Here is a 55826-nt window from a genome sequence, read left to right on the forward strand (position 1 = left end):
GGTTCAAATCCCAGCCAGCGCATTTTTCGAACTCACGACGACGAGCACTGCGTAGCGTGTGCTCGCCACAGTGCGAACGATGAAATCGTAGATAGCGTCACTTTATCCGAACCGGTCACATCTCCCACCAACCGTTTTCTACCATCGAGTTGTACGGACTCGCATGCAGGGGCTACGGTGGGTGCAGATGACGGACGAAGAGCGAAACGAATTCCTCGGCAACGGCGGAACGGGTGTCATCTCGTTTTCGACATCCCCCTCTGAACCGCCGTTCTCGTTGCCGATTTCGTACGGGTACTACGCGGACACGGGGAGTCTCTACTTCCGATTCGCGTTTCCGCCGGACAGCGGCAAGGAGGCGTTGCTCGACGACCCGATTTCGTTCGTCACGTACGAGAAGACGGACGAGGGGTATCGGAGCGTCGTCGCGAGTGGCCATCTGGAGGAGGTGGACGACCTGCCGTACGATTCGGCCGTCGCCCAACGCATGTGGGAGGTGGATATTCCGCTGGTTGACGTCTTCGAACAACCGCCCGACGATGTGACGTTCCGTCACTTCCATCTCGACCCCGACCGGTTGACGGGGCGGAAGGAAGTCGGTTCGCAGGAGTGACACGGTCCAACGGTCACGAAACTGCCCGAAATACTCTTGGTCGAATCCGTCCTTCTGAGTAGCGAGGTGGGGAGTATGAGTGACACACAAGACAAACCGACAGCGAGGATGTTTTTCACACAGAACGATATTCCGGACGACGAACGCGAGGCGCTCGTCGAACTGCTGAACGAGACGCTCGCGAATACGACCGACTTGTTGACCCAGACGAAGTACGCCCACTGGAACGTCAAGGGGCCGAACTTCTATCAGCTACACCTGCTGTTCGACGAGTTGGCCGACGTGTTGTTCGAACACGAGGACGGTATCGCGGAGCGGACGACCGCCCTCGGCGGTGAGGCCCGAGGGACGGTTCGAATGGCGGCGACGAACTCCCATATCCCGGAGATACGAACGGACGCCGTCACCGGCTTGGAGTACGTCGAAGCGCTGGCGAACAACCTCGCGCTTCACGCCTCGAACCTCCGGAGCGGCATCGATACCGCGGAATCCCTCTCCGACAAGGACACGGCCGACCTGTTCACCGAGCAGTCCCGCGAAGTGGACCAGTACCTCTGGTTCCTCGAAGCGCACCTGCAACGGGAACCGATCCAGTCCGTGCCGGGGAACGGAGAGCGAGAGAGCGCACCACCACGAAGGCCCGAAGCGCCGAACTCGGAAACGCCGCATCACGAACCGCGCCGTTACGAACAGGGTTCGACGCCGACACGATAGCCGCGCTCGTCGTTTTTTCTCGTTTTTCGCGGTCGTTCCGAATCTGATCAGTCGACCCATACGTTCAGGGGACTCGCTTCCGATGATCCAGCTATGACAGTGATTGCTCTGCTGTCGGTCGCACCGGTTATCGAGGGAAGTATGGCGAGCGAAGTCGCGAAGGCGGTCGAAGCCTTGGACGATTTCGACGTGTCCTACGAAACGAACCCCATGGGAACCGTCATCGAGGCCGATTCGGCCGCCGAGCTTTTCGACGCGGCGCGGGCCGCTCACGAGGCCGTCGACGGCGACCGTGTCAGCACAGTCCTCAAAATCGACGACAAGCGGACGCGGGAGCAACGCGCACAGGAAAAAGTCGATGCCGTCGAAACCGAATTGGGACGAGCGGCGAGACGCGATCGGTGAGGTCCTCGGAACAGGGCTCCCCGACCCCCGAACGTTCAAATACGGAAACGGACCCATTCCGTGATGGCCGACATCGTGAACGTACCCGTCGGCCTTGCCACCATGAATTGCCAGAACTGTGGACACTCCGATTCGTTCGTTTTGCTGTTCGACCTCGCCGCCCGCGTAACGGGCGCGGAAAACACGCCGCTCGACTGGTCGTTCTGTGTCCAGTGTCCCGAATGCGGGAGTACGGACGTCGAGGGTGATCCGACGCGACTGTTCACCCGGCTTTAGGACTCGATGACTCCCTCGTAAATTTCGTCGTAAATAGCCTCGTTTGCGCTCGTCGTCTCGTCGGTCCACGTGACGAACGTCGTGCCGGTTTCCGCCGCGATGGTCGCGAATCGAGCTTCGAGGTGGGCGACACGACGCTCGTGCCAGCAGTTGACGAGCCCCGAGTGATAGCGCAGCCAAAACCCCTCGAAGTCCCGCTTGGAGAGCAACTGCTTCACGTGTTCGATGGCGTCCGGAACGGTTCGCGTGTCGAATCGTGTTCGTACTCGCCCGCTGCTCGTCGGAGTCGTTACGTACAACGGCAGGTAGGTGTGTTTCCATTCGTGCATGGCGATAGCGCCCGCATCGAACGTTGCGACGGAATCGAAGTCATCGAGCGGCGCGCGCCGACCGCGGACGAGAACGCTCACGGCATCGGAATCGTGTACTCGGCGGACCATCGCCAGTGTCGAAATAGTCATTTGTGACTATCTAGTCGAAATAGCTAAGAATCCATAACAATACCGATTGCCTTAGGGGGAGTAGATGACTGAGCAGATACTCGGCACGACGACGGTGACACAGCGGTGGCGAATCAGTCTCATCAAGGCGGTTCGTGAGGAGTTCGAGGAAGCAGGTGTGGAGGTAGAGGAGGGTGACCGACTCGTGTTCAAGAAACGCGACGGGCAGATTGTCGTCGAACCAGCGTGAAAACCGTCACCGAACTGTTCTAACACCCACCGGCAGCCCCGGGGGAGAAACCAAAACATTACTTCCTTCGCTTCGAGGGTTCGGGTATGCCCCTTCGGAAACCGCCGTTGCGCGACCGACACGACGAGCGGGGCGCGACGTTTACCGAATTTGGCGGCTGGGACATGCCTGTCGAGTTCGATTCGATAACGAAAGAACATGAAAGCGTCCGGCAATCCGTCGGCATCTTCGACGTCTCTCACATGGGTGAGATAGAGGTCAGTGGACCCGATGCCGAGCGCCTCATGCAACGCTTGACGACCAACGACGTGACCCTGTTGTCGCCGGGTGACTCCCAGTATGCGATGATAACCGACGAGGACGGTATCATCATGGACGACACCGTCGTCTATCGCCTCCCGGAGGACGACGATGCGGAGTTCCTGTTCATCCCGAACGCCGGTCACGACGAGCAGATGCACGACCGCTGGAAACGGTTCCGCAACGAGTGGGACTTCGACGCGGAAATCCGTAACGCGACCGACGATTACGCGATGTACGCGGTCCAAGGGCCGGATGCGGCCGATGCGGTCATCGGTGCCGTCGACGACGACACCGCCGAATCCGTGGCCGACCTCTCGAAGTTCGAGGCGACCTACGCCACCGTCGAGGGCGTTCGGTGCTGGATAGCCCGCACCGGTTACACGGGCGAGGATGGCTTCGAACTGATCCTTCCGTCGGACGAGGCCGAGACGGTCTGGGACGCGTTCGACTGTCAGCCCTGTGGGCTCGGCGCGCGCGACACGCTCCGAACCGAGATGGGATTCCTCCTCTCCGGGCAGGACTTCGATTACGAGAACGACCCCCGAAACCCGTACGAAGCCAAAGTAAGTTTCACGGTGAAACTCGATACCGAGTTCGTGGGACGTGACGCGCTCGAACGAGTGAAGGAGGAAGGGGTCGAGGAGACGTTCGTCGGCTTCCGACTCGTGGATAGAGGCGTCCCCCGGCACGGTTACGACATCACCAGCACCGAGGACACCATCATCGGGACGGTCACGAGCGGGACGATGAGCCCGACGCTCGGGGAACCGATCGGATTGGGTTACGTTCCGACCGACTACGCCGACCCCGGAACCGTCATCCGGGTGATGGTGCGTGGACAGTCGAAGAAAGCAAAGATTGAGAGCACACCGTTTCTGAAAGACAAATAATGAGCTTCGAAGTACCAGAAGACCGCAAATATCTCGAATCGCACGAATGGGTAGCAGCAACCGACGGAACCGGCCGAATCGGCATCACCGACTTCGCACAGGACGAACTGGGCGACGTCGTCTTCGTCGAACTCCCGTCCGAAGGTGACGAACTCGAACAGGAGGGCGACCTCGGCGTCGTCGAGAGCATCAAAGCGGTTTCCGACCTCTACTCGCCCGTTTCGGGTACCGTCACCGACGTGAACGAGGAGTTGGAGAACGCGCCCGAACTCGTCAACGACGACCCGTTCGGCGACGGATGGATGCTCGAAGTCGAACTGGACGACGAGAGCGAACTCGACGACCTGCTGTCCGCGGACGAGTACCGCGAGCAGATCGAGTAACGACGGCACCACACGTTCTCACCGTTTTCGTCCGACAGTAGCGACGGCACCGGTCACGACGAGTAGCACTGATGAGTGCTGCAGTGTGCAATGCGGACGTATACCGCAGATATTTGCTCTGTCGTGCATACTTTTCCGCTTCTTTCCGCTCCCAGTCGTGATGAGTATACAAGCTCGTGCAATGTGGGCGTCGGCTTTCCTCTCATATTAAAAGGGTGGACTCCCTAGCCCGACTCAATGACCGGAGGCAACGCGAGTGCGGGCAGCCCGTACGCACCGCACACGGCCGAGGAGACCGCAGCGATGCTCGACGCGGTGGGGGTCGAAAGCGAGGAGGAACTTTTCGACATCCCCGACCCCGTCCGCTTCGACGGCGAGTTCGGCATCCAACAGCGTACAGAGCAGGCGACACGCCGGGAACTACAACGAATCCTCGGCGAGAACCGAAACCTGACGGAGTTCTTGGGACGCGGCCACTACAGCCACTACGTTCCCTCGTTGGTCGATCACCTCGCGGATCGGTCGGAGTTTCTGACCTCCTACACGCAGTACCAACCGGAAATCACGCAGGGGTTCCTGCAAGCGTTGTTCGAATACCAGTCGATGCTGGTCGAGCTAACCGGCCTCGGAATCGTCAACGCCTCGATGTACGACCACGCGACGGCGTTGGCCGAATCGGCACTGCTCGCCGCTCGTCTCCGGAAGACGAGCGGCAACCGCGTCCTCGTTCCCGACTCCCTGCTCCCCGAGCGAAGGAGCGTCCTCGAAAACTACACCGACGGGCCGGGCCTCGTCGTGGACGAATACGGGACCGACGACGCGAACGTGGACGTGGATTCGCTCGCCGAGGCCGTCGACGAGGACACCGTGCTCGTCTACGCGGAGAACCCGACGACGCGCGGGACCATCGAGGAGAACCTCACGGCAATCGGCGACATCGCACACGAGAACGATGCCCTGTTCTGTCTCGGCACCGACCCAGTGGCGCTCGCGCTGTTGCAGGAACCCGCCGCCGTCGGTGCGGACGTCGTCGTCGGCGACGCCGCGACGCTCGGCCTGCCGACGAGTTACGGGATGGGTCTCGGACTGTTCGCCACGCGCGAGGAGTTCGTCCGGCAGGTGCCGGGCCGACTCATCGGCATCAGTGAAGACGGCGATGATAACCGCGCTTACACCCTCACGCTCCAGACGCGCGAACAGCACATCCGCCGGGAGCGTGCGACCTCCAACATCTGCACGAACCAGGCGTGGGTCGCGCTGCGAACCGCTATGCACATCGCGTATCTGGGTTCGTCCGGACTGATCGAACTGGCCGAGAAATGCGTCACGCTGGCCGACGACCTCGCCGGACGACTGGACGACATCAACGGCGTCCAAGCACCGGTCAACGACCGCCACCACTTCCGCGAGTTCGTCGTCCGCACCGACCAACCCGCACCCCCGATCGTCGCAGATTTGGAGGAACGCGGCTTCGCGGTCCACGAAGTGGGAGAACACGAGATTCAGGTGTGTGTGACCGACGTGAACGAACACGCCATCGGTGAGTTCGTCACGCTGTTCGAGGAGGTGGCAAACTAATGAACTACACGCAAGCGAAGTGGGAACACGACGAGGAGGACCTGTACGAACCGCTCCTGTCCGAAAAGGACGGCAACGAGGTCGAAATCGAATCCTCGCTCCCCGACGAGTTGACCCGCGATAGCCTCGACCTGCCCGAACTGTCCGAACCCGAGTTGGCCCGCCACTACACCCGACTGTCCCAGATGAACTACGGCATCGACAGCGGCCCGTACCCGCTCGGTTCCTGTACGATGAAGTACAACCCGAAGTTCACCGAGGACGTGGCGGCGCTCCCCGGCGCGAGTGTCCACCCCGACCGCTCCGAGGACAGCGTGCAGGGAACCCTCGAACTGCTCTACGGTCTCCAGGACTACCTCGCCCGGATCGGTGGGATGGACGCGGTCAGCCTCCAACCCCCCGCAGGTGCGGCGGGTGAATTCACCGGCATTCTCGTGGCGAAGGCCTTCCACGAGGCGAACGGCGAGGGCGACCAGCGCACGGAAATCATCGTCCCGGACAGCGCCCACGGTACCAACCCGGCGAGCGCGGCGCTCGGCGGCTACGACGTGGTCGAACTCCCGAGCGCGGACGACGGCCGCGTCGATATCGAGGCACTCGAAGCCGCGACCGGCGACAGCACCGCGCTGTTCATGCTCACCAACCCGAACACGCTCGGCCTGTTCGAGCGCGACATCGAACAAATCGCCGAAATCGTCCACGGCGCGGGCGGCCTGCTCTACTACGACGGCGCGAACCTGAACGCGCTCCTCGGCCGTGCCCGTCCGGGCGACATGGGTTTCGACATCATGCACTACAACGTCCACAAGACGTTCGCTACCCCGCACGGCGGCGGCGGTCCCGGTGCCGGTCCTATCGGCGTCGGCGAGAAGTTGGCCGAATTCCTGCCCGCCCCGCGGGTGCGGGAGCGCGAGGCGCAAAGCGCCTCGGAACGAGCGAGCGGCGAGACGCCGCGAGCAACTGAATCTGGATACGAACGGTTCGACCCCGAACACACCATCGGCAAGGTCCACGGCTTCACGGGTAACTGGCTCGTGCTGGTCAAAGCCTACGCCTACATCGCCCGACTCGGCGACGAAGGATTGAGCGACGCGAGCGCGAAGGCCGTCCTCAACGCGAACTATCTCGGGTCGCAGATCGAGTACGAGGTGCCGTTCTCGCCGTTCCACCACGAGTTCGTCGCCAGTGCGGGCGATCAGGACGCCGCCGACGTGGCGAAACGCATGCTCGATTACGGCGTTCACCCGCCGACGACGAAGTGGCCCGAAATCGTCTCCGAGGCGCTGATGACCGAACCGACGGAAATCGAGAACCGGGAAACGTTGGACGAACTCGCCGAGGCGTTCAACGCCGTCGCCCGGGAGGACGACGAGGTCCTCGCAGCGGCACCCCGGAAGACGACTGCAAAGCGAATCGATCAAGCGAGCGCCGCGCGGAACCTGCGGCTCTCGTGGCAGGCGCTGGACGAGTAGGTCGGTTCGACGGGACGTAGTTTGCCGTTTTCGCAAGGAGGGACGTGGTTTCCGACGACTGTGGTTGCTATCAGATCACAAGATATATGATTTCATTATTCCTTCACTGATGAGTGAAACGAATCCTGAAACCCCTCAGTTTAGTCCTCCTCTTGCTTCTCGCGGGTTGTAACGGTGCGACGTTCGGTTCGACGTCGACCACGGGAACGCAAACCGCCTCGACGACGTCCCCCGTGGCCACTGGATCCACGGTTCGGACGGCGACAGGCCAAACGACCTCGATGACGACGGACCGAACGACGACGCCCACGACGAAACCCTGTACCGTCACGAACGAATCGAGCGACGGTGCGGCGTGGGTCGTCAAGCCGACGATGGACGGCACCAAAGTGATGCTCATGACCCAGTGGAACAGGAGCGCCACCGTCACGAAACTCGATGCGACGCTGGATGGAAAGCGGCTGTTTCGGGCGTATCCGGAACGCGACGCTCCGAACGCGACCGGATGGGGCCGCTACGTTGGGACCGTCCCGTTCGCGGGACAACTCGGGGTCGAACTGTACGACAACGGAACGCAAGTCGGCCGATACAACGCGTCCGTAGTCTGTGAACGATAGGGCGGACTGATCCGTTCGATTTCGTGGGACGGCTTCGAGAGAGCTATGTGGCGTTGTTTTGCCCGAGCAGGATGGCTTCGACTTTATGGAGATGCTCGTGGAGCGTCGATGTGGAGATATCCAACTCGTCCGCTAACTCTCCGGCCGACGCTTTCCTCGGATAGTCGTAGTATCCACGTTCGCGGGCGAGTTGAAACACTTCCAGTTGGCGTTTCGTGAGTCGATCCACCGGGAGGCTATTCACGGTCGTCTGCCGACTCGCCTGCTTCATTCCCCTGATATCGATTTCCGCATCCATCTCCTCACGAACTTCGTCGAACTTCACCTGAACCGTCCGTCGGTCGTGGTTCGTCACGAGGGTCCAGTACTCCCTCCCGTCACGGATGTCTATCGGGCCGCTACACACGAACCCTCGCGACGTCAACGGTTGACTGATCTGTTTTCTCCCATCGTGAACGACCAGGAGTTCACGTATCGCGTTTCCCGGCCGTTGAACAGTCGTTCGCTGGAACATCGGGGCCATCTCGGAAATCGAATGTATCTGGTCCATCCCGGAAATGGCTTCGAGTGCGTCCGTAATCGTCTCCCGTTCGTCCGCGTAAATCGTAAAGAGTGTCGAAACCTCGTCCCCGGTCGCATAGATTCCGTACCCGAGAAATCCCACGTCGAATCGATCCGTGATTTGGATCTCCCAGCAGTCGGGATACCAGAGATCGATCGATACACGAAGTGCTTCGTCAGGGTTCTCGGGTACGGTCATCCGTCGTTTTCCTCCCGTGATCGATAGTCCCCGGTCGGAATAATCCCTCCGTGTCGAAGCGTCTCAGTCACCGTGTCGTTCGAACACCGCATCGGCAAGCGTGTTCTTGTGGCCTTCGTTCGGGCCACCTGCGATGGTGAGGAGTTTCGCGTCGCGGAGATACCGCTCGACGTGATGTTCGGTCGTGTATCCGACGCCGCCGTGGAGTTGGATCGCATCGTTCGCGTTGTCCACCGCGGCCTGTGTCGCGTTGATTTTCGCCATGCTGAACTCCCGAGATACGTCGAGGCCGCGGTCAGCACGGTCGGCCGCCCGGAGCGTGAGCAACCGTGCGGTATCGACGCGTTCGGCCATTCTTCCGACCTCCCACCGTACTCCCTGAAAATCACCGATGTGCTGTCCGTACTGCTCCCTGGACTTCGTGTACGATACCGTGTCTTCGAGGGCCGCACGGGCGATACCGACACCGCGGGCGGGAACGTTCACGCCGGTCCGGATTCGACCGCGCTGAACATACCCGTCACCTTCCGCTCCGACGAGTCGGTCGGCAGGAACGCGGACATCCGAGAGCGAGACGCGCGGGGATTTGACGCTGTTCGCACCGAGCGTTTCCCACACCGTCTCGATCTCGAACTCCTCGGTCGGAACGAGGAACGCGCTGATGTCGTGCGGTGCGTCCTCGTCGGACCCGGTTTTGGCGTACGTGAGCACGTAGTCGGCGTCGAGGAAGTTCGTCACCCACTGTTTGTGGCCGTCGAGGACCCACTCGTCCCCTCGTCGTTCGGCCGTGGTTTCCATCTCCAGCTTGTTGCTGCCCGCGTTCGCCTCGCTCAGCCCGAGCGCGCCGACCGTTTCGAACGTCGCCATTTCCGGAAGGAACGTTTCGCGTTGCTCATCGGTCCCGAACCGCTCGATGACCGTTGCGACGCCGAGATGAAGCCCGAGGGTACTGGCCACCGACATGAGCGCCGCCGAAAGCTCCTCGACGACCAAAGCGAGTTCGACGAACCCTTCGCCACGCCCTCCGTATTCTTCGGGAAGCGTCAACCCGGTCAATCGTCGAGCACCGAGTTCGTCGAGTATTTCGGCCGGGTATTCCCCACGTCTGTCCAACCCTTTTGCCGTCGGTTTGATCTCGTTTTCCGCGAACTCACGAACGTCCGCCCGAAGCGAGCATTGGTCTTCCGTTAACTCGAATCGCATATACGAATGGACGGCACGTCGGTGGATTAAGTACAGGACCGGCTATAGCAGGTTCACCAGTATCGGATCGGGTATTTCGGCTGGAACTACGGTCACGCGATGGACGTGCCACCGAGAGCACCTCGCGAGAAGGCGACCGCTGCCACGACGGTATCCGCAACGAGACCGTCTCATCGCGTACGGAGACGACCACGGTCAGAATTCCCCCACCACAGACGACGATTGTGGCGGTGGTGTTCACGCTCGGAAAGTCGTAGATGGTGTTCGCGCTCGGAGATCCATATTTGCTATAGCGATATCGGATTTACCGAGCCGAATCGACGATCGAACGATAGTCGAGAGAAACGTCGTCACTCGCCGTCAAACACTGTAAAATACGAAAATCGAGATTTCTACTTACGCCGACGCCGAATCGATGTCGCCGTCGATTCGCACCAGCGCGTAGTCACACTCCGAGCAGTGCCACTTGGTTTTCTCGCCGAGGTGCAGGTTCGTGCTCGCACAGCGCCAGAACGTCTGTTCGCTTCCACACTCGGGACACTCGTGTTGGATTTCGAGGCTCATACTCGGTATCGGTTATTGGCGAAGTTTAAGATGCTGGTTTCTCCTCACGCTTCGCCCCGTTCGAGATGCAGCGCGTCGAAGAATCGATGCAGCACGCGGCGCGAGGCGAACTCCACGAGATCGTCGTCGTCGGCATCCGCGTCGGCGAACAGACCGAGCGGAATCTGTGCCCCGGCCATGTCTGCGTGTCCACCTGCGCTTCCGACGTCGCCGAACGCCTGTTGGAGGACGTTTCCCGCGTGGACGCGGGGGTCGATGGACCGCGCGCTCATCTCGACCGATCCGTTGACGACGCCGAAGACGAGTACCGTATCCACGCCTTCGACGTTCAGCAGGTAGTCGGCGGCCTGTGCGAGCGCATCCCGTTCCGAGGTCCGACCGGCCGACGTGGCGAGGGTCGCCCCGCGCTGGACGCGGTTGCGAATTGCTTCGCCGATGGCATCCACGGTTGCCGGAGAGAACGCCGCACCGTAGAGCTCTTCGAGCAGTTCGAGGTCGGCGTGCCGACAGACGTACAGCGCGGCCTCGTACTCGTGCGGCGTGGGGTTGCGAATGAAGTCGATTCGCTCGCGGTGGAGGGCGAACAACAGCGCGGATCCCAGTTGAACGTTCGCCTCGATGTCGAGGTCGCGCAGATATTCGACGAGGATGCTCGCCGTCGCGCCGTAATCCTCCCGCAAGTCCACGAATTCGGCTTCCGGATTCTCCGTGGCGTGGTGGTCGATGACGATGTCCGGCTTCACGGCATCGAGTTCCGTATGTCCTGCCGGTGTGGAATGGTCCACGAATGCGACGCGCTCGAACTCCTCGGGGTCGAACGTATCGAGGTGGTCCAACTGAACGTGGAGCAGGTTGACGAAGGCCCGATTTTGCTGATGCGAAATCGCCCCTCCGTAGAAGAGTTCCACGTCCTCGACACCGTTCGACTCGGCGATGACCGAAAGCGCGAGCGCGCTTGCGATGCAGTCCGGGTCGGGGTTGTCGTGGCAGACGACCGCGAGCGAGTCGACCCCCGCGAGGTACTCGACTAACTCCTGGGCGCGGGTCATGATAGCTGTTCGACGCGAGACAGTATCAAACCGTGGCTGGGAATCCGGTACGCTCACGAGAAATAAACTGCATATCACGATACAAAATTTGTTGGGCGGGGACGACCGGACGCGGAGGTCATCTCAAATCTCCGTGTTCTGGGCGTACTCGGTCAAAACTCACGTATCGGTGTTCTGGGCGTACTCGGTCATGACGCGACGTTCGATACGTTGGAGACGGTCACCGATCGTTCCCGGAGTGACACCGAGGCGGTCCGCGAGGGCGCGCTGGGTCGTCTCTTTCGGTACCTCGTAGTACCCTTCTCGGATTGCTAGATCGAGTAAGTCGGCTTGCGTATCGGTCAACACGGCTGTCGATTCGCTTTTCGATTCGAGATGTCCGATTCGAGTGACTGAAGCATCGACCAAATCCGGGACGTCATCGATCGCACGCTGAATGTTGCCGTTCGTTCCGATGACCGTGAACCTGATTTCGGGTCCGCGGTCCGTCAAGCGGTGTTCGACCGGCCAATCGAGGACGATTTTGTTGCGGTAGAGGATGCTGAGCAGGTCGTCGATCGGCCCATCGCTCCGGTAATGAGCGTAGATGACGCCGCGTTCGTCGGTGCCCGCGATGTCGTACTGGAGTACTTCGTCGCTCGACTCCAGCAGTTCCTCAGCAACCGAAAGATCGCCGCTGATGTCTGTTAGACCGAAGTATTCCCCGTCCGCGACCGGACTCATGTACCGCATGGAATCGATCGAGATGGCCGATGAGCGGTTGAATCGATCGAATACCGGGATGGATATCTCACGAGAGAGCACGAGTGTGGCATATCGAAACGTTTCGGAGGCCATAGCGTGAAACGGTATCGATGTTATAAATGGTTCTAGCATGTTAGAATAAGTCCTCAATAGAGTCGCGGGCCTCCGTTCAATAGATGAGTAACGAACCAGCTGTCGGTAAGTTCCCACCAGGACCGTCGGGGCTCCCGGTCGTGGGCGCGGCACCACATGCGATTCTAGGCGGTCTCGATTTCCGCGAGCGGATGGCGAGCGAGTACGGCGACGTCGTTCATTGGGAGGATCACCACGGACACGTTTATCAGCTCAACCACCCCGACGATATCCAGCAGGTCCTCGTCTACAACAACACGAACTACGTGAAGGGAAATCAGTTCCAGCGCGTACTCGGTCCCTTGACCGGAAACGGTATCCTGAACAGTGAGGGTGAGGAGTGGCGGGGGAACCGGCGTGTCATTCAACCGGCGTTCCACCCCGACCGCATCGAGGTCTACGCCGACATGATAACCGACCTCACCGATGCGTCGATCGATAACTGGCGGGACGGCGAGACACGTTCGATCCACGACGATATGATGGAGTTGACGTTGCGCGTCGTCGCACAAGCGTTGTTCGGCGTCGATATCGACCGCTACGTGAGGGACATCGAGACGGCGGTCAACGACTTCCTTCCGGCGACCTCCAGCCTTCCGAACATCATGCTCCCGGAGAACGTTCCGCTGCCGTCGAGGTGGCGAATGGACAGGGCTCGCGAGACCCTCGACGATGTCGTCGACGAGATTATCCAGGAGAAACGCACCAACCCCGGTGAGCACGACGTCATCTCGATGCTGCTCAACGCGAACGACGAGGACGGTGGTGGGCTCTCGAAGAAACAGATCCACGACGAGGCGATTACGCTCCTCTTTGCAGGCCACGAAACGACGGCAGTCTCGTTGACGTACACGACGTATCTTCTCGCACAGCACCCGGAGGTCGAGGAGAAACTCGTCGCGGAACTCGACGAGGTGCTCGGTGGCGAGCGGCCGACGATGGCCGACCTCGCCGAACTCACGTACACGGAACAGGTGGTCAAGGAGTCGATGCGACTGCTCCCGCCGGTGCCGTTTATCACTCGCGAGGCGAAGACAACCGACGAAATCGGCGACTACCGGATTCCGGCGGGCGCGAGAGTGTTCATGAGCCAATGGGTCGTTCACCGCGACTCGCGGTGGTACGACGACCCGCTCGCGTTCCAACCCGAACGCTGGACGAAGGAGTTCCAACGGTCCCTTCCGCCGCTCGCGTACTTCCCGTTCGCGGCGGGACCGCGGCGCTGCATCGGCGACCGATTTGCCATGCTCGAAGCACGGCTCATCCTGGCGATGTTGTATCAGAACCATCACCTCGAACTCGCCTCGGATCGGAACCTGGAGGTGATCCCGACGGTCACGTCACGACCGAAAGAGGACGTTCTGATGACGGTCCACGAACGCTCGGGGGACGAGATGCCTGAATCGGATCGATAGGCCGGATTTCTCTCGACGCTTTGGAGGTGGTGAATTTTGGAGGTACTCGTATCGAGGCCGACGAGGACGTTTCAGAAATCGTTTTGGCACGCTTGAATGACCAGCTTGGGTTCGTCGTACAGGCTGTTGACCGTGTGTTTGCCCTTCCCTCGTCCGCGTCCGCGCTGGTCCTGTTTGATGAGGTCGAGGAACTCCAGTTCGGTCAGCAAATCCCTGACGCGTCGCTCCTTCAGGGGCTCCGAATCCATCTGTTCACAGATCTGTCGGTAGGAGTGTTGGACCACCTTGTTCGGAATCTTCGGCTCGTCGTCGTTCGACTGTTGGACTTGCGATGCGAGCGCGAGCAGGACGTATCGCGCGTGGGGCGGCTGTTTGGAGATGAGTTCCGAGATGCGATTCGCGCCTTCCCGTTCCTGTGCGACGTCGACGTGGGCGTCCCGAACGAACGACTCGCGTTCTTCTTCCGCGACTTCGCCAGCAAAGCGGAGCACGTCGATCGCCTTGCGGGCGTCGCCGTGTTCCCGGGCGGCCAGTGCGGCTACTTTCGGGATGACGTCGGTTTCGAGCACGCCGTCCACGAACGCGTCGCGGCGCGATTCGAGGATTTCTCGCAGCTGTGTGGCGTCGTAGGGTGGGAAGACGTAATCGCGTTCACAGAGGCTGCTTTTGACGCGCTCGTTCAGTTCGTCCTTGTATCGGATCTTGTTCGAGATGCCGATAACGCCGAGATTGCACGCGTCGATCTTTCCGGCTTCGCTCGCACGCGAGAGGTTCATGAGGAGGTTGTCACCGGCGGTGTCGCCGCTCGTGTCTCCGATTCCTTCGAGTTTATCCACCTCGTCGAGGATGATGATGGCGACGTCGTACATGCTTTCGAGGACGGTCCACAGCCGGTTGTAGTACATCGAGGTGCTGATTCCCTGCTCGGGGATGGCCGTCCCGGTGAGGTCCTCGTCGTTGAGTTGGTCCGCGACGGATTGGACGACTTGGGTTTCAGTCGAGTCCTGTAGACAGTCGATGTACGCGAAGCCAGCGTTCACCCCGTTTTGCGATGCACGTTGCATCATCTGTCGGCTGATGAACTTCGTGCAGAGGGATTTTCCGGTGCCGGTCTTTCCGTAGAGGAAGATGTTGTTCGGGGTGTTTCCGGTGAGTGCGGGCCGGAGCGCGGTACCAAGTCGTCGCAATTCGTCTTCACGGCCGATAATTCGGTCGCCGTCGGGGAGATGAGAGACCTGAAGGAGTTCCTTGTCGTTGAAAATAACTGTGTCGTCTCCAAAGTAGTCCACTGACTCGGACATCTATGAACCCTATGTCGAGTGAGGGTATTTAAACATACCTCCATACTGCCGCTGTAATCATCGAGATAGGATGGTAGACGGTGTATCGAAGCTGTTTTACACCCCTCATTGCCGTTGTAACGGACCGGATTGCCGCTGTAACAGGACGGATTGTCGTGGTAAAAGGAACGGATCGTCACCGTATCGGACCGGGTTGCCGCTGTAAGTTCGGCGAGCTTTCGTGATAAATTCAGCGAAATGCTTCGGAGCGGCTTCCGTGGTCGGAAAGATATCGAGACTCGGAACGACGCCGGGATCAGAATGCCATCGGGAGAACGACGCCGGAATCGGACCGACATCGGGAGTCGGAATGGTCGATGATCGGAACGACATCGGTGGTCTAGTTATCGGACTGTTCTTCGAGTGCCACGAGGTTTCTGATGCGAGGGAGGGAAATCGATTGAATGGTAGTTGCACGGACACCGCGTTGCCGTTGTAAATGGGGCGTAGACGAGCTCTTTCCCGTGAATATTGGATTTTTGTTGTGGGCTATCTTTCTCTTAACCCTGGAGTGCCGTTGTAAACGCGCGTTGCCATCGATTGTTTGATTCGTTTGTCGGGGACCCCACGTTGCCGTTGTAAGTGTGGGGGTGTGTGGTGGAGGGGAAAGGAGGGGTTTCGGGGGGTCGGTTTGACCGAAAATCCACACCGATTCGACAGGGACGGACGCCGATACCACGAAAGACACTGCTTGTGCGCCGAGAAATGATACTCTCGATAGGTCAAAAGCGACAGCACGATTTCAGCTGAAGACAAACCGCGACCGAGTCGCTATCTCCAGTTTGCGACTCTCTCGGGGGATTGTTGGTAAAATAGGTATTTAACCCTATTGCTTCGTCTATCGTGGCTGTTCCTTCACATGAATGCGTGCCATCATCTCCTCGTCTCTGCCCGACTCTTTCAATCGGCAATTTCTTCCGTTTCCCAAGGAACACAGCCTTTAACTCCCACTTACAACGGCAACGTGGGGTCTCAGACAATACTCTCTGAATACATCAGAGGTCTACCTCGTAACGGATCGCTACTTCCCAGTCGGCCACTCCTCCACTCTCAACCACTCCTCCACTCTCAACCACTCCTCCATCCTCGGTCTTACCATCTGCCTCCGAGATCGACTCCGTCTTCCGACCCCACCGTCACCCGAACTGCCATCGAGTCGCGTCGTTCGGATAATCGCTCCACGCGAAGACGGTTTTGGGACGAACCGTGAAAAACGGTGTTCCGTGCTGGATACCGTACTTTCCCTGGTACGCCGTGTCGAGTCGTTCTTCGAGGTCCGTATCGGTGACACGCTCTGCAACGCCTTCGATGATGACGACCGCTTCGCCGCTTTCCCGATGTGCGACGATACGGGAATCGGCCTGGATGTTCTGAACCCAACGAGTTCGTTCGCCGCCACCGCAGTGGAGGGCGTCATCGACCCAGACACCCCAAACCGGACGAACATGCGGATGGCCGTCGGGCCGCGTCGTGCACAGCCAGTAGTTTTGATCCTCCGCCATCGCATCGCGTACGAACGTCCACGAAACCATCTCCCCTTCCTCGTCGGGAATTCCATAGCTCTCCTCGGTCACCGGTCTGCTTCGATGTGCGTCGTATTCCGTAACGTCGTTCCCCACCATCATTTGGAGTACGTCACCAAGGGCCAAAGAGATACGTGTCAATCGACGGTGAATACACCAAAATAAAAACCGCCAAGCGTCCGATTAGAACGTCCTTCGCTCGTTCAGAACGTCCTCACGTCGCCGTCGATGGCGCGCTTCGTGATGTGGGTCACGTTCGACAGTTCCTCGTCCACGAGGGCGACGATGTCGTCTTCGATGTCGCCGAGTTCGACACCATCTTCGGTGACGACGTGAGCGTCGGCCACGTGCGGTTGGTCGATGGGTCGCCCGATCTGCGAGAGCAGACGGACCCGCATGTCGCGGATTCCGTCGACTTCCGCTACCACTGTTTCGGCGATTTCGGTGCTCAGTAGGTTGTAGATCTTTCCGATGTGGTTGACGGGGTTCTTGCCGCTGGTCGCCTCCATGCTCATCGAGCGGTTCGGCGTGATGAGACCGTTGGCACGGTTTCCACGGCCGACGGAGCCGTCGTCACCCATCTCGGCACTGGTGCCGGTCGTCGTCAGGTAGATGCTCTCGTCGTCGTCGGCGGTGTTGACGTAGACGTTCACTTCGCGGTCGGTGTACTCGTGGGCGACCTGGTGGACGTAGTCGCGTACCTCCTCGACGACGGCGTCGTACTCCTCACGGTTGTCGATGTACTTGTCCACCATCGCGGCGGCGACGGTCACGTCGATGGTGTCGCGTTCGCGTTTGCCCATGATCTTCACGTCCGGACCAAGTTCGGGGTGATTGGCCGCGAACTCGCCGTTGAGACGGTTCTCGGCGTTCAGGACGATCTTCTCGGTTTCCGAGAGTGGTGCGTGACCCACCCCAAAGCTCGTGTCGTTCGCCATCGGTACCGTCGCGCCCTCCTCGGAGAACACGTCTTGGAGGTCGCCGCTCCCTTCGCCGAGTTTCACGTCGATGATGACGTCGTGGCCGACTTCGAGTTCGGGGATGTTCTCGTTGAGATACTCGCGGGCGGCGTCCAACGCGACGGTGTCGGTCGGGATCTTCAACCCTTCGTACTCCTTGGTCGCACGACCGACGAGGAGGATATAGATCGGCTCGACGAGTTCGCCGCCGCCGTACTGCGGGTTGGAACTCCCCGCAACGAGTTGCGTTTCGTCGGTGTTGTAGTGAAGGACTTTGCCGACACGGTCGAGATAGGTCTGCGAAAGTGCGCTAGAGACCGCTTCCGCGATACCGTCACAGATAGAGTCAGGGTGACCGATTCCCTTCCGCTCCACGATTTCGATGTCCTGATCTTCGACTGCCCGACGGTCGATAGGTTCCACCTGAATGTTCCGCTCAGTCATTATATCGGTTTCACGGTCACGGATTCTATAACTTGCGGAAACGCATTTCCCCGATTTGATTACTGTTACTCATTTTCGAGTGGTGATTACCCATCCCACAGTAACTCTTTCTTTCACTCGCTGTTCTCCCGCTGTTCATTCGCTACTCATCACCCGTCTTCCCTTCGAGTAGCAATCCGAGATACGACGTTCGAATCTGCTCCTCCGGGTCCAACCCCAACTCACGAAGTACGTCGTAGGCACCCACACGGGCGGATTCGATGTCTCCCTCCTCGTCCGTTTCCGTCTCGACTTCTACGAACTCCCCGAGTCCGGTTACGGCGTCGAGGCTGACGACGTAGCCGTCGAGTTCGTACCGTTCCCGCTCTTTGTGGACGGTTGCGGCCGATTCGAATCCGAGCGCCGAGAGCAGTTCATCCACCGTGTCACCGTTGCCGATGACGGTTTCGTGTTCCTTGCGCGTCTTCGACTCCTCTTCCACCAGCGGGCCTTTGTACGTCACGACCTCCACCGCATCGTCGTCGTCGGCTTCACGGCGAATACGGAGCGCTTCGTCCGTCTCCGCGAAGTCACGGTGGGGCGCGTCGTAGTAGAAGTCCTCCTGCGTGACCACGCCGACGGAGTGGGCATCGAGGTCGTCCAACCGTTCTCGAACCGCCGCGTGGTCGGCTCGTACCTTCACTTCGACTTCGTACATGGTCGGAGGGAGGAGCGGGGGGTTGAAAAGATACACGACGGACGCTCGGCTCTCTCCGTTCCCAGCCTTTCTCGATTTCCTTTCACCGTCATACCCGGCCACCGTCACGCCCGTCCACCGTCACACCCGGCCACCGTCACGCCCGTCCACCGTCACACCCGGCCACCGTCACACCCGTCAGCTGTCCCGCCACTCCTCCCGGAGCAGTCCGTACTGTACCATATCGCGGTGTTCGCCGTCCACGAACATGTACTGACGGCGGCGACCTTCCTCCACAAAGCCGAGCGATTCGAGCAGGCCGCGGGACGCCTCGTTGAAGTCGTACGCCTCCGCGCCCATGGCGGGTGTGTCGTACTTCCGGAAAACGTAGTCGAGAACGAGCGAGACGGACTCCTTCCCGTAGCCGTTGCCCTGCACCGCCGGGACGAGCCAGTAGCCGAGTTCGGGGCGTTTGTAGTCGGCGTCCATCACGTTCACTTGGCCGATTCGCCGCACCTCGTCCGCTTCCCCACCCTCCCCATCCTCTCCATTCACGCAGACGAGGAACCGATCCGCACCGTCATCCTCGTGAAGTTTCGAAACCTCGTCCCGATTCATGACCGGATTTCCCATCGGGTAGCGGAGTTCGGGGTTCGCCAGTGCACGCTGAACGAACGGAACGTCCTCCTCCTCTACCGTCCGAAGCGTGACTCGATCACCGTCCGTGATTCGTGCTCCCGGCATGGATTACTCGTGGCACATATTATTCGTGGGTGAACATGCAGGTTCGATCGTCGTCGCGGAGGATGCAGAAACGCATCGACCCGGTCGGTTGAAAACTGTGCCCCCGCTCTTCCGTGACGAACACCTCCGAAAACGGTTCGCCACAGACCGAACACGCCACGGAATCCCGATTTTCGAACAGGGAACTGTGTCCGGCATCTTTCTTCAATTTCAGGCGGTGGCGAATCGCGTGCTCGTCGAACCGCTCGGTCACGATTCGTCCTCCTCACGGCTCGCTTTCCACTGTTCTCGCGTGATGGTGTAGCGGTGGACGTCGTTCACTTCGTCGTCCATCGGAACCCAATTTCGAAGCAGGCAGTCGTGTTCCCCACCGAACCGTTCGACGTACTTCTCGATGGCGCGCCGGGATTTCGTGTTCCCGGCGTTGTGGCTCACCGATACGAGTTCGAGGCCGAGACGGTCGAACGCCATCGCCATCAGCGCCGACGCGCGTTCGCCGGAGTACCCTCGTCCCCAGAATCGCTTGCCAAGAATGAGTCCGAGGCGGGCGCTTCGTTTCTCCCACTCCGGATACAATAGCGCCGTTCCGGCCAGCGCACCTGCATCCGGTTCCCCATCGCTCGGGCGGACCGCGTACGAGGCGATCGCTCCGTCCCTCCAACTCTCGGCGGCGTTCTCTATCATCTCCCTCGGTTCGTCCAACGATCGATACGGCGACTGCGGAACGTGTTCGAATACGTCGCTCGTTTCCTGACCCGAGAAGAGGTCGTACAGTTCGTGGGTCGTGACGTTCTCGGGACAGACTTTTTCGAGCACGAGTCGCTCGGTTTCGAGACGTTCGGAGAAGAGATGTGACACGATCCGTCACTCCCGGCTTTCGGCCCACTGTTCCCGCGACACCGTGAACCGATGTGCGTCGCGGACGACGTCGCCGTCGGGGTGCCGGTTCCGGAGGATGCCGTCGTACTGCCCGCCATGCGCTTCCACGTACTTCTCGATGGCGCGGCGTGACTTCTCGTTCCCCGCGAGATGTTCGACCGCGACGAGTTCGAGATCGAGGCGGTCGAACGCGAGTTCCATCAGCGCCGACGCGCGTTCGCCGGAGTAGCCCCGCCCCCAGAACGGCTTGCGGAGCCACAGGCCGAGACTTCCGGTTCTCGTTTCCCACTTGACGTTCAGGCCGGTCGTCCCGGCGATTTCTCCCGCGCCGTCCTCGCCCTCTTTGGGTCGGATGATGTACTCCGAACCGGCCGCTTCGGCGCGGTTCTTCTCCGACATATCGATGAACTCCTTCGTCTCCTTCGGCGTCGTGTGCGGCGTCCACGAGAGATGTTCGGTGATCTCCTCGATATCGGGGGCGTCGTGTGCCGTGTGTCGGTAGAGATCGAAAGTATCCACACGGTCGTGTGTGATCGCCTCCAACCGGAGGCGGTCGGTTTCGAGTTCCTCGGGAAACATACCTCTGACGAGACGGCAGGCGGACAAAAGTTTACTGAGTGAATGACAATTCCTGACATGGCAATCCGAGGGCGACACGAGTACCATGATGGGTGTTCACTAGAGGCACAGAGTGCATAATCGTGTTCAACTCATAACGGAACTAGATGGTGAACCAACGATCACCGACGGGAAGCGTCGAATTGGTTTTCTCGTTTCACGACGAGCGATGCTTTTTCGTCGCTTTGTCCGAGCGAGCGGACTGCGGACTCGTCGCTGAGGGTGCAGTTCATCGGGAGGACGGAAACATGCTCGAGTTTTTCACCGTTCACGGTGCACGACCCGAGATGGTTCTCCATATCGCCGATGACCTCCCGTCGGTGCGCGATGCACGCGTCGTGAGTGAACACCCTAACACGACGCTGATGGAGTTCATCGTCACTGACTCGTGTGTCACGGCGACGTTGGCGGATACCGGTGCGATGGTGCGTGAAGCGACTGCCAAGAGCGGCCACGCTCGCATCGTCGCGGACGTTTCGCCCAATGGGGATGTCCGGCGGGTCGTAAACCGCTTTTTCGACCGATACGATGACGCCCAACTCCTCTCCAAACGGACGCTCGGGCGGACCATTCCCGCTCTCTCGAACCGAGCACAAAACGCACATCTCACGGCGGAGTTGACCGACAAGCAGTTGCGGGCAGTGGAAATCGCGACACGCGAAGGGTATCTGATGTGGCCGCGGGAGAGTACCGCGACGGAATGTGCAGCGAAGATGAACGTCTCACAGCCGACTTTCAGTCAACACCTCTGGACTGGATTGGGGAAATTGCTCACTGCCATGTTCGAACCGGATGAAGATACGGAGGCGAATGTGCTAAATGATATCCCCTAGCGAACCTTTCGAGAGAGGCGACGCGGTCAGGTGGCGTCGTTCCTCAGGAACGGATACGACGACCGACTCGATACGAGCTACTTCGGTCGATCATTTCCAACGATGCATACCACGAACTCACCCCACGAAGCGATGAACGGATCGCATCCAGGAGAGCCGATAACCCAGCGCGTTGTGCTCGCCGTCGCAAATCGAGCGGACGTGCAGGTAACCGAACTGCCACCGCTGTACGACTTCCTCGACCCCGATGCTCTCAACGCAGTCGTCAGGAGTAACGCTGCCGACCTCGAACTCTCGTTTTCGTTCGCAGGGTACCGGGTAACCGTCGAGAGCGACAGCACAGTTCACGTCCGACAGGAATCCTGACGGACACGCTTCGAGTTTCTCACCGGTCATACGGAGCTATCGATATCGATGGCTGCCGTCGTTCTCTATCCCTCCGTAGTCGCTTCCTTTCGACTGGTTATCTCCGTCGGATGGAGGTGGAAGAACTCGAACGTCACTTCGCGCGAATCGCGTTCGAACAGGTCGACGAGCGGAATATCGACCCGTTGCACCCCCTGCACCACCTCCGAAGTGATGTCCGCTTCCGCCACTTCGTCCAACTCTCCCCTCACGACGACGCTCCGCCAGCCATCGTCAGTGTGGTCGTAGGTGACGAACGTAACCGGGCGGTCGATGACTTCGTCGCGCTCGCCGCCTTTCTCGACCGCGAGCCGGAAATAGAAGTGGACGTCGGTCGGGTCGTAGCCGTACGACACCGGTATCGAGTACGGCGATTCGTCAATACCCGTCGGAAACGAGATGACACCCGTTCCCCCACTGGTGAGAAATTCGTCCCGCTCTTCGTCGTCCATTCGGACGGATTCGATGTCCCCCATGGCAACCGAGATACGTCGCGCTGGTCGAAAAAGGTGGGTGGTCACGCCGGTCGAAAAAGGTGGATGATCACGCCGGTCGAAACCCATGGATCGTGGAACGAACAGAGGGAACACCGAGAACTGGGGGAATACTGATGGGAACCGCTTTCTTTCATCACGGAGACGGCTACGTATGGCGGGCAACCGATTTCACGTGGTGGACGTCTTCGCACAGGAAAAGTACGCGGGCAATCAACTCGCTGTCGTCCACGATACGGCGTCGATGACGGGAGACGAGATGCTGGAGATCACTCGCGAGACGAACTTCTCCGAGGCGACGTTCATCGATTCGTCGGAAACGAGGGACGGCGGGTACGACGTGCGTATCTTCGATCCCGCGGAGGAGATCCCGTTCGCCGGTCATCCAACGCTCGGAACGGCGTTCGTGGTCCGCGAGTTCGTCCGCGACGACCACCCCGACGAACTCACGCTCAACCTCGGTGTCGGGCAAATCCCCGTCACGTCGAGCGCGACGAGGATGGCAACGAATTGTTCTGGATGAACCAAGTACCACCGACGTTCGGGGAAACCGTCCCGCACTCCCTCGCTGCGAAGGTTCTCGGTCTGGAAGTGAGCGACGTGGACGACACGTTCCCCGTCCAGATCGTTTCGACCGGTTTGCCGACGCTCGTCGTCCCGCTTCGGTCGCTCGAAGCGGTTCGGCGGGCGGAGACGAATCACGACCCGTACTACGAGGAGTTCATCGAACCGTACGGCGGTCACAACATCGTCCTCTTCGCGCCCGAAACCGAGGACGAAAACGACATCCACGCGCGAGTGTTCGCCGACTACGCTGGCATTCCGGAGGACCCCGCGACTGGCTCCTCGAACGGCTGTCTGGCGGCGTGGCTGGTCGAACACGAGTACTTCGATACGAGCGAAATCGACGTTCGAGTCGAACAAGGGTACGAGATGGGTCGCCCTTCGCTCCTCCACCTCCGCGCGTCGAGAGCGGACGATGTCATCGACGTGGAGGTCGGGGGCCGAGTGATTCCGGTCGCCGAAGGACGGTTGTTGTAGCGAATCTACCGGAATACCGTCGAAACTGTGGTCCTTCCATTCGTCCGTTCGTCCGCTCGCCGTTATTTTGCCGTTACTTCGTCGAACAGTTCAACAGCGCGCCGTTCGATCTCGTCCCGGATATCACGGACCCGTTCGACGTCCGCGTCACAACACTCCCCGAATTCGTCGGTGAGCAACCGTCCGATTCGAGCGTTCGTTCCGGCCATCGAGAGCTAGTTGAAAACAGATTCATCTAGTTGTTCCAAATCGACCATGGTTCAGATAGATTGTATCGTCGTTCGACCGTCGTGTGTAGCGGACGGTTCCGTAGTCCCGGACTCCATCGGACCGCGCTCCGCAATCACTAAACGGCCTACATCCCTACACTCCTTCAATGGTAGACTGGACGGAGAAGTATCGCCCGACCACGCTTTCGGAGGTCCGGGGGAACAACAAGGCCCGTGACCAACTGCGAGAATGGGCCGAGACGTGGGAGAATCACGGGGATGCCGTCATCCTCCACGGTAGCCCCGGCGTCGGGAAGACTTCGGCGGCCCACGCGCTGGCGAACGACATGGGCTGGCCGACCATCGAACTGAACGCCAGCGACCAGCGGACCGGCGACGTCGTCAAACGCATCGCGGGCGAGGCGGCGAAGAGCGGTACCCTCACCGGCGGCGTGTCGGGGCGACGAATCGTCATCATGGACGAGGCGGACAACCTGACACACAACGCCGACCGCGGTGGCTCGCGGGCCATCACGGACGTGGTGAAATCGGCGAACCAACCGCTCGTCCTCATCGCGAACGAGTTCTACGACATGTCGAACTCGCTTCGAAACGCCTGTGAAACCATCGAGTTCCGCGACGTGTCGGCCCGAAGCATCGTCCCCGCGCTTCGGGACATCTGCCGACAGGAGGATATCGAGTACGACGACGACGCGCTCGATGCCATCGCACAGAACGACAGCGGCGACCTGCGCTCCGCGGTGAACGACCTGCAAGCGGTCGCCACTACTGGCGGACGGCTAATGCGCGAGGACGTGGTAACGGGCGAGCGCGACACGACCAGCGGCATCTTCGACTTCCTCGACGACCTGATCAAGAAACAGGACGCCGAGGGTGCGCTGAAGGCGTCCTACGACGTGGACGAGACGCCCGATAACATGCTGAACTGGATCGAGGACAACCTGCCGAAGGATTACGAGGGACAGGAACTCGCGGACGCCTACGGCTACATGGCCAACGCGGACCGCTGGCTCGGACGGGTGCGGGCCACGCAGAACTACAAGTACTGGCGCTACGCGGGCGACAATATGACCGCCGGGGTGGCCGTCGCCAGAAATGGAAAGAAGGGCGGATGGACGCGCTATGGCCCGCCGAGTTACTGGCGAAAGCTCGGCAGTTCGCGCGGCAAGCGCGACACGCGGGATTACATCGCCCGGAAGATAGCCGAGGAGAGCGGCATCAGCATGAGCACGGCCCGCCGCGAAGTCATTCCGTTCCTCTCCGAGATGACTCATCACTGCAAGAACCGGGAGTTGACCGTGACGATGGCGGCGCGCTACGATTTGGAGGAAAAGCACGTCTCGTTCATCACGGGGAGCGGGAAGACGACGAACAAGGTCGAGAAAATCGTGGCCGACGCCGAGGAACGAAAGCACGAACTCGCCATCGAACATTCGGGTGGGGCCTTCGAGGGCTTCGCGTCGGATTCGGTGTCGGACGATGCCGAATCCGTGCAGGGGGACGGGGACGAGGACGCTAAGGGAGATGGTTCAGACCCCGAACCGCAGGAGTCGGCGGCGGAACCCGAACCGACGGACGCTCCCGAATCCGGCGACGGACAGTCCGGACTCGGCGACTTCCTGTAACGAACATCACGACGATGTTCGTATTCTGGTTATATTCGCATCCCGTATATGTTTGTGTTCTAACTATAATAGTATTCTGACTATATTCGTGTTCTGATGGTATCATAGTACACCGATCGGAACGAGGAATGAAAGCTGCCCGTCTCAGTACGGGAAGATCCGGAAGCTCCCGGGGAGGAAGAACCCGAGGGTGAGGAACAGCACTGCCGCAATGGTCGCACAGAGGACGGCGTACGGAATCTGTGTCCGGACGTGGACGAGGTGGTCGCTGCCGCTGGTCGAGGAGGCGAGAACGGTGGTGTCGCTGATCGGCGAACTGTGGTCGCCGAAGATGCCGCCGCTGAACACCGCGCCCATGACGAGCGGGAGGTTCGCGCCAGTGGTGAACGCGATGGGGATGGCGATGGGGAACATGATGCCGTAGGTGGACCACGAACTGCCGTCGGAGAAACTCACCATGCTGGTGATGAGGAACAGCGAGACGGGGACTAGTTGCGGCGGCACGCCGGAGAAGTTGTTGGTGACGAACGAGGAGATGTCGAGCAGGGAGACGGCGTTCTGGATGGAACTGGCGAACATCAGGATGACCGCCGCGAGCAGGATGCCCTTGAACCCGCGCGTCATCGCCTCCGTCGCGTCCTTGTTGCTCGGGATGTCGCCCTTCACGCGGTAGAGGATGAACGCGACGACGAGCGCCGAGAACGAGGCGAGGCCGAGTTGGACGCCGCCGATGTTGAACGACCACTTCCCGCTGCCGGGGAGCACGAGGTGATAGCCGCCGAGCGAGAACAGGGTGTTCATGTGCGGCGCTTGGATGACCGGACTCCCACGCCAGAACATCGCGCTCAGGCCGACGATAATCATCGTCACGATGGGGATAGCGAAGTTTCGCCAGTCGGGCGTTGCGGTGTCCGACATCTCGTACTCGTCTATCTCGTCGGAAATCATCGGTTCGTGGTCGTCGCCGACGACGCCGCCGCCGTTGCGCGCCCGCGACTCCTCGTCCCCCATGCCCATGATGTTGGGGACGACCTGCCACGCGACGAGTCCGGCGATGATGAGCGCGGCCCACGAGTAGAAACCGAAGAAGATGCTGTTGAAAAACAGCGGCCAGATTTGATTCGTCACGGCGTGGGCCTTGTCGCCCTGTCCGGCGACGTACTGGCTCATCCCGTCGGGGAGTTTGTCCTGTTTCTGTGCGGTGACGAGCGCCTTCCCGATGAACCCGATGAGCGCCGCGCCCCACGTCGAGTAAAAGGCGAGCCGGGCGGCGGGACTGCCAGCGGAATCGACGTAGTAGGCGAGTTTGGCCCGCGAGACGTTGTACTTGTCCGTCAGCGGGCGCATCATCGACCCGACCACCAGACAGTTGAAGTAGTCGTCGATGTGGATGATGATCCCCGCGAGGAACGCCGCCTTCTCCGCGTCAGCGGGTGAATCGGTCCGTGCGGTGAGGGCTTCGAGGACGCCACGAAGCGCGCCGGACCGGATCATCAACCCGATCACCCCGCCGATGGCGAAAATCGCCAGCAGGACGTTCTCGACGTACCACGAGTCCGAGAACATCGGCGAAGTGGCCATTATCGTCGGGACGTGTTTCAGGCCGAATATCCCGCCGAGAACGTTTCCCGCCGTTATCGGGCCGAACGACGTATGCAAAAGCGACGTTTTCGGAATCAGGACGTCCCCCATGAAATGCTTCGGAACGCCCGTGGACCCCGGCTTCAACGCACCGTAAACCACACCGGCGCTGGCGATTCCGGCGAACAGCCCGATGATCGCGTCGCGTGAATACCACGCGAGGCTGATGGCGACCAGTGCCGGAATCACGGACCAGACGCCCGCATGAATCGTATCCATACCATTGTTCCCGACCAGTCGAATAAATGGGTTTTGGGCGGTTGCAAAACCAACGGATCACCAACAAAAACCTACCCGTCAGTGAACGCGTTCGAGAAATCGCTTCGCACGCTCGGTTTCGGGATGGGCGAAGAAATCCGCCGGTTTTCCGGATTCCACGATGCGACCCTCGGACATCAGGACCACCCTGTCGCCCACTTCGCGGGCGAAGCCCATCTCGTGGGTGACGACGAGCATCGTCATCCCCTCCTCGGCCAGGTTGCGCATCACTTCGAGCACCTCGCCGACGAGTTCGGGGTCGAGCGCGCTCGTCACCTCGTCGAACAGCATGACGTGCGGGTCCATCGCCAACGCGCGGGCGATGGCGACGCGCTGTTGTTGGCCGCCCGAAAGTTGATTGGGATACTTCTCGGCTTGGTCCGAAAGGCCGACGCGGTCCAGCATGGCCTTCGCCCATTTTTCCGCTTCGTCCTCCTCGAACCCCTTGACGACCATCGGGCCGAGCGCGACGTTTTCGAGCGCCGTCTTGTGCGGGAAGAGGTTGAAGCTCTGGAACACCATCCCGGTGTGCTGGCGGAGGCTGTTCACGTCCACGTCCGGGTCGGAGATGGGTTCGCCTTCGAGTCTGATTTCGCCGCCCTGAATCTCCTCCAAGCGGTTCGTACACCGCAGCAGGGTCGATTTTCCGCTCCCGCTCGGCCCGATGATGACGACCACTTCTCCGTCATCGACGGAGAGGGACACGTCCTTCAGCACGTGCAGATCGCCGAAGTACTTGTCCACGCCGTCGAACTCGACCTCGGGGACGTCCATCATGTTGTCCGCTCGCTCACGATTGTCCATCGCACCGTCCTCGTCCTCGGGAAGGCTCATCGTTCGGACCCCCACATCGAGCGCGACTCCAACGTCCGGACGGTTTTGCCGAGCGGTACCGTGATGACGAGGTAGGCGACGGACACCACGACGATGGGCGTCCACGCGTCGAACGTCGCGCTGTTGACGTTCCGGAAGACGCTGATGAGTTCCGGAATCGCCAGCACCGTCAGCAGCGAGGTGTCCTTGACGAGGATGACGAGGTCGTTGCCGATGGCCGCGAGCGCGTTCCGCCACGCCTGTGGCAGGATGACGTAGCGCATCGAATCGATGTACGACATGCCAAGCGACCGCGCGGCCTCCGACTGCCCGCCGGAGACGGAGTTGATGCCGCCTTTGACCGCCTCGCCGATGTAGGCGGTGTGGTTCAGCGTGAGGCCGATGATGGCCGCGGCGAAACTCCAGTTCTTGAGCGGGAACTGCCCGTTTGCCCAGAGCGCCGGAATCCCGAGGTAGACGACGAACAACTGGAACAGAAGCGGCGTCCCGCGGAAGAACTCGACGTACAGCGTGGCGATGCGTTGTGTGAACCCCGTCTGTGAGACGCGACCCAACCCGACCAGCACGCCGAAGATGAGCGAGAGAACGGCCGAGATGACGATGATCTGTAACACGAGGATCAGCGCGTCGATGAACTGCGGCAGGATCGTCACGAGCAGTTGGTAGTCGACGAACTGCGTGAGGATCAACAGCAGAAAGAACAGCACGCCGAGGGTGAAGATACCCGCGACGGCGATGCCGAGCACTTTGACCCGGCGGTCGGTCAGCCACTTTTCCTCACCCTCCGTCGGTCGCTCGATGCCGCGTTCGGTGTATGTCTCTGCCATGAGGACTCCTGCGGCGCTTAGCCGCTGGTCGTGCCTCCCGAACCGGAAGTCTGGAAGTACTTGTTGTAGATCCGATCGTACGTCCCGTTATTTCGGATGGTCGAAAGCGCCCCGTTGACCTGCTTTCTGAGTTTGTCGTCGTTCTTCCGGAACGCGATGCCGTAGTCCTCGACGGTGAGCGTGAGGTACGGCGGTGCGTTCTTCTTTCCCTGCCGCTCGGCCGCGCCCTTCCCCTGTAACAAGGTGACTTGGTTGTTCTGCTGTGCGAACGCCTGATTGACCGTGTTGTCGTTGATGACTGCTGCGGCCTGATTGTTCCCCAGCGCGGAGAACGCGTCCGGAATCTGGTCGTAGCTGTCGATGGTGAGGTTGCCGTTGAACTGCTTTTTCAGCTTCTGGGCGGCAGCCTCGCCGGTCGTCCCCTTCTGGACGGCGACCGTCTTCCCTCTCAAGTCCTGTAGTTTCGTGATGCCGCTGTTTTTCAGGACGAGGACGGTCTGGTACGCCGTGAAGTACGGGTCCGAGAAATCTACCTGCTTCGCTCGTTCCGGCGTGATGGTCATCGCGCTCATGATGACGCGGAAGTTTCCGTTGTTCAGGCTCGGGATGATGGTGTCGAAGCTCGTCTGGACGAACTCGTAGTTGTCCCCGAGTTGTTGCTTGAAAATCGCGTTTGCGATGTCCACGTCGAAGCCGATGAGTTCCCCGGTTGCGGTTCGGTATTCGAACGGTCGATACGGGATGTCGGAGCCGATTCTGATGGTGCCGCCCTGTGCGCTCGCGTTGCCCGCGAACGTCAGGCCAGCGATAGCTCCGCCGCTCCCCCTGAGAAAGGTCCGTCTGTGCATTGTGGTTCTCCCCCGATACTACATAGTCAAACAGCGTATAGAAAGCTACTATCGGTTTCTAGCGGCAGTTCGATAAAATTTCCGCGGTGATATGTTAGTCGTCAGACGGATATGCGCCGGGTGAATCCGTCGCGGACGTCGTGGCCCGGTCTGGTTCCTCGTAGGCCCACAGCGTCGTCGCCAACAGCGCCGCGAATATCAGCAACGCGGTGGCGTGATGGGCCACGAGGACGGCCGGACCGTAGATCAGGACGGTTGCCCCGCCGAGGAGTACCTGCACCGGAAGGACGACCAACGCGAGGGTCGCGGCGGCCCGGATACGGGTGCTCTCGTAGTATCTCCACGCGCCGACGGTGGTTCCCAGGATGAAAAATCCGGTCACCATCGCCACGAGTCGGTGGAACCATTCGATGAAACTCGGGAACGTCTGTGGAATCAGCCCACCGTCACAGAACGGCCACTGTTGACCACACGAGAGACCCGCACCCATCGCGGCGGTGTACACGCCGAGCAGAATGAGTACGAACGTCAGTACTGTCGTGACGGCGGCGAAACGCCGAAATCGGGTCCCCATTAGTTACACACCTCGGGTCGGTTTTCTCCTATCATACTGATCCCCTTTCTCGGGATTTGGGAAGGACCGTACTTAGGTCTGTCCGACTTTCCCGGAGAGTGAGAGCCGAACGAAATGGAACCGGAGGGCGGGGAAGGAATCGGAAGACGGAATGGAACCGGAGGGCGGGGAGAGAGAACATCGGAAAAGGAGGGCATGTGTTGGGAAAGCCGGAAGAAGTGTCGGAAAGACGGGGGTTGGTTGTGGGGGCGGAGCGAGTTCAGCCGGGACCACACAGCTGTGATACCACCAGCGGGCAGGACTGGGTTGGCTTCTTCACCTTTCTGTAAATCAATAATAAGTTTTGTGGAAAAATACTGTCGAGAAGACGGCAACAGTGGACTCAAGCAGGTGTTTGAAGGAGGCCGCTCGCAATAAGGGAACCATGACCAAACGAGACCGTCTCGACAGCCTCCTTGCCGAGCGCGATATCGAATCCGTCTGGTTCGCGCGTCCGAACTCGTTCGCGTGGCTCACGGGCGGCGACAACGTCATCGACCGTGAGGGCGACGTCGGCGTCGCCGCCGTCGGCTACGACGGCGATACGTTCCGCGTCGTCACCAATTCCATCGAAGGAACCCGCCTTCGGGACGAGGAACTGCCGGACGGGATGCCCGTCACCGAGTACCCCTGGTACGAATCGTCGTTGGCGGATGCAGTGGCGGAGCACGCCGAGACGCCCGCCGCCGCCGACTTCGACGTGCCGGGCTTCGAATCGGTCGACGCCTCGCCGCTTCGACAACCGCTCACCGACGAGGACGCCGACGCGTATCGGCAACTGGGCACCGAGACCGCCGCCGCAGTCGAAGCCATCTGCCGGAAGCTGGATCCGGACGATACCGAACGGGAAATCGTCTCGGCGGTCCGCGGCGCGCTCGACGCGCGCGACATCGAGACGCCGGTGGCGCTCGTCGGCGGGAGTGAACGCGCACAGAAGTATCGCCACTACACGCCGACCGAGGCGAAGTTGGGGGACTATGCACACGTCTCCGTGACGGCGGAACGGGCGGGGCTACACGCGAGTTGTACCCGCACCGTCGCGTTCGATGCGCCGGAGTGGCTGGCGGAGCGACACGAGGCGGCGGCGACGGTCGAGACGACGGCACTCGCCGCAACACAGCGGTTTGGGACGGAAGCAGTCGGAGGAAGCGAGGGGAGTGGAAGAAGGGACGGACGGGCGAAGGACGTGTTCGCGGCGATTCAGGACGCCTACGACCGCGTCGGCTATCCGGGCGAGTGGGAGTACCACCACCAGGGCGGCGCGGCGGGGTACGCCGGACGTGAGTGGATCGCGACACCAACGACGGACGACGTAATTCGACTGCCGATGGCGTACGCTTGGAACCCGACGGTGCAGGGGGCAAAGAGCGAGGACACCGCCTTGGTCGACGAGGACCGGATCGAAATCCTCACGCAGACGGGCGACTGGCCGACGGAAGCCGTGATTGCACTCGACGACGACGTGACGCTGCCGCGCCCATCCATCCTCGAACTCTGAGTTCGACAAATGTCGAAGGATGATTTCGACGCAGACGGATAGCTTTTTACACGCGGGTAGAAACAGTATCCGGCATGGGACTTGACGAGGATTCACTCGATTACCACCGGAGCGACCCGCCGGGAAAGATAGAGATTTCGACGACGAAGCCGACGAACACACAACGTGACCTGAGTCTCGCCTACTCCCCCGGCGTCGCCGCGCCGTGTGAGGCGATAGCGGACGACGCGGGGGATGCGTACTCCTACACCGCGAAGGGGAACCTCGTCGGGGTCGTCTCGAACGGCAGTGCCGTTCTCGGTCTCGGTGACATCGGCGCACAGGCGTCGAAACCCGTGATGGAAGGGAAGGGCGTTCTGTTCAAACGATTCGCCGACATCGACGTGTTCGACATCGAACTCGATCAGCAGAACCCCGGCGACATCGTTCGAACCGTGAGCGCGATGGAACCCACGTTCGGGGGCATCAACCTGGAGGACATCAAAGCGCCCGAGTGCTTCGAAATCGAGGAGCGCCTGCGCGAGGAGATGGACATCCCCGTCTTCCACGACGACCAGCACGGCACCGCCATCATCAGCGGGGCCGCCCTCATCAACGCCGCAGAGATCACGGACAAGAACCTGGAAGACCTGAAGATAGTCTTCTCCGGCGCTGGCGCGAGCGCCATCGCTTCGGCCCGATTTTACGTCTCGCTCGGGGCGAAGAAGGAGAACATCATCATGTGTGACTCCACGGGCATCATCACGGAGAACCGCGTCCAGAAGGGCGACGTGAACGAGTTCAAGACCGAATTCGCCCGCGACATCCCCGGCGGCGACCTCGCGAGTGCGATGGAGGGTGCGGACATGTTCGTCGGCCTCTCGGTCGGCGGCATCGTCAGCCAGGACATGGTGCGTTCGATGGCCGACAACCCGTTCGTCTTCGCCATGGCCAACCCGGACCCGGAAATCGGCTACGAGGATGCCAAGAACGCCCGCGACGACACGGTCATCGTGGCGACCGGCCGTTCGGACTACCCGAACATGGTCAACAACGTGCTCGGATTCCCGTTCATCTTCCGCGGCGCGCTCGACGTGCGCGCGAGCGACATCAACGAGGGGATGAAAGTCGCCGCCGCACGCGCGCTGGCGGAACTGGCCAAGAAGGACGTTCCGGACGCCGTCGTCAAAGCCTACGGCGACCAACCGCTTCAGTTCGGCCCGGATTACATCATCCCGAAACCGCTCGACCCGCGCGTGCTGTTCGAGGTCGCACCCGCAGTCGCGGAAGCGGCCATGGAAACCGGCGTGGCCCGCAGCGAACTCGACGTCGACGAGTACGTCGAGACGCTCGAAGCGCGCCTCGGCAAGTCCCGCGAGATGATGCGTGTGGTCCTGAACAAGGCCAAAAGCGACCCCAAATGCGTCGCGCTCTCGGAAGGCACGGACAGGAAGATGATCCGCGCCGCCTACCAGATGCGCGAGGAGGGTATCGCCAACCCCGTTCTCATCGGCGACCGCGAGGAAATCGAGGCGAACGTCGAGGACCTCGGTCTCGACTTCGAACCCGAAGTCGCGGACCCCGAGAACGGCGACTACGACGACTACGCCGACCGACTGTACGAACTGCGCGGGCGGAAGGGCGTCACTCGGAACGAGGCGGGCGAACTCATCGAGAAGGATTCGAACTACTTCGGCAGCGTGATGGTCGAACAGGGCGACGCCGACGCCATGCTGACGGGGCTGACCCACCACTACCCGTCCGCACTGCGCCCGCCCCTCCAGGTCATCAGCACTGCGCCGGACGTGGAGTACGCCGCCGGTGTGTACATGCTCACGTTCAAGAACCGGGTCGTGTTCTGTGCCGACACGACGGTGAATCAGGCACCCGACGAGGATGTGCTGGCCGAGGTCACGAAGCAGACCGCCAAACTCGCCCGTCGGTTCAACGTCGAACCCCGGGCCGCGCTGCTCTCGTACTCCAACTTCGGCAGCGTGAACAACGAGGGAACGCGCAAACCGCGTGACGCCTCCAAGATCCTGCGCAACGACCCCGACGTGGACTTCCCCGTCGATGGCGAGATGCAGGCCGACACGGCCGTCGTCGAGGAGATACTCAACGGTACCTACGAGTTCTCGGAACTGGATGAACCCGCGAACGTCCTCGTCTTCCCCAACCTCGAAGCGGGTAACATCGGCTACAAACTCCTCCAGCGCCTCGGCGGCGCGGAGGCCATCGGCCCGATGCTCGTCGGCATGGACAAACCCGTCCACGTCCTCCAGCGCGGCGACGAAGTCAAGGACATCGTGAACCTGGCTGGCGTGGCTGTCGTGGACGCGCAGAAGGAGTAAGAAACGCGAATAACGCTCGATTTGGCTGTTTTTTGAGGAATTTCACGACGAAGTGAGGCGTTTGGTTCTGCTGGTGCGATAACAGCAGTTACGAGGAAGATTTCGAAAGCCCCGTTCGTTCGCAGTCGCTCAGCGACATCTCGCCTCGGCATAACCGCCTGCCTCGACGAGAGAGGTCGCCGAGACGACTGAACAAGCGCGACCGGGCGAGGGCTTTCGAGACAGTCTTCTTCCCAGTAACTGTAATCGCAAAACAACAAAAATCGTCTCATAGCGAGCGGGTAGGGGCGTTCGAAGTTCGTTCACTTTTCACAACCTGTCTCCGTCGAATCCCCATCTTTACCTCTCTGAATCCACTCACCCACAACTATGACCGCACCCACCGAGCGAAATCGACTGGACGAGGAGGAAAGTCCGTATCTCCGCCAGCACGCCGACAACCCGGTGAACTGGCAACCGTGGGACGACGCCGCGCTGGAGGCGGCCAAGGAGCGCAACGTCCCCATCTTCCTCTCGATTGGCTACTCGGCCTGCCACTGGTGTCACGTGATGGCCGAGGAGAGTTTCGAGGACGAGGAGGTGGCGAAACTGCTGAACGAGAACTTCGTGCCGATCAAGGTGGACCGGGAGGAGCGCCCGGACATCGACGCGATCTACATGAACATCTGCCAGCAGGTGACGGGCGGCGGCGGGTGGCCGCTGTCGGCGTGGCTGACGCCGGAGGGCAAGCCGTTCTACGTCGGGACGTACTTCCCGAAGCGCTCCCGGCAAGGCCGTCCGGGGTTCATCGAGTTGCTCGAAAACGTCAGAAACACGTGGCAGGAGAACCCCGAGGAGATGAAAAACCGGGGGGAGCAGTGGACGAGCGCCATCGAGAGTGAACTGGAATCGACGCCCGACGCGGACGACGCCCCCGGCCCGGAACTGCTCTCCAGCGCGGCCTCCCAGACGATTCGCAGCGCGGACCGCGAGCACGGTGGATTCGGGCAGGGGGGACCGAAGTTCCCGCAACCGGCGCGCATCGAGTTGCTCCTCCGTGCCGACGACCGACTCGGCGGGGAACAGTACCGCGACGTGGCCGTCGAAACGCTGGACGCGATGGCGAACGGAGGGATGTACGACCACGTCGGCGGCGGGTTCCACCGCTACGCGACCGACCGCAAGTGGACGGTGCCCCACTTCGAGAAGATGCTGTACGACAACGCGGAACTGCCGCGCGCGTTCCTCGCGGGCTATCAACTCACGGGTGACGAACGCTACGCGCAGGTCGTCCGCGAGACGTTCGAGTTCCTCGGCCGCGAGATGCGCCACCCGGACGGCGGCTACTACAGCACGCTCGACGCCCGGAGCGAAAACGAGGACGGCGAGGACGTGGAGGGTGAGTTCTACGTTTGGACGCCGAGCGAGGTGTTCGAGGCCGTCAACGCCGAAGATAGCGATACCGAAATCGACGCCGAGACGAGGGCCGACATCGTCTGCGAGCGCTACGGCATTTCCCGGTCGGGCAACTTCGAGGGTCGGACGGTCCTCACGTTGCGGATGGGTGTCCCCGAACTGGCCGAGAAGTACGAGTTATCGGAGGAGGAAGTCGGGACCCTGCTCGAAGACGCTCGCCAGTCGATGTTCGAGTTCCGGGAGAACCGGCCCCGGCCGCCCCGCGACGAGAAGATTTTGGCTGGGTGGAACGGCCTGTTGATCACCGCACTCGCGGAAGCGGGCTTCGTCCTCGACGACCGTTACGCCGACCGCGCGGCGGAGGCGCTGGACTTCGTGCGCGAGCACCTGTGGGACGAGTCCGAAGGGAAACTGTCCCGGAGATTCAAGGACGACGATGTGGCCATCGACGGCTACCTCGAAGATTACGCATTCCTCGCCCGCGGCGCGTTCGCGCTGTACGAGACGACCGGGAACCCGGACCATCTCGGCTTCGCCCTCGACCTCGCGCGCGCCATCGAGCGCGAGTTCTGGGACGAAGAGCAGGGAACGCTGTATTTCACCCCCGAGAGCGGCGAGCGACTGGTCGCTCGCCCGCAGGAACTTGCCGATCAGTCCACGCCGTCCAGCCTCGGCGTGGCGACCGACACGTTGGCCGTCCTCTCGGAGTTCGCGCCCGACGAGGCCTTCGCGGGGATTCCGGAGGCGGTCCTCGAAACGCACGCCCGAACCATCGAATCGAACCCGTTCCAGTACGCGACGCTGGCGCTCGCCGCGGACCGCAACGCGACCGGATCGCTGGAACTGACGGTCGCGGGCGACGAACTCCCCGAGGAGTGGCACGACCGACTCGCCGAAACGTATCTCCCGACGCGAATCCTGACTCGCAGACCGCCGACGGCGGACGGGGTGGCTGAGTGGTGTGAGAAATTGGAACTGGACGAAGTGCCGCCGATTTGGGCGGATCGAGGCTCGGAGGCGGAACCGACGCTGTACGTCTGTCGGTCGTTCACATGCTCGCCGCCCGTGACGGACATCGACGCGGGACTGGAGTGGGCCGACGACCTCGCGCCGGAGTGACGGTATAGAAACGGAGTCGTCGCGGGATCAGGCCAACGCGTCGCTCGCGAGCAGTTCGCGGGCGAGGTAGTCGGCGGCGGGGACGTCTTCTTTCTCCTCGAAGCGGGCGACTTCTTCGTCCGCGCGTTCCACCACGACCGTCGGAATGAGCGTCACGTCGTACTCCTCGGTGAGTTCGCCGTTTTTGTCGTCGTCGACCTCGTAGACGTGAATCCTGTCCTCTTCGATGCCCGCCGCGTCCAGCGCGGCGAAGAAGTCCGGGAGGCGCGACCGGCAGTCGCCACACCAGTCGGCACCCCAGACGCGATAGACGAGTTCACCGGCACCGGATTCGAAGGCGTCTATCGTCTCGCTGTGCTCGCTCGCATTCCAGTCGGGGTTCGGTACTGTCGATTCCATAGGCGAGCATGGGGGCGAACGCGAATAAGGATTCTCGCTTCCGGCACTGCCTGCCGGTGTCCAGTAGGTGTTTAGGCGTGGAATTCGTACCGTGGATCATGAAATCCTCCATCCTCGACGCGGTAGGATCGCCACTCGTCCACGTCCGCTCACCCGAGGGTGCGACCGTCGCCGCGAAACTCGAATCGTTCAACCCTGGGGGGTCCGCGAAGGACCGTCCGGCGCTGGCGATGATCGAGGCCGCGGAACGCGCGGGCGAACTCCATCCCGGCGACCGAATCGTCGAACCCACCAGCGGCAACACGGGAATCGGTCTGGCTGTCGTCTGTGCGGCCCGCGGCTACGATCTGACCATCGTCATGCCCGCTTCGAAGTCGCCCGAGCGCAGACAACTGCTCAAGGCCTACGGCGCCGACCTCGAACTCGTCGATGGCAACATGGAATCCGCGAAAGCGCGCGCGAACGAACTCACGGAATCCGGCGACGCGATACAACTCGGTCAGTTCGAGAACGCGGCAAACGCGGACGCCCACTATCGAACGACGGCCGAGGAAATCATCGAGCAGGTGGATGGCCGCGAAATCGACGCCTTCGTCGCAGGTGTGGGCACGGGCGGAACGATCACCGGAACCGCCTCGCGCCTCAAGGAGGAGTATCCGGAGATGGAAGTCGTCGCCGTCGAACCCGACCGTAACCCCGTCCTCTCGACCGGCGAACCCGGCGAGGACGAGTATCAGGGGATGGGTCCGGGATTCGTGAGCGAGTTGCTCGACACCGACCTGCTCGATTCGGTCGAGCGAGTCCCGCTGGAGGCCGCCGAGGACGAATGTCGCCGACTCGTCCGCGAGGAGGGTATCCTCGTCGGCCAGTCCAGCGGCGCGGCGAGCATCGCGTCCTACCGGGTCGCCGAGCGCCTCGCCCAACCCGACCTCAACTGCCCCGAAGTCCCGGAGGAGTGGCAGGAGGCGATGGACGAAGGAAGCAAAAAAGCGAGGTCTGACGGTGGCGTCGATGATCGATCGACGGTAGGTCAGAAGGAGTCTGACGGTGGCGTCGATGATCGATCGACGATACGTCGGATGGAATCCGACGGTGGCGTCGACTACGACGACTGCCCGCTCGTCGTCACCATCTTCCCCGACAGCGGCGAACGCTATCTCTCGACCGGGATGTTCGACTGAGGTATCGTCCCGCGCCACTGTCTTCTATCTACTCACCACCGACATCGTACGCTACTGCACCGTTTTCACAAACTGAGAACGATGGTCCGCCGTTTTTAGGTCGGACCTCCTGTGTCGAATTGGGTTCGGACACGAGTGACTCATGCCTCCCAATGGTCTTGCTGACGCACCCAACTCGGTCCCCCCACAGTACTCGCCCACTCCCCACCCCTAGTCGTTCTCCCGACTATTCGCTCTCCCGGGCTTCGACAAGTACCGCGACGTAGTTTTGGAGGTACCGCATTGCAGTTGCGAGGCTCATCGAGCCATCCATCACCGCCTGTCTGCTCTTCGTCGGGGTAGATGCGATGTTCGAGTCGGATCGAGCGTGCATCCTTGAACTCACACGAACTCCTATCCGCGCGTCGAGAAACGTGTAAAACCCGGATGTCGATGTCAGGATCGGTTCGATCGGCGTTCTTCTACGAGCGAAACTCTTCTTCGGTCACGCGGACGACCACGGTGTCGTCCACGTCGCGCAGATCGTATTCGGGGACGCCATCGACGGTTCGGGCGACGTACATCGGTTCGACGAGTTCAGCGCCGAACTCGTCCTCCACGACGCCGTACACCTTCAGGAGCGGGTCCGTTTCGACCGGTTCGACTTCGCGGTCGCGCACCCGAGCGGCGAGCTTTCGGGAGAGCCACTCCTCGTCGCTCACGCTCGGGTCGAGCACGAGCGCCTCGTCCACGAACCGAACCAGATACCAGTTCAGGTCGTTCAACAGCGATGTCGCCGAGCCGACGCTGATGGTCTCCAGTTCGAGGCAGTTGCGATACGGTTCGCGGAGTTGGTAGGTCCCGAGCGCGTCGCGCGCCGTCTCCCTGGAGAACAGTTCGGCGCGCAATTCGACTTCCTCCGAACCGACGAGCAGGACACGGGTCACAGTTTTCGGTGGCAGCGGCGAACTAAAGCGATTTCGTCTTCCACCGAACCCGAAATCGAGTTTCGGTGTGGACGACGTTCAGGAGAGAAGGGTGGTCACGTCGGTGGACGAGACCATCCCAACGTACTCGTCATCGACGACGGGGAGGTGCTTGATTCCGTACGTGGTCATCATCGCGGCGACTTCCTCCATGTAGAGGTCGGGCGTGACAGTCTCGACGTCCGTCGTCATCACGTCCCCGACCGTTACTTGCGTGGGATCCAGACCGTCAGCAGCGACTTCGAGCACGTCGGAGCTGCTGATGATCGCTCGGGGGGAGGTCGTCACCACGAGCGCGCTGATTTCGTTGTCGCGCATCACCTTCGCGGCCTCGGTGATCGTCGCATCCTTCGATACCGTCATCAGCGGCGTCGACATCATATCTCTGACTTGTTTTCTGTCGTTATTGCTCATCCACCCCATAGATGTGGCGAGGGACCATTGTTGTTTTCCCGCTACGAGGGGGAAACAACGAACGAAATGTCCGGGAAGGACGACGACGAAAACGCACCCGAACTGCTCGTTCGCCCCGTGGGGTACGTCGAAGACCGGGCGGTGATCCGTCGCCTCGGCGACCGGAATCTGTACCTCGGAAACCGGTTCGCGGCGCGCCCCGACTACCACGACCGGGAGTTCGACCACGTCCTCTCGGCGTCCACCGAAAAACATCCGCTGACGACTCACCACCATCCGCTCATCGACGGGACGGGAAACGAGTGGTCCGCGTTCGAATCGGCGGTGGACGCCGCGCGCCGACTGTATCGAGCGGACGGCTCCCTACTGATTCACTGTAAGGCGGGGGTTTCACGCAGTTCCACGCTCGTCGCAACCACGCTCGCCGCCGAAGAGGATCGACGGTTTCACGACGCACTCGCCCTCGTCCAGGAGGCCAGACCGTACGCGATGCCCAACCCCGCACTCCACGAGTTGGCGGTGATCTACCTCGCGGCGAACCCGTAGCCGCGTCGTTCGATTTCGACTGCTCGCGCGGACGTCGCTCTGCGTGCGACGGTAGCGACTACAACTCTTTTGCGACCATCTCTCCCCAGTGGTCGAACCCGTGGCGCTCGTAGAACGCCCCGGCGCGGTCGTTTTCGCGGTCCACATCGAGGACGAGGCGGTCGAGCGGGAGGTTCTGGTCGTCGGCGAGCGCGACGGCGGCGTCCATCAACTCGTCGGCGACGCCCGTTCCGCGATGGTCCGGGCGGACGAAGACCTCGTTCAGGATGGCGGCGTCCCAGATGAACGCCAGTTCGTCCGGGAGGACGAAGACGTAGCCCGCCAGTTCGTCGCCCGCGTCGGCGACCGTCACACAGCGTTCGTCCCGATTTACGCACCACTCGACCCAGTCGAGGTAGCGCTCGCGGTACTCGTCGGTCAGTTTCCCCTCGTACAGGTCGGCCTTGTCGTCGCCGCCGGTTCCGCTCCCGAGACCGAGTTCGAACGCCCGTTTCAGCGCCCAAAATTCGTCGGCATCGCTCGGTTCGTACGGTCGAATTTCCATACCCCCTGTGGGTGTGATAGGGGCTTACTTCTTACGTGATTCCCAGATTCGAAAGCCGAGGATGCCGAAACTCATCGCGCCGAGGAGCAACTGCCGTCCGCTTCGGACGATGGGGAACATCCGCTCCTCGTTGCTCGGGTCGGGTCCCTGCGCGAGGTCGAAGCCGGTATCGTAGTGAGTCGTGTGCGTCGTTCCGTGGGTTTCCGGTTGGAGGAACGTGTCGATGATTCCGTGCTTGTTCGAGAAACTGAGCTTTCCGGAGACGCTGTAGAACTGATCGTGGATCGGGTAAAAGACGTTCACGCCGTTCGTGAACAGGTCGAGTCCGATCCCCGCGCCGACGTAAGCGACGAGCGCGACCCACGCGACGCGAACGCCGTACGGTCCCCATCGCTGTTCGATTCTGTTCTCCCCGACGAGGTCGGCGAGCAGGACGATTCCGATCGCTGTCGGGAGGAGGAGAGTGTGAAGGATCGCTCGATGTCCCCCCTGGACCCACAGTCCCAGCAGCGTGTCGAGGTCGGGGAACGCGGCGGCAGCGAGCACCACCACGGCCGCCCGCGTGTCGAAGTGTTCGGCAAGCAGCGACGTGGCGAGTAAGGCCCCCACCGCGACGTGTACCACCGTCGATGGCATCGGGCGATGAACGAGCGCATCGCGGAAAGTAGTGCGGTGGGAACCGTCGCCGTAGGGGAAGCATACTTTCGAATGGGACAGCTAGGTCGGGGGCACTGTCGCTGATTGGTCGAGTGTAACTGATTTCTGCAATGGGTCTCGGAGCGCTTCCGCCTACGCCGCACTACTCGATCGTGACGGCGTTTCGCGGCGGACGATTCGTCTTCCGTCATCTCCCCTTCGACGCTCGTCGAATGCTGGTTTCGATACCCTTTTCCGAAGCTCACTCTCATGCCAAAATATGACAAACGCGCGCCGGACGCTCGCCGAGCAGATCGCGGGCGAGATAACGCTGAGTGACGACCCCGGAGCGACGCTTCGCAAGTGGCGCACCGACTTCGACGTGTCCCAGACCGCACTCGCCGACCATCTCGACGTCTCGTCGTCGGTCATCTCCGATTACGAGAGCGGGCGGCGCGAGAATCCGGGTATCGGCGTCGTCCGCCGCACCGTCACGGCACTGCTCGACATCGACGAACGTCGCGGCGGTGACCGTATCCGACAGTATGCCCGCGTCCTGTCGGCGGGATTCGACAGCAGTATCGTCAACGATTTGCGCGAATACCCGACGAGCATCCCGCTCGCCGACTTCTACGACGAAATCAACGCGACGGAACTCGCGTCGGGGACGACGTCGAGCATCACGGGCCACACCGTCATCGACAGTATCGAAGCCATCACCCGCCTCTCCAGCGAGGAGTTCTACCGACTGTACGGGCAGAGCACGAACCGCGCGCTCGTCTTCACGAACGTCACGCGCGGGGAATCGCCGCTGGTCGCCATGCGCGTCGTCACGCCGACGCCGAACGCCGTCGTCCTCCACGGCATCGACGCGGACGAGTTGTGGGATTACGCGCCGAAGATGGCCCAACTGGACGGCTTTTCGCTCGCCGTCACGAACTGCGAGAAGGAGACCATGTTGGACGCCATGCGCGACTTCGCCCCGTAACGAACGGTCGGATGATTTCGACTCATCCCGAACCGTTCCGAACCATTCCGAATCGTATCGAATCCGACTGTACCTACTTCGTGACATAATAAAGGGTGGCGTGGTGAAGGCCATAATTGAACCATATCAGATGTGTCTGATTGGATTAATGAGTGTGGAGAAATCACGGCACGGGGACGATGGTTGTAGTTCGACGTGTCCGTGGTGTACAGAAGGTATCGAATATATGTCCAATTCCGTTCGAATCGCACCGCCCGACCGCCGCCCGCCCGAACATCGTCCCGACGATAGGGGATGGCAGCTACACACCGACTGTGCCGCCGAGTGGCGCGAGTTCGTGACTCACCTCCGAACCATCGCGGGGCGTGGCGCGTTCCGGACGCTCGTCGAAGGACCGCTCTCGGGTGACGTCAACGACATGGTCGAATGGGAGTTACCTGACACGAGCTAAAATATATTTTAGCTAACACTTTTCCGCTCTCCGGCCTTTCGTTTCACCATGTCCGATACCATAGTGAAGACCGGTACGACGACGGTTGCGTTGACGACCGACGAGGGCGTCCTCCTCGCCGCGGACCGCCGGGCCAGCCTCGGCGGTCGCTTCGTCTCCAACAAGAACGTGCAGAAAGTGCAGACTATTCTCCCGACGGCAGCGTTGACGATGGCCGGTGGCGTCGGCGATTTGCAGGCCTTCATCCGCACGCTTCGCGCCGAAGCCTCCCTGTACGAGACGCGTCGCGACCATCCCATCGACATGGCTGCGCTCTCGACGCTCGCCGGGAACCTCTTTCGCAACGGTCCCTACCGCGGCGGGCAACCGACGCTCGGCGGCGTCGATGCGACCGGGGCGCACATCTACAGCCTCGACGGTGCGGGCGGCGTCATGGAAGACGACTACATCGCCGCCGGAAGCGGAATGCAACTAGCCTACGGCGTCCTCGAACGCGAGTACGACCCCGACCTCTCCCTCGAAGGCGCACGGCGCGTCGCGGCCAACGCCGTCGAAAGCGCCGTCCAGCGCGACACCGCCAGCGGCAACGGCGTGACGATTGCCACGGTTACGGGTGACGGCGTCGAAATCCGGACCTACGACGAGTTCGCGGAGGTCACGGAGGTGGCAGCATGAACGGCGGACAACAGCAGGCCTACGACCGGGGCACGAACATCTTCTCGCCCGACGGCCGCCTCTATCAGGTGGAGTACGCCCGCGAGGCGGTTCGCCGGGGAAGCGTCAGCGTCGGCGTCCGCGCACGGGACGGCGTCGTTCTGGCGGCGAAGAAGGCCGTCCGGTCGCCGCTGATGGAGGCGACGGCCATCGAAAAGCTTCACAAGATCGACGACCACATCGGCGTCGCCAGCGCGGGTCACGTCGCCGACGCCCGCCGACTCGTGGACTTCGGCCGCCGCCGCGCCCAGACCGACCGCCTGCGCTACGGCGAACCGATGGGGACCGACCCGTTTACGAAGGCCATGGTCGATCACGTGCAGGAGTTCACCCAACAGGGCGGCGCGCGGCCGTTCGGCGCGGCACTGCTGATTGGTGGCGTCGACCCACGTTCGACGAACTCGTCGAGCGGGCCTGGCCCGCGAGACGGCGTCGAACCGACTACCAGCGAGGACGAACCGCCCCAACCACGACTGTTCGAGACCGACCCGTCGGGGACGTTCTACGAGTGGCAGGCGACCGCCATCGGCGCGGAAGACGGGACGGTTCGGGAGTACCTCGAAGCCAACTACGACCCGCAAGGTTCGATTCAATCCGGCATCGAACTCGCGCTGTCGGCGCTCGCGGAATCCGAAGAAGGTGGCCTCTCGCCCGAGGAAGTGGACGTGGCGACGGTCGCACCGACCTACCAGGCGCTCGGCATCGAGGAGCGTCGAGACACGCTGGAGTCGTTGGACCTACTGGACGAACAGGCGTCGTAACGGCAGTTCGGAATTCGGTTTTTCCACAACCCTTGAAATAGCAACCGGGCGAGAAGCTGACTGAGGATTAAGGTCGTTCGAGTGCGAGATGTCGATGTGAAATCGAACCTCCTCGCGCTCTTGGACGAACTCCGAATCATCGGTCAGAACGGGCTTCGATATGCGGATAACCATCACGACGAACGACGGTACGGTCGGATACTCGACCTCGTCGCGGAACACTACGGCGAAACGCTCGCGGTGAATCCGGACGAGGTCCGTGAACGGTTCGCCGAGGAGGTCGGGCATATCACGCCGAAAATCGCGGCCGGTGCGGCGATTTTCGACGACGACGGACGAATCCTGTTGATGAAACGCGCCGATAGCGGTGAGTGGATGGTCCCAGGCGGGTTCCTTGACCCGGGGGAGGGTCCCGAACGGGCGGCGGTTCGCGAGACGAAAGAGGAAACGAACCTCGACGTCCGGGTTACGACGCTGGTCGGCGCACACTACCAACCGGCGACCGAACACCACGTCAACGAAGCCGTCGGACTCGTCTACCTCTGTGAACGCTTGGGCGGAACGCTTCGAGGGTCGGAGGAGAGTTCGGACCTCGGGTACTGGCACATCGAGGACGTACCGGCGTGGCACCGAGATTTTCACGAGATAGCGTACGAAGCGCGTGACGTGTGGCAGCAACGACACGAGGCGACATCGAACTCGTCGTGAGCAGGTGGTCGTCGCAGCGTTTCTTGACCTCTCAGGACGCGGTCTGCCCCGTTTCGCGCACCGTCACGACCTCCAGATTCGAGGCGACGAACAGCGACAGCACGTCGCCGTCCACCGCCGTCGAAACCCGAACGCACCACGGGTCCTCCGAGACGACCGCTTCGCGCCACTCCTCGCCGACGTTCCAGACGGGGCGCTCCCGGATGTCGATGCCGTGGCGGTGGTAGAACGAGATGACCGCCGGATGCTCCAGTACCGCGAGCGTGACCGGCGAGCGAAGCCGACAGCCACAGCGCTCGCAGTCGAACTGGACCTGTGGGCGGCGATTTTCGGTTTCGTCGTTTTCCGCGTCGTGATACTCCACGTGTGCGTTCGCCGGTGCGCTGCACTCCGGGCAGACGCCGTCGGCCATGAGCGACAGGCGGTGACGGTGGTGCCGGTCGAACGCCGTCAGCAGGCCGTCGGGGTCGTGAGCACGGTAGCTCGCGGTTTCGCCGGACGAAGTCCGGCTGACCGCCGAGCGTTGCTCGGCAATTTCACCGCGATCTTGCGAGGTTTCTGCGAAACCTCGGTGCCCCCCCGGTGGAAACGGTAGCGTGAGCGTCGGGCGTTCGCAGGCCCGGCATTCGACGACGACGTAGTTGTCCTCCCCGTGGGCTTCCAGTTCCTCTTTGCCGCAGAACGGACACGGGTCGCCGATTCGAATCGGGTCGAAATCCACGCTGTCGGTGTACGTCCCGGCGCGAATCGCCCGCGCGATTTCCCGACCGGCGTAGGTCAGAGTGTATCCGCCGTCCGTCTTCCGGACGAAGTGCTCGGCCAACTGTCGCAGGTGGTACGAAAAGCCCGCCGTGTTGTCGGCTGGCGACGCGTCGAACAGGTCCGAGAACGCCAGCGTGTCCTCGCCGTCCGTCTCGGCGTCGAGCAGCGCGCGGAGCGCGGCCATCCGAACCTCGTTGCCGAGGACGCTGAAGGCGTCCGTCGGGTCCACTTCCTCCGATTCGGATTCGAGGACGAGTTCGGATTCGTTTTCGAACTCGGGTTCGGAATCGAGTTCGGTCTCGACTGTCTCCGGCAGTTCGTCCGCCGTCTGGGATTCCGGCTCGATTTCGGTCATTTCGTTCGGTTTGGTTTAAGGTGGAATTTCGGAGTCGGACGTGTGTCGCTTAGTTGCACGGACGGGCGCGACTCGGATAAGTCGTCCGCTCACGGCGACTACGTGGAGGAAAACAGCAATCCGGACGACTTCATCAGACGGTCGTTCTTCGACTGGAGAGCAGACTTCAGCGACTGGGCAGAAGACACACCCGACGGCGGGTGCTTCGCTCGCCAACGCTTCGCGCTGGCTCGCCTCCGCACCCAACAACGATTGCAGTCGTGGTGAAGGTCAGTTCGCAGAAAATAGACCCGCAGCGCAAAACGAAAACCGCCGTCCTTCCCCGCCGTCTTCGTCCTTCCTCGTCGTCTTATTCGACGTATTCGTAGGTCCGCTCGTCCATCTCGCCGCGGCCGGTGAAGACGAACTCGTTTTCGGGTTCGGTGAAGTCGTCGAGTTCGACGCGCTTGTCGTGGTTGTGGCGGTCGTGGACCTGCTCGTACTCGTCGTAGGAGAGGTTGTAGCGGTTCCGAATCTGCTCGTCGATGGAGAGTTGGTCGATCTCATCGATCCAGCCGTCCTGGACGGTTTCGGCGTGGATTTCGGCCTGTGCGCCGCTCCCGTAGGATCCGACGAGGAGCTTCTTGCCGACCATTTCCATGTCGTTTTCGGCGGCGTACTGAAGCGCCGAGGCGCGGGCGATGTGGACCGACCCGGTGTACCAGTTGCCGACCTCGCGCGAGATGCGGAGCGTCGGTTCGATGGTGTTCGCGTACCACTCCTGATACTGTTCGGTCGCCTTGAGGTCGTCCATGTACGCGCTGATGGCTTCCTCGTACTGCTCGCGGTCGTCGTAATCCTGCTCGCGCGGTTGGCGGCCGATTTCGGCGGCGAGTTCCTCCTCGATACCCGTGTCACGAATGGTGTGTCGGAAGGCGAACAGTCCGGCCTTGCGGACCATTCCGGGGAACGGCGTGTGGTACGGACCGAAGACGTAATCGCCGGGGTGGGTCTCTCCACCGGCGCGCTCGAAGTCCTCCAGCGCCTCGCGCATGCGGGCGAGGTACACCTGCATGGAGCGCTTGCCGTCCACGCTGGGGAACTGCTGGTTGGGCTTCAAAAAGTCCGTCTCGTCGGCGCTACCGTAGCCCTGTTCGGTCGAGAGTTCGACGAGGGACGGGTCCTCGCTGATGAGCATCGCCACGGCACCGGCACCCTGCGTGGCCTCGCCAGGGTCGCCACGGGCGTACAGCGCGGTGTCGGTCGCGATGACGAGCGCGGAGCGCCCGCGGTTGCGACCCGCTTTGATCCAGTTGTAGGCGTCGTCCAAACTCTGGGTTCCGGCGATACAGGCGAACTTGCGCTCACCTTTGTTGGCGTGGTGGAAGTCGCCGTCGTACACCTGTTCGAGACAGCCCGCGATGTACGTCGAGACGGGCTTGGAGTTGTCGAACGCGCTCTCCGTGGCGACGTCGATACGACCGATGTCGTCCGGCGTCAGTCCCTTGCGCTTCATCAGGCGATGGGCCGCGTTCGCGCCCATCGTCACGATGTCCTCGTACGCGTCGGGGAACGAACTGGCGTTCAGTCCCAATCCCTTCGTGTAGTACGCCGGATCCTTGTCTTTGACCGGTGCGACTGTCTCCGGGAGGTCGAGTTTCAGCTTCCCAGTCCAAATTTCGATGGCGTCGATACCGACGGCGGTCATTCTTGCCTCCACGTTGCATAACACAGTATAAGTTTTTGTCGATAGAAGTATCGACGGTCGTCGAAACCCTATCCGGCCGTGTCGGATCGCTCGACGGAGTCGACGATGACGCCATCCGAATCGTAGACGAGCAGTTTTATCGTGAACTTCGTTCCACCGCCGTACCCGCCATCCAACCGGAACGAGCCGTGACGGTCCGTGCTGCTGTCGTATACGGCGTCCCCGTTTCCACGGCTGATGGCCGCGCCCGAGACCCTGGTGAAATCGCTTCCCGACGAGAGGTCGTAGTCGAGCGTGTATCGCGGTTGGCCGTATTTCGTCCGGTCGTCGACACTGTACGAATCGATAGTCGCGCTGTCGGCGGTGCTCAAGTCGTCGTTTCCGTCCGGATCGAGGCTGTCCGCTTCGTCAGTTATCGACCGCTCAGCCGCGACGTACTCCGTCCCGTCGGCGTGTTCGTAGATGACCTGCACCGTCATTCGCCACCGTTCGTCCGAACCGTAGTTCAATCGGTAGGCGGCGCTGCCACGCTTCGACGTGGACGTGTTCGTCCCCCTCGCGTCGTTTCCGCGTTGAAGGTCGTCGGTGACGACTTGCACGCGCTCGAACGACGAATTAGTCCTCGTCACGTCGTAGGACGTGGTGTATCGCACCTTGTCCTGATCCACGTGCGAAAGGTCGTCCACTCGCATTTCGATCCGTGGCGTTCGCGCGTCGTCGCCGTTTCCATCGTTACCGTCGTCCTCGCTCGGAACGAACGTGACCCGCTTTTCGCCGGTCGTCCCGTTCTCCAAGCGATAATCGACGGTGACGGTCACCTGTTTCCCGACCATGTCCACGTTCCGATATCCGTTCCGGTAGCTCCCCCGGAACAGTTCGTACAGCGAGAACGTCGCCGTCCCGTCACTCGACACGACGGGATTGTGGCCGTGTACGCGACCATCGTCATCGAGGTCGTAGGAGTTCCCGAGGTAGGTTCCGTCCCGGGCGGTCGGGAAATAGAGGTCGCTGAAATCCACGTACCCCGAGTCGTGGTCCGTTTCGACGACGACTTCGCTGTGCCCGACCGAACCGTCGTCACCGGACCGGTCGGCGATGACGTCGATACCGGTGTCGGCGGGATCGATCTCGACGTTCGTGATCGTGGCGGATTGAGCGAACCCGTTCCGCAGGCTGAACTCGATTCCGCCCTTCGTGTCGCCATCGTCCGGCCCATCGACTGCGATGGCGTCGTTGCCGTACACGAACCGACCGGGTATCCCGTCCGTTCGAACGACGTGAACGACGACCGGGTCGGCGTCCCCGCCGCTCGCGGCGAGCAGTCTCACGTCGCCCGTCGAACTCGCCTCGACGGTCGTCCGAACTTCCCCGTTCGAATCCGTCGTCGCGCTCGTCGGGGACGTGCTCAGGATCCCCGTTCGGTTGAGACCGAAATCGACGTCCGTCCCCGTGACGGGTTGGTCGTCGTAGGTAACGTTCGCCGTCAGCGTGGCGGACGAACGCTCGCTCCTGTCGAGGGTACACTCGTCGAGCGAGGGGGTACAGTCGAGTCCGTTCGACGCGACCCACTCGACGTCGTAGCTTCCACCGCCGCTCCCACCACCAGTGCCGCCTGCAACCGCGTGGATGGGGAATTCGACGCGCTCGCGTGCCGCGCTGTCGTCGTCGATTGAGAGCGTCACCGTTTCGTCACCCGGCGCAGTCGCGTCGTATTCGAACCGAACCCGTCCCCGGTCGTCCGTCCGATGGCTTCCCGCCGCCGTCCCGCCGCTCGCGTTCACGATGACGCCGCTCACGGGATTGTTGTACCTGTCGCGCACCTCCGCGACGAGCGTTGTCTTCGTTCCGACTGCCACGTTCCCGCCGCCGCTGACGTTCGTGATGTACTCCTCGCTCGTGGCTTTCGTCCCCGATCCGACGCCGACCTTCGCCATTCGAAGGTCGTAGGTGACGGGAGTCCCGTCCTCGTCTCCACGGAGCGTGAGTTCGAGGATGCCGTCCTCGACGCTCACGCTCTCGACGTAGCCGTTCGCTTTCTGTTCCGCGAGCAATCGGTTCCACTTCTCCTCGGAGAGGGCCGTCGACACGCGGATCACCGGGTCGCTCCCGTCCGACTGCACCGAAATCGTGCGCGTCACGGTCGAGGGACTCAGCGCCTGTGGGTCGAGGCTGACCGTCCCCGACCGGGCTCGGGAGAGGTTCCCGTCCAGCGTGACGAGCGTGATCCGCTTACCCTGGACGAGTTGCTGGCCGGTCAGGGTGGCGTTGCCGTCACGTCCACGGTTGTAGACGACGGAGCTTTCGTACACCGTGTCGGGCGCGCTGCCGTACTGGTTGTAGCCCGGCACGTAGACGAGTGACCGGGTCGAAAACGAGTGTTCGCTAGCGTCGAAATAGTCGGCCGTCTCCGGGTCGGTCGCCTTCAGATTCTCGATGTCGACCGTTCCCGATTCCCGCGTTCGGAGCGTCCCCGAGGCGGGTGGTGGGTTAACGAAGAGGACGTGTCCGGGATACTGCGTGCCGAGCGTGACCGATGTCGGTTGGCCTGCTCCGGTCGCGGCCGTGCGAAGAATCGCGTTGCGCACGTCCTGCATCTGGCTTTGCACCCGCTCGTCGTGACGAAATTCGACCTTCGCGTTTTGACTCGGGATAGCAGTCGCCTGATACAGCGACATGGCGACGACCAGCATGGCGAACAGGAGAATCGCGCCGACCTGCACGGTCACGCCACGGTCGTCCGACCGGAACGTCATGCATGAGACAGATACGTGAAAAGGATAAAAAACCTGTTACTCGATTACTCGTCGTCTTCTTCGACGAGCTCCGGGTCGCTCATCGCGCTCTGAAGGCTGTCGAGGCCGTTTACCCACTCCGTAACGAGACCGTACTCCATCTCCTCCATGATTGATATGTCGAGTTCGTCACCCGCGAAGATGCGCGTGCCACCCGCCGCGACGAGACCGAGCGCGGAGTCCAAATCCTCCGCTTCTTCGGCCTTCTCGGCTTCGATGATGTAGTCCTCGACGGGCGCGTCCTCGGCGGGGCCCTGTGCGACGTACTCCTCCGACGCGTAAAACACGCAGAGCAGGCTCGTCTGGACGCCGTCGATGAGCATCGCTTTCTCCTCGTCCTCGAACTCGACCTCGCCGAGGACGGTCTCTCGGATGTCGGTGAGTTCCGAGAGGGCCGTCTCCTCGTCGATGTCATCGTCGTCGTACGCGGTGACGATTTTGGCGACGGCGATTGCCACGTCGTCCTGCAGGTTGAGCAGGAGCCGTGCGGAATCTTCGTCCTTCGGGTCGATATCCTCGTCCTTGATTCTGTCCAACCAGTTCTGCCAGCGTTCTTCGGAGTAGAACTCCTCTGGAGGAGCGCTCATACCTCTTTCGTGCATAGCACGATTCATAAATCCTCCGAGGCTGCCTCAACAGGGTGAGACCGCCCAAAACGGCCGAAAAACTCATGCTACACCGGGACGTGCGGATGTTTCGCCACCCATCGAAGTTAGGATAGCCGCAAACTGATCAAAAAGCCTGCACGATGGCTGTGTGATCGGTTGGCAAGCGAAAATCGACTCCCGAGCGACGGCTCACTTCGAGAGTGTCGCCTCGGTATCGAGTCCGTACACGAGTTCGGGAGTCGAGACGTGGGCCGTTCGAATCGCCTCGTCGTACCCCTGTTCCTGCATCCACGACACTCGTCGGGGGACCGTCTTCGGCCCCATTACCGCACCGGGACGGTCGGGGTCATCGATGAAGTCCGTCTCCATCAAAAACGGCTCGCTGCGCTCGACGGCGAGTTCGAGGCGGTCCTTGTCGCTCATCACGCTCGGCGTTACACCCGCCAATTCGCCGCCCGCGTAATGTTTGACCACACGCTCCGGTGGCAAGCCAGCCGCCTCCGCCCACTCGGCCACCTCGGTCAGATCGTCCGTCGCTTCGGTGTGCAGTTGAACCGCGCTTTCGGTCTCCGCGCCCAGTTCCAGCGCGCGCCGAAGGACGGCGTTCGAAGCGTCCCACACCTCGTCGGTCACGTCATAGTGTGGTCGTCCGGATTTCAGGGCGACGGCCCGCCCGTCCGCGACGTACTCCGCGGCGACTTCGAGTCCGGATTGCATCAGGTCACGCGCGTTCGCGGGCGTGAAGTCACGGTCGTCCACCAGTTTCGAGACGAGTCCCGGATGCACGCCGAGGACGGGCCACGCTCGACCCGGCAGGATTTCGTTCGCACGTTCTACCACCTCGACCGTCGTGTCGAAGACGGTTCGAAAGTCCGCTCCCGTTTCGGCTTCGACGCCGAGCAGCCAGGACGGCTTGTTGACGACGAGTAGGTGCGTGCCGCCGCTCCGTGCGAAATCCTTGACCGCTTCGACACCCCGGCCGTGGTCGGGGTCCAGATGGAGGTGATCGTCGAGTACCGGCGTCCCGAGGTCGTTCATACGTTTTCGTTGGGTTCCAGCGAAAAAACGCCCGTGGTTTTCCGATTTACTCGTCTTCGAGGACGAACGCCTCGTGGGCCGCGTTTTGGAGCGCGTCCGACCGGCCGTACTCGCCGGGCGCGATGGCAACCGTCCGAATCCCGTTTCGGGCCGCCTTTTCGAGGACGGGTTTGAAATCCGTATCCCGGGAGGCGATTGCGAGGACATCCACTTGGTCATCGAGCGCGAGTTCGGTCGCGTCGATGGCGAGTTTCACGTCCACGTCGCCGCTCGTGATGACGACCTCGAAACCGCGTGCTTCCGCCGCCTGAATCAACCCCGGTGTCGCGTGCTCGTCGAGGTACAGACGCGACGTTGCGAGTTGTCCGAGTTGCCGTCCCGCCGCTCGAACGTCGTCCAGATCGACGTCGAAGTCGTCCCGAAGGACGTTCGGTCCGTCGACGAAGAGTGCAACAGTTCGTTCGTGTTCATCGCCGTCTCCCTCGTGGAGAGACCGCAAGCCGCCGCTCATGGTCCGAGGTAGACGATAGCGGGACATAGCGGTGGCGGTTCGTTCTTCGTCCGACCTATTCCCAGAATGATTGATTTAACATCAGTAAACTTGTTCAGCACAGAATTAATTAATACTCTTAACTTTAGCCTTTATTTATTAATCCAGAGTATAAGATTTCAGCAATTCAAATAGATAAAATTTAAATACATATGCGAACTTCGTTAACTTGCCGTATGGCAGACGACAACATATCGCGGTTCGATAGACGTACATTCCTCAAAGCAACAGGTGCAGCCGGTGCGGCGGCGGCCATGAGTGGCGTTACGATGGCGACGCCCGGTCGTGAGCCCGGACCGAAAGAGGACGAGATTCTGGTCGGCGTTTCGGCCGGTCACGGTGACATCGAACAAGCAGTCACCGCAAAATCCCCGATGGACATCACCGTCGTTCACAAGAACGAACACCTGCGCTACGTCGCAGTGAAGCTCCCGAGCGCGATGCCCGACTCGGCTCGACAGAGCTTCATCGACGCAATCGAGAAGCGCGAAGGGATCAAATACGCGGAGCAGAACGCGACGCATTCGACGTACCTCACGCCGGACGACCCTAAATTCGGTCAGCAGTACGCGCCGCAGATGGTCAACTCCGACGACGCGTGGGACACCACCCTCGGCAGTCACGACGTCACCATCGCCGTCGTGGACACGGGTGCACAGTACGACCACCCGGACCTGCAGGCGAACTACAAATCGAACCCCGGAAAGGACTTCGCCGACGACGACAGCGACCCATATCCGGACGCGCCGCAGGACGAATACCACGCGACCCACGTTTCCGGCATCGCCGCCGGTGTCATCGACAACGGCACCGGTGTCGCAGGGCAGGGTAACTCCTCGCTCATCAACGGCCGTGCGCTCGACGAGGGTGGCAGCGGTTCCACGTCCGACATCGCGGACGCCATCCGCTGGGCCGCGGACCAGGGTGCCGACGTCATCAACATGTCCCTCGGTGGCGGTGGCTACACGAGCACGATGAAGAACGCGGTTACCTACGCCTCCAACAACGGCGTCTTCATCGCGTGTGCAGCGGGTAACGACGGCTCCAGCAGCGTCTCGTACCCGGCAGGATACAGCGAATGTCTCGCTGTCTCCGCCATCGACTCGAACGGCGACCTCGCTTCCTTCTCGCAGTACGGTAGCAAGGTCGAACTCTGTGCCCCCGGTGTGGACGTCCTCTCGACGACGACCGAGACGCGCGGTTCCTACGAGAAGCTCTCGGGTACCTCGATGGCAACCCCCGTCGTCTCCGGCGTCGCCGGGCTGACGCTCGCACAGTGGGACCTCACCAACTCGGAACTTCGAAGCCACCTCAAGAACACGGCCGTCGATGTGGGCCTGTCCTCGGATAAACAGGGCAGCGGCCGTGTCGATGCCTACAACGCCGTTACTACCGACCCCGGCAGCGGAAGCGGCGGCGGTGGCGGTGGTGGCAGCGATTCCACGAGCGGATCCGCCAGCGGTTCGCTCTCCGGCTACTCCGACTACGCCGACTACACGTGGTCGTGGAACTACAGCAGTCCGAGTCAAGTCGTCGTGGAGCTCGACGGACCGAGCGACGCCGACTTCGACCTCTACGTCAACACGGGAACGTCGAGCGCGGCGAGTCCGAGCAGCTACGACTACTCGTCCACCAGCACGGGCAGTCAGGAAACGATCACCATCGACAGCCCCGACACGTCCACCGACATGCAGATCGACGTGGATTCCTACAGCGGGTCGGGCAGCTACACCGTGACGATCACGGAATACCAGTAATCCCCATTCGATTGGTCCCCTCCTCTCGTTCTCACAACCGAAGAGTGACGACGATGCGAAATTCCCACGATGGTTCGGTAGCGACTGGTATCGAACTACGGCAGTGGAGCCGTCTCCGAATTTTACACCGGATGACACCACGCGGTTTATCCCTCGCTACGACAAATCGTCGGTCATGGTCGAGCCGACTGGAATCACCGCCGGACTCATCAACCTCCTCGCCGTTTTCATCATCGCGGCGAGCGTGGGTGTTTTCGTTGCCAAAGTCGGACGGTTTCCCTACACTATCGCCCTCCTCCTCGCCGGGCTCGCCGTTTCGATACTTGGTATCAACATCGACATCACGCTTACACACGACCTCATCCTGCTCGTGCTGTTGCCGCCACTCCTGTTCGAGGGCGCGGCGACCACCGACCTCGATAGCTTCCGCGAGAACCTCGGGTTAGTGTTGACGCTCGCGGTTCCCGGCCTCATCGTCTCGATTCTCATCCTCGGGGTGATGGGCCACTACGCCTTCGGCTATCCGCTGTTGCTCGCCACGCTGTTCGCCGCGATGATCCTTCCAACCGACCCGGTGTCCGTCTTGGCGCTGTTCGAGGAACTCGGCGCACCCGAGCGCCTATCGGTACTGGTCGAGGGCGAGAGCTTACTCAACGACGGCGTCGGCGTCGTCGTCTTCTCCGCGCTCTTCGTGCTCGTGAAACGGTCGGTGGAGAACGACATCGAACTCTCGAAACTCATCACCCCGAAGGTCATCGGCAACACCGCCATCGAAATCGTCTTCGCCAGTATCGGCGGCTTGGTCGTCGGCCTCGCCGCTGGCTACCTCATCTACCGCGTCATGGTCAACCTGGACGAGCACATGACCGAAATCGTCCTCACGCTCATCCTCGCCTACGGGAGCTTCCTGCTCGCCGAACACTACTTCCACGTCAGCGGCGTCATCGCAACCGTCACCGCCGGACTCCTCATCGGCAACCGCGGCGCG

The 55826-nt window shown here is 61.4% G+C and carries 60 protein-coding genes and 1 pseudogene (1 of these 61 running past the window's edge); 28 read left to right on the forward strand and 33 right to left on the reverse strand.

The annotated features are described in order from the left end of the window. Positions 1 to 163: 163 nt before the first annotated feature. The 4 genes from NKF25_RS12900 to NKF25_RS12915 all read left to right on the forward strand — a co-directional run bounded on the left by NKF25_RS12900 (position 164) and on the right by NKF25_RS12915 (position 2008). Entirely contained in the window at positions 164 to 613 is a 450-nt protein-coding gene (locus tag NKF25_RS12900) for a pyridoxamine 5'-phosphate oxidase family protein (protein ID WP_253227080.1), read from the forward strand. Between the two features lie 75 nt (positions 614 to 688). Continuing rightward, positions 689 to 1327: a DNA starvation/stationary phase protection protein Dps gene (gene dps / locus NKF25_RS12905; RefSeq protein WP_253227081.1), complete on the forward strand. Its 639-nt coding sequence runs from the start codon at positions 689 to 691 to the stop codon at positions 1325 to 1327. A 93-nt stretch (positions 1328 to 1420) separates the two neighbouring features. Next, on the forward strand, positions 1421 to 1732 hold the full coding sequence (locus NKF25_RS12910) for an MTH1187 family thiamine-binding protein (protein ID WP_253227082.1): 312 nt from the start codon (positions 1421 to 1423) through the stop codon (positions 1730 to 1732). Between the two features lie 63 nt (positions 1733 to 1795). Next, on the forward strand, positions 1796 to 2008 hold the full coding sequence (locus NKF25_RS12915) for a hypothetical protein (RefSeq protein ID WP_253227083.1): 213 nt from the start codon (positions 1796 to 1798) through the stop codon (positions 2006 to 2008). Here NKF25_RS12915 and NKF25_RS12920 read toward each other — a convergent pair. Beyond that, complete coding sequence (locus tag NKF25_RS12920) at positions 2005 to 2469, reverse strand: hypothetical protein (RefSeq protein ID WP_253227084.1); 465 nt, start codon at positions 2467 to 2469, stop codon at positions 2005 to 2007. The two genes, NKF25_RS12915 and NKF25_RS12920, sit on opposite strands and share 4 nt — an antisense overlap. Before the next feature lie 64 nt (positions 2470 to 2533). Here NKF25_RS12920 and NKF25_RS12925 point away from each other — a divergent pair, with 64 nt between their 5' ends. The 6 genes from NKF25_RS12925 to NKF25_RS12950 all read left to right on the forward strand — a co-directional run bounded on the left by NKF25_RS12925 (position 2534) and on the right by NKF25_RS12950 (position 7941). After that, the gene (locus NKF25_RS12925) at positions 2534 to 2698 is read left to right on the forward strand and encodes a hypothetical protein (protein WP_190303723.1); all 165 of its coding nucleotides are present in this window, start codon (positions 2534 to 2536) and stop codon (positions 2696 to 2698) included. A gap of 86 nt (positions 2699 to 2784) precedes the next feature. Beyond that, a complete protein-coding gene (gene gcvT / locus NKF25_RS12930; protein ID WP_253227085.1) occupies positions 2785 to 3891 on the forward strand; it encodes a glycine cleavage system aminomethyltransferase GcvT in 1107 nt (368 codons plus the stop codon). After that, entirely contained in the window at positions 3891 to 4274 is a 384-nt protein-coding gene (gcvH, locus tag NKF25_RS12935) for a glycine cleavage system protein GcvH (protein ID WP_253227086.1), read from the forward strand. Before gcvT ends, gcvH begins: the two co-directional genes overlap by 1 nt. A 237-nt stretch (positions 4275 to 4511) precedes the next feature. Beyond that, positions 4512 to 5852 carry an aminomethyl-transferring glycine dehydrogenase subunit GcvPA gene (gcvPA, locus tag NKF25_RS12940; protein ID WP_253227087.1) on the forward strand — a complete coding sequence of 447 codons (1341 nt, stop codon included), beginning with the start codon at positions 4512 to 4514 and terminating at the stop codon, positions 5850 to 5852. Next, positions 5852 to 7324 (forward strand): aminomethyl-transferring glycine dehydrogenase subunit GcvPB, encoded by a 1473-nt coding sequence (gcvPB, locus tag NKF25_RS12945; protein WP_253227088.1) that lies wholly within the window; start codon positions 5852 to 5854, stop codon positions 7322 to 7324. The genes gcvPA and gcvPB overlap by 1 nt, the downstream gene beginning before the upstream one ends. Before the next feature lie 113 nt (positions 7325 to 7437). Beyond that, positions 7438 to 7941: a hypothetical protein gene (locus tag NKF25_RS12950; protein WP_253227089.1), complete on the forward strand. Its 504-nt coding sequence runs from the start codon at positions 7438 to 7440 to the stop codon at positions 7939 to 7941. Positions 7942 to 7984: 43 nt separating this feature from the next. Here the strand turns inward: NKF25_RS12950 and NKF25_RS12955 are convergent, their stop codons facing one another. The 5 genes from NKF25_RS12955 to NKF25_RS12975 form a co-directional block, all read right to left on the reverse strand. Then, on the reverse strand, positions 7985 to 8701 hold the full coding sequence (locus tag NKF25_RS12955) for a helix-turn-helix domain-containing protein (RefSeq protein WP_253227090.1): 717 nt from the start codon (positions 8699 to 8701) through the stop codon (positions 7985 to 7987). 63 nt (positions 8702 to 8764) lie between these two features. Further along, positions 8765 to 9904, reverse strand: coding sequence for an acyl-CoA dehydrogenase family protein (locus tag NKF25_RS12960; protein WP_253227091.1), 1140 nt, complete (start codon positions 9902 to 9904; stop codon positions 8765 to 8767). A 396-nt stretch (positions 9905 to 10300) separates the two neighbouring features. Beyond that, complete coding sequence (locus NKF25_RS12965) at positions 10301 to 10468, reverse strand: hypothetical protein (RefSeq protein WP_190303724.1); 168 nt, start codon at positions 10466 to 10468, stop codon at positions 10301 to 10303. Positions 10469 to 10512: 44 nt separating this feature from the next. Further along, positions 10513 to 11517: a bifunctional oligoribonuclease/PAP phosphatase NrnA gene (locus tag NKF25_RS12970; protein WP_253227092.1), complete on the reverse strand. Its 1005-nt coding sequence runs from the start codon at positions 11515 to 11517 to the stop codon at positions 10513 to 10515. 159 nt (positions 11518 to 11676) lie between these two features. After that, positions 11677 to 12240: a helix-turn-helix domain-containing protein gene (locus tag NKF25_RS12975; RefSeq protein WP_253227093.1), complete on the reverse strand. Its 564-nt coding sequence runs from the start codon at positions 12238 to 12240 to the stop codon at positions 11677 to 11679. Between the two features lie 197 nt (positions 12241 to 12437). Here NKF25_RS12975 and NKF25_RS12980 point away from each other — a divergent pair, with 197 nt between their 5' ends. Next, on the forward strand, positions 12438 to 13808 hold the full coding sequence (locus NKF25_RS12980) for a cytochrome P450 (protein WP_253227094.1): 1371 nt from the start codon (positions 12438 to 12440) through the stop codon (positions 13806 to 13808). A 71-nt stretch (positions 13809 to 13879) separates the two neighbouring features. On the opposite strand, the gene NKF25_RS12985 is transcribed toward NKF25_RS12980, so the two are convergent. The 8 genes from NKF25_RS12985 to NKF25_RS13020 form a co-directional block, all read right to left on the reverse strand. Beyond that, complete coding sequence (locus NKF25_RS12985) at positions 13880 to 15109, reverse strand: orc1/cdc6 family replication initiation protein (protein ID WP_253227095.1); 1230 nt, start codon at positions 15107 to 15109, stop codon at positions 13880 to 13882. Between the two features lie 1175 nt (positions 15110 to 16284). Next, entirely contained in the window at positions 16285 to 16770 is a 486-nt protein-coding gene (locus NKF25_RS12990) for a pyridoxamine 5'-phosphate oxidase family protein (protein ID WP_253227096.1), read from the reverse strand. Between the two features lie 104 nt (positions 16771 to 16874). Then, positions 16875 to 18074 (reverse strand): methionine adenosyltransferase, encoded by a 1200-nt coding sequence (locus NKF25_RS12995; RefSeq protein WP_253227097.1) that lies wholly within the window; start codon positions 18072 to 18074, stop codon positions 16875 to 16877. A 142-nt stretch (positions 18075 to 18216) separates the two neighbouring features. Beyond that, entirely contained in the window at positions 18217 to 18771 is a 555-nt protein-coding gene (cyaB, locus tag NKF25_RS13000) for a class IV adenylate cyclase (RefSeq protein ID WP_253227098.1), read from the reverse strand. Between the two features lie 177 nt (positions 18772 to 18948). Then, complete coding sequence (locus tag NKF25_RS13005) at positions 18949 to 19494, reverse strand: GNAT family protein (RefSeq protein WP_253227099.1); 546 nt, start codon at positions 19492 to 19494, stop codon at positions 18949 to 18951. Between the two features lie 19 nt (positions 19495 to 19513). Then, complete coding sequence (locus NKF25_RS13010) at positions 19514 to 19747, reverse strand: flagella cluster protein (RefSeq protein WP_253227100.1); 234 nt, start codon at positions 19745 to 19747, stop codon at positions 19514 to 19516. Then, entirely contained in the window at positions 19744 to 20352 is a 609-nt protein-coding gene (locus tag NKF25_RS13015) for a GNAT family N-acetyltransferase (protein WP_253227101.1), read from the reverse strand. Before NKF25_RS13015 ends, NKF25_RS13010 begins: the two co-directional genes overlap by 4 nt. Positions 20353 to 20358: 6 nt before the next feature. Beyond that, on the reverse strand, positions 20359 to 20952 hold the full coding sequence (locus NKF25_RS13020) for a GNAT family protein (protein WP_253227102.1): 594 nt from the start codon (positions 20950 to 20952) through the stop codon (positions 20359 to 20361). Positions 20953 to 21098: 146 nt separating this feature from the next. Between NKF25_RS13020 and NKF25_RS13025 the strand changes: the two genes are divergently transcribed. Beyond that, positions 21099 to 21824: a bacterio-opsin activator domain-containing protein gene (locus tag NKF25_RS13025; RefSeq protein ID WP_253227103.1), complete on the forward strand. Its 726-nt coding sequence runs from the start codon at positions 21099 to 21101 to the stop codon at positions 21822 to 21824. A 102-nt stretch (positions 21825 to 21926) separates the two neighbouring features. Next, a complete protein-coding gene (locus NKF25_RS13030; protein ID WP_253227104.1) occupies positions 21927 to 22190 on the forward strand; it encodes a HalOD1 output domain-containing protein in 264 nt (87 codons plus the stop codon). 65 nt (positions 22191 to 22255) lie between these two features. Here the strand turns inward: NKF25_RS13030 and NKF25_RS13035 are convergent, their stop codons facing one another. Continuing rightward, a complete protein-coding gene (locus NKF25_RS13035) occupies positions 22256 to 22705 on the reverse strand; it encodes a pyridoxamine 5'-phosphate oxidase family protein (protein ID WP_253227105.1) in 450 nt (149 codons plus the stop codon). Between the two features lie 186 nt (positions 22706 to 22891). Between NKF25_RS13035 and NKF25_RS13040 the strand changes: the two are divergent. Beyond that, positions 22892 to 23764 (forward strand): annotated as a pseudogene (locus tag NKF25_RS13040) (PhzF family phenazine biosynthesis protein); the annotation flags it as partial. A 62-nt stretch (positions 23765 to 23826) separates the two neighbouring features. Here the strand turns inward: NKF25_RS13040 and NKF25_RS13045 are convergent. After that, a complete protein-coding gene (locus NKF25_RS13045; RefSeq protein WP_253227106.1) occupies positions 23827 to 23973 on the reverse strand; it encodes a hypothetical protein in 147 nt (48 codons plus the stop codon). Positions 23974 to 24140: 167 nt separating this feature from the next. On the opposite strand from NKF25_RS13045, the gene NKF25_RS13050 reads away from it, so the two are divergent. Next, on the forward strand, positions 24141 to 25619 hold the full coding sequence (locus NKF25_RS13050; RefSeq protein ID WP_253227107.1) for a replication factor C large subunit: 1479 nt from the start codon (positions 24141 to 24143) through the stop codon (positions 25617 to 25619). A 144-nt stretch (positions 25620 to 25763) separates the two neighbouring features. Here the strand turns inward: NKF25_RS13050 and NKF25_RS13055 are convergent, their stop codons facing one another. The 5 genes from NKF25_RS13055 to NKF25_RS13075 all read right to left on the reverse strand — a co-directional run bounded on the left by NKF25_RS13055 (position 25764) and on the right by NKF25_RS13075 (position 30601). Then, a complete protein-coding gene (locus NKF25_RS13055; RefSeq protein ID WP_253227108.1) occupies positions 25764 to 27479 on the reverse strand; it encodes a Na+/H+ antiporter NhaC family protein in 1716 nt (571 codons plus the stop codon). Between the two features lie 78 nt (positions 27480 to 27557). Continuing rightward, on the reverse strand, positions 27558 to 28292 hold the full coding sequence (locus NKF25_RS13060) for an amino acid ABC transporter ATP-binding protein (RefSeq protein ID WP_253227359.1): 735 nt from the start codon (positions 28290 to 28292) through the stop codon (positions 27558 to 27560). Between the two features lie 56 nt (positions 28293 to 28348). Further along, positions 28349 to 29179 carry an amino acid ABC transporter permease gene (locus NKF25_RS13065; protein ID WP_253227109.1) on the reverse strand — a complete coding sequence of 277 codons (831 nt, stop codon included), beginning with the start codon at positions 29177 to 29179 and terminating at the stop codon, positions 28349 to 28351. A 17-nt stretch (positions 29180 to 29196) separates the two neighbouring features. Next, the gene (locus NKF25_RS13070; protein ID WP_253227110.1) at positions 29197 to 30027 is read right to left on the reverse strand and encodes a transporter substrate-binding domain-containing protein; all 831 of its coding nucleotides are present in this window, start codon (positions 30025 to 30027) and stop codon (positions 29197 to 29199) included. Between the two features lie 94 nt (positions 30028 to 30121). After that, a complete protein-coding gene (locus NKF25_RS13075) occupies positions 30122 to 30601 on the reverse strand; it encodes a COX15/CtaA family protein (RefSeq protein ID WP_253227111.1) in 480 nt (159 codons plus the stop codon). Between the two features lie 424 nt (positions 30602 to 31025). On the opposite strand from NKF25_RS13075, the gene NKF25_RS13080 reads away from it, so the two are divergent. The 3 genes from NKF25_RS13080 to NKF25_RS13090 all read left to right on the forward strand — a co-directional run bounded on the left by NKF25_RS13080 (position 31026) and on the right by NKF25_RS13090 (position 36982). Continuing rightward, positions 31026 to 32138: an aminopeptidase P family protein gene (locus tag NKF25_RS13080; RefSeq protein ID WP_253227112.1), complete on the forward strand. Its 1113-nt coding sequence runs from the start codon at positions 31026 to 31028 to the stop codon at positions 32136 to 32138. A gap of 74 nt (positions 32139 to 32212) precedes the next feature. Then, entirely contained in the window at positions 32213 to 34468 is a 2256-nt protein-coding gene (locus NKF25_RS13085) for an NADP-dependent malic enzyme (RefSeq protein ID WP_253227113.1), read from the forward strand. Positions 34469 to 34837: 369 nt separating this feature from the next. Continuing rightward, entirely contained in the window at positions 34838 to 36982 is a 2145-nt protein-coding gene (locus tag NKF25_RS13090) for a thioredoxin domain-containing protein (protein ID WP_253227114.1), read from the forward strand. 27 nt (positions 36983 to 37009) lie between these two features. Here the strand turns inward: NKF25_RS13090 and NKF25_RS13095 are convergent, their stop codons facing one another. Continuing rightward, positions 37010 to 37381, reverse strand: coding sequence for a thioredoxin family protein (locus NKF25_RS13095; protein WP_253227115.1), 372 nt, complete (start codon positions 37379 to 37381; stop codon positions 37010 to 37012). Positions 37382 to 37479: 98 nt separating this feature from the next. Between NKF25_RS13095 and NKF25_RS13100 the strand changes: the two genes are divergently transcribed. Beyond that, positions 37480 to 38562: a PLP-dependent cysteine synthase family protein gene (locus NKF25_RS13100; RefSeq protein WP_253227116.1), complete on the forward strand. Its 1083-nt coding sequence runs from the start codon at positions 37480 to 37482 to the stop codon at positions 38560 to 38562. A 226-nt stretch (positions 38563 to 38788) separates the two neighbouring features. Here the strand turns inward: NKF25_RS13100 and NKF25_RS13105 are convergent, their stop codons facing one another. The 3 genes from NKF25_RS13105 to NKF25_RS13115 form a co-directional block, all read right to left on the reverse strand. After that, on the reverse strand, positions 38789 to 38947 hold the full coding sequence (locus tag NKF25_RS13105) for a hypothetical protein (RefSeq protein ID WP_253227117.1): 159 nt from the start codon (positions 38945 to 38947) through the stop codon (positions 38789 to 38791). A gap of 76 nt (positions 38948 to 39023) precedes the next feature. Beyond that, positions 39024 to 39488, reverse strand: a complete 465-nt coding sequence (locus tag NKF25_RS13110) for a DUF5804 family protein (RefSeq protein ID WP_253227118.1) — start codon at positions 39486 to 39488, stop codon at positions 39024 to 39026. Between the two features lie 78 nt (positions 39489 to 39566). Continuing rightward, on the reverse strand, positions 39567 to 39950 hold the full coding sequence (locus NKF25_RS13115; protein ID WP_342764453.1) for a CBS domain-containing protein: 384 nt from the start codon (positions 39948 to 39950) through the stop codon (positions 39567 to 39569). A 57-nt stretch (positions 39951 to 40007) separates the two neighbouring features. On the opposite strand from NKF25_RS13115, the gene NKF25_RS13120 reads away from it, so the two are divergent. Beyond that, a complete protein-coding gene (locus tag NKF25_RS13120; protein ID WP_253227120.1) occupies positions 40008 to 40487 on the forward strand; it encodes a dual specificity protein phosphatase in 480 nt (159 codons plus the stop codon). 58 nt (positions 40488 to 40545) lie between these two features. On the opposite strand, the gene NKF25_RS13125 is transcribed toward NKF25_RS13120, so the two are convergent. Then, positions 40546 to 41031, reverse strand: coding sequence for a GNAT family N-acetyltransferase (locus NKF25_RS13125; protein WP_253227121.1), 486 nt, complete (start codon positions 41029 to 41031; stop codon positions 40546 to 40548). 24 nt (positions 41032 to 41055) lie between these two features. Continuing rightward, entirely contained in the window at positions 41056 to 41667 is a 612-nt protein-coding gene (locus NKF25_RS13130) for a metal-dependent hydrolase (RefSeq protein ID WP_253227122.1), read from the reverse strand. A 280-nt stretch (positions 41668 to 41947) separates the two neighbouring features. On the opposite strand from NKF25_RS13130, the gene NKF25_RS13135 reads away from it, so the two are divergent. The 5 genes from NKF25_RS13135 (at position 41948) to NKF25_RS13155 (ending at position 45289) form a co-directional block, all read left to right on the forward strand. Then, positions 41948 to 42655 carry a helix-turn-helix domain-containing protein gene (locus NKF25_RS13135; RefSeq protein ID WP_253227123.1) on the forward strand — a complete coding sequence of 236 codons (708 nt, stop codon included), beginning with the start codon at positions 41948 to 41950 and terminating at the stop codon, positions 42653 to 42655. 226 nt (positions 42656 to 42881) lie between these two features. After that, positions 42882 to 43106: a hypothetical protein gene (locus tag NKF25_RS13140; RefSeq protein WP_253227124.1), complete on the forward strand. Its 225-nt coding sequence runs from the start codon at positions 42882 to 42884 to the stop codon at positions 43104 to 43106. A 48-nt stretch (positions 43107 to 43154) separates the two neighbouring features. Beyond that, a complete protein-coding gene (locus NKF25_RS13145) occupies positions 43155 to 43781 on the forward strand; it encodes a proteasome subunit beta (protein ID WP_253227125.1) in 627 nt (208 codons plus the stop codon). Next, positions 43778 to 44581: an archaeal proteasome endopeptidase complex subunit alpha gene (locus tag NKF25_RS13150; RefSeq protein ID WP_253227126.1), complete on the forward strand. Its 804-nt coding sequence runs from the start codon at positions 43778 to 43780 to the stop codon at positions 44579 to 44581. Before NKF25_RS13145 ends, NKF25_RS13150 begins: the two co-directional genes overlap by 4 nt. Before the next feature lie 96 nt (positions 44582 to 44677). Then, positions 44678 to 45289: an NUDIX hydrolase N-terminal domain-containing protein gene (locus NKF25_RS13155; protein ID WP_253227127.1), complete on the forward strand. Its 612-nt coding sequence runs from the start codon at positions 44678 to 44680 to the stop codon at positions 45287 to 45289. Between the two features lie 31 nt (positions 45290 to 45320). Here NKF25_RS13155 and NKF25_RS13160 read toward each other — a convergent pair whose 3' ends face one another. Beyond that, positions 45321 to 46406, reverse strand: a complete 1086-nt coding sequence (locus NKF25_RS13160; protein ID WP_253227128.1) for a helix-turn-helix domain-containing protein — start codon at positions 46404 to 46406, stop codon at positions 45321 to 45323. Positions 46407 to 46448: 42 nt separating this feature from the next. On the opposite strand from NKF25_RS13160, the gene NKF25_RS13165 reads away from it, so the two are divergent. Further along, complete coding sequence (locus tag NKF25_RS13165) at positions 46449 to 46673, forward strand: hypothetical protein (protein ID WP_253227129.1); 225 nt, start codon at positions 46449 to 46451, stop codon at positions 46671 to 46673. An 82-nt stretch (positions 46674 to 46755) separates the two neighbouring features. On the opposite strand, the gene hmgB is transcribed toward NKF25_RS13165, so the two are convergent. The 5 genes from hmgB to NKF25_RS13190 form a co-directional block, all read right to left on the reverse strand. After that, positions 46756 to 48093: a hydroxymethylglutaryl-CoA synthase gene (gene hmgB, locus NKF25_RS13170; RefSeq protein WP_253227130.1), complete on the reverse strand. Its 1338-nt coding sequence runs from the start codon at positions 48091 to 48093 to the stop codon at positions 46756 to 46758. A gap of 68 nt (positions 48094 to 48161) precedes the next feature. Further along, on the reverse strand, positions 48162 to 50846 hold the full coding sequence (locus NKF25_RS13175) for a hypothetical protein (protein WP_253227131.1): 2685 nt from the start codon (positions 50844 to 50846) through the stop codon (positions 48162 to 48164). A 44-nt stretch (positions 50847 to 50890) separates the two neighbouring features. Further along, entirely contained in the window at positions 50891 to 51472 is a 582-nt protein-coding gene (locus tag NKF25_RS13180) for a DUF2150 family protein (protein ID WP_253227132.1), read from the reverse strand. A 210-nt stretch (positions 51473 to 51682) separates the two neighbouring features. Continuing rightward, positions 51683 to 52531, reverse strand: coding sequence for a TatD family hydrolase (locus tag NKF25_RS13185; protein WP_253227133.1), 849 nt, complete (start codon positions 52529 to 52531; stop codon positions 51683 to 51685). Between the two features lie 46 nt (positions 52532 to 52577). Further along, positions 52578 to 53042 carry an NYN domain-containing protein gene (locus NKF25_RS13190; RefSeq protein WP_253227134.1) on the reverse strand — a complete coding sequence of 155 codons (465 nt, stop codon included), beginning with the start codon at positions 53040 to 53042 and terminating at the stop codon, positions 52578 to 52580. Between the two features lie 215 nt (positions 53043 to 53257). Between NKF25_RS13190 and NKF25_RS13195 the strand changes: the two genes are divergently transcribed. Both NKF25_RS13195 and NKF25_RS13200 read left to right on the forward strand, forming a co-directional pair. Further along, positions 53258 to 54838 (forward strand): S8 family peptidase, encoded by a 1581-nt coding sequence (locus tag NKF25_RS13195; RefSeq protein ID WP_253227135.1) that lies wholly within the window; start codon positions 53258 to 53260, stop codon positions 54836 to 54838. Positions 54839 to 55013: 175 nt separating this feature from the next. Further along, positions 55014 to 55826, forward strand: the 5' portion of a protein-coding gene (locus NKF25_RS13200) for a Na+/H+ antiporter (protein ID WP_253227136.1). It continues 885 nt past the right edge of the window; only the first 813 of its 1698 coding nucleotides appear in the window; its start codon is at positions 55014 to 55016; its stop codon lies off the right edge, out of view.

The sequence above is a fragment of the Haladaptatus sp. AB643 genome (assembly GCF_024136975.1).
GTDB lineage: Archaea > Halobacteriota > Halobacteria > Halobacteriales > Haladaptataceae > Haladaptatus.

Bases quoted from the DNA above. Each gene is read 5' to 3' on its own strand.
- NKF25_RS12900 (WP_253227080.1), top strand. From the start codon at position 164: ATGCAGGGGCTACGGTGGGTGCAGATGACGGACGAAGAGCGAAACGAA.
- dps (WP_253227081.1), top strand. From the start codon at position 689: ATGAGTGACACACAAGACAAACCGACAGCGAGGATGTTTTTCACACAG.
- NKF25_RS12910 (WP_253227082.1), top strand. From the start codon at position 1,421: ATGACAGTGATTGCTCTGCTGTCGGTCGCACCGGTTATCGAGGGAAGT.
- NKF25_RS12915 (WP_253227083.1), top strand. From the start codon at position 1,796: ATGGCCGACATCGTGAACGTACCCGTCGGCCTTGCCACCATGAATTGC.
- NKF25_RS12920 (WP_253227084.1), bottom strand. From the start codon at position 2,469: ATGACTATTTCGACACTGGCGATGGTCCGCCGAGTACACGATTCCGAT.
- NKF25_RS12925 (WP_190303723.1), top strand. From the start codon at position 2,534: ATGACTGAGCAGATACTCGGCACGACGACGGTGACACAGCGGTGGCGA.
- gcvT (WP_253227085.1), top strand. From the start codon at position 2,785: ATGCCCCTTCGGAAACCGCCGTTGCGCGACCGACACGACGAGCGGGGC.
- gcvH (WP_253227086.1), top strand. From the start codon at position 3,891: ATGAGCTTCGAAGTACCAGAAGACCGCAAATATCTCGAATCGCACGAA.
- gcvPA (WP_253227087.1), top strand. From the start codon at position 4,512: ATGACCGGAGGCAACGCGAGTGCGGGCAGCCCGTACGCACCGCACACG.
- gcvPB (WP_253227088.1), top strand. From the start codon at position 5,852: ATGAACTACACGCAAGCGAAGTGGGAACACGACGAGGAGGACCTGTAC.
- NKF25_RS12955 (WP_253227090.1), bottom strand. From the start codon at position 8,701: ATGACCGTACCCGAGAACCCTGACGAAGCACTTCGTGTATCGATCGAT.
- NKF25_RS12960 (WP_253227091.1), bottom strand. From the start codon at position 9,904: ATGCGATTCGAGTTAACGGAAGACCAATGCTCGCTTCGGGCGGACGTT.
- NKF25_RS12965 (WP_190303724.1), bottom strand. From the start codon at position 10,468: ATGAGCCTCGAAATCCAACACGAGTGTCCCGAGTGTGGAAGCGAACAG.
- NKF25_RS12970 (WP_253227092.1), bottom strand. From the start codon at position 11,517: ATGACCCGCGCCCAGGAGTTAGTCGAGTACCTCGCGGGGGTCGACTCG.
- NKF25_RS12975 (WP_253227093.1), bottom strand. From the start codon at position 12,240: ATGAGTCCGGTCGCGGACGGGGAATACTTCGGTCTAACAGACATCAGC.
- NKF25_RS12980 (WP_253227094.1), top strand. From the start codon at position 12,438: ATGAGTAACGAACCAGCTGTCGGTAAGTTCCCACCAGGACCGTCGGGG.
- NKF25_RS12985 (WP_253227095.1), bottom strand. From the start codon at position 15,109: ATGTCCGAGTCAGTGGACTACTTTGGAGACGACACAGTTATTTTCAAC.
- NKF25_RS12990 (WP_253227096.1), bottom strand. From the start codon at position 16,770: ATGGTGGGGAACGACGTTACGGAATACGACGCACATCGAAGCAGACCG.
- NKF25_RS12995 (WP_253227097.1), bottom strand. From the start codon at position 18,074: ATGACTGAGCGGAACATTCAGGTGGAACCTATCGACCGTCGGGCAGTC.
- cyaB (WP_253227098.1), bottom strand. From the start codon at position 18,771: ATGTACGAAGTCGAAGTGAAGGTACGAGCCGACCACGCGGCGGTTCGA.
- NKF25_RS13005 (WP_253227099.1), bottom strand. From the start codon at position 19,494: ATGCCGGGAGCACGAATCACGGACGGTGATCGAGTCACGCTTCGGACG.
- NKF25_RS13020 (WP_253227102.1), bottom strand. From the start codon at position 20,952: ATGTTTCCCGAGGAACTCGAAACCGACCGCCTCCGGTTGGAGGCGATC.
- NKF25_RS13025 (WP_253227103.1), top strand. From the start codon at position 21,099: ATGGTGAACCAACGATCACCGACGGGAAGCGTCGAATTGGTTTTCTCG.
- NKF25_RS13030 (WP_253227104.1), top strand. From the start codon at position 21,927: ATGCATACCACGAACTCACCCCACGAAGCGATGAACGGATCGCATCCA.
- NKF25_RS13035 (WP_253227105.1), bottom strand. From the start codon at position 22,705: ATGGGGGACATCGAATCCGTCCGAATGGACGACGAAGAGCGGGACGAA.
- NKF25_RS13045 (WP_253227106.1), bottom strand. From the start codon at position 23,973: ATGGCCGGAACGAACGCTCGAATCGGACGGTTGCTCACCGACGAATTC.
- NKF25_RS13050 (WP_253227107.1), top strand. From the start codon at position 24,141: ATGGTAGACTGGACGGAGAAGTATCGCCCGACCACGCTTTCGGAGGTC.
- NKF25_RS13055 (WP_253227108.1), bottom strand. From the start codon at position 27,479: ATGGATACGATTCATGCGGGCGTCTGGTCCGTGATTCCGGCACTGGTC.
- NKF25_RS13060 (WP_253227359.1), bottom strand. From the start codon at position 28,292: ATGGACGTCCCCGAGGTCGAGTTCGACGGCGTGGACAAGTACTTCGGC.
- NKF25_RS13065 (WP_253227109.1), bottom strand. From the start codon at position 29,179: ATGGCAGAGACATACACCGAACGCGGCATCGAGCGACCGACGGAGGGT.
- NKF25_RS13070 (WP_253227110.1), bottom strand. From the start codon at position 30,027: ATGCACAGACGGACCTTTCTCAGGGGGAGCGGCGGAGCTATCGCTGGC.
- NKF25_RS13075 (WP_253227111.1), bottom strand. From the start codon at position 30,601: ATGGGGACCCGATTTCGGCGTTTCGCCGCCGTCACGACAGTACTGACG.
- NKF25_RS13080 (WP_253227112.1), top strand. From the start codon at position 31,026: ATGACCAAACGAGACCGTCTCGACAGCCTCCTTGCCGAGCGCGATATC.
- NKF25_RS13085 (WP_253227113.1), top strand. From the start codon at position 32,213: ATGGGACTTGACGAGGATTCACTCGATTACCACCGGAGCGACCCGCCG.
- NKF25_RS13090 (WP_253227114.1), top strand. From the start codon at position 34,838: ATGACCGCACCCACCGAGCGAAATCGACTGGACGAGGAGGAAAGTCCG.
- NKF25_RS13095 (WP_253227115.1), bottom strand. From the start codon at position 37,381: ATGGAATCGACAGTACCGAACCCCGACTGGAATGCGAGCGAGCACAGC.
- NKF25_RS13100 (WP_253227116.1), top strand. From the start codon at position 37,480: ATGAAATCCTCCATCCTCGACGCGGTAGGATCGCCACTCGTCCACGTC.
- NKF25_RS13115 (WP_342764453.1), bottom strand. From the start codon at position 39,950: ATGGGGTGGATGAGCAATAACGACAGAAAACAAGTCAGAGATATGATG.
- NKF25_RS13120 (WP_253227120.1), top strand. From the start codon at position 40,008: ATGTCCGGGAAGGACGACGACGAAAACGCACCCGAACTGCTCGTTCGC.
- NKF25_RS13125 (WP_253227121.1), bottom strand. From the start codon at position 41,031: ATGGAAATTCGACCGTACGAACCGAGCGATGCCGACGAATTTTGGGCG.
- NKF25_RS13130 (WP_253227122.1), bottom strand. From the start codon at position 41,667: ATGCCATCGACGGTGGTACACGTCGCGGTGGGGGCCTTACTCGCCACG.
- NKF25_RS13135 (WP_253227123.1), top strand. From the start codon at position 41,948: ATGACAAACGCGCGCCGGACGCTCGCCGAGCAGATCGCGGGCGAGATA.
- NKF25_RS13140 (WP_253227124.1), top strand. From the start codon at position 42,882: ATGTCCAATTCCGTTCGAATCGCACCGCCCGACCGCCGCCCGCCCGAA.
- NKF25_RS13145 (WP_253227125.1), top strand. From the start codon at position 43,155: ATGTCCGATACCATAGTGAAGACCGGTACGACGACGGTTGCGTTGACG.
- NKF25_RS13150 (WP_253227126.1), top strand. From the start codon at position 43,778: ATGAACGGCGGACAACAGCAGGCCTACGACCGGGGCACGAACATCTTC.
- NKF25_RS13160 (WP_253227128.1), bottom strand. From the start codon at position 46,406: ATGACCGAAATCGAGCCGGAATCCCAGACGGCGGACGAACTGCCGGAG.
- hmgB (WP_253227130.1), bottom strand. From the start codon at position 48,093: ATGACCGCCGTCGGTATCGACGCCATCGAAATTTGGACTGGGAAGCTG.
- NKF25_RS13175 (WP_253227131.1), bottom strand. From the start codon at position 50,846: ATGACGTTCCGGTCGGACGACCGTGGCGTGACCGTGCAGGTCGGCGCG.
- NKF25_RS13180 (WP_253227132.1), bottom strand. From the start codon at position 51,472: ATGAGCGCTCCTCCAGAGGAGTTCTACTCCGAAGAACGCTGGCAGAAC.
- NKF25_RS13185 (WP_253227133.1), bottom strand. From the start codon at position 52,531: ATGAACGACCTCGGGACGCCGGTACTCGACGATCACCTCCATCTGGAC.
- NKF25_RS13190 (WP_253227134.1), bottom strand. From the start codon at position 53,042: ATGAGCGGCGGCTTGCGGTCTCTCCACGAGGGAGACGGCGATGAACAC.
- NKF25_RS13195 (WP_253227135.1), top strand. From the start codon at position 53,258: ATGGCAGACGACAACATATCGCGGTTCGATAGACGTACATTCCTCAAA.